The sequence below is a fragment of the uncultured Brachyspira sp. genome (assembly GCF_944388875.1).
In the GTDB taxonomy this organism is placed as follows: Bacteria; Spirochaetota; Brachyspiria; order Brachyspirales; family Brachyspiraceae; genus Brachyspira.
In genome coordinates this window covers 1-57,671 of the sequence record NZ_CALXKQ010000014.1, presented here as the reverse complement: position 1 = coordinate 57,671, position 57,671 = coordinate 1, and the positions used below count along the sequence as shown (strand labels likewise).

Sequence of the window (57,671 nt, the reverse complement as noted above, 5' to 3'; positions counted from 1 at the left end):
TTTAGGTAATTATGATGAGGCTATTAAATATTATAACAGAACAATAGAAATATCTCCGAATGCACATACATATAATAATATTGGATTAGTTAAAAATGATTTGGGAATGTATGAAGAGGCTATAGAATATTTCAATAAAGCTATAGAATTGGATAGAAATTATTTTAAAGCATATTATAATATTGGATTATCTAAATACAATTTAAAAAATTATCAAGAGGCTCTAGAGTATTTCAATAAAGTTATAAGAATGGATAGCAATTATGTTTATGCTTATAATAATATAGGTATAATTAAACAGGATTTAGGTATGCATGAAGAGGCTGTAAAATATTTTGATAAAGCTATAGAATTATATTCAAATTATCCAAAGGCATATTACAATAGAGGATTATCAAAGCTAAAATTAAAATTTTATAATGATGCTGTTGAAGACTTTAATAAGAGTATAGAATTAGAACCTGAATATTCATTTTCTTATTATAAAAGAGGTGAAGCAAAGCTTAAATTAAAACATTATAAAGAGGCGATAGAAGATTATAATAAATCCATAGAATTGGGAAGCTCGAATGATGATATTAATTTTGCCATAGGGCTTGCTCATTATAAATTATCATGCTATAGAGATGCTTTTTATTATTTTGATAAAGTCAGCAATAATAAAAAAGCTTATATTTTAAAAGTTATATCTAAAATTAAATCAATTTTTATAAGAAATTGATATTCAATTAAAAATTATAAAATACTATTATATTAATTAATTTTTTAATATATAATAATAGGTTTTATATCAAGAATATTGGAGTTTTATATGAAACCTATAATAGGAATAAGCGGAAGTTTATTGAGTATTCAAAGTAATGATGAATTTGCTGGTTATGAGAGGGCCTATGTAAATGATGATTATGTATTTTCTGTAACAAGATCAGGAGGCGTTCCTTATATAATGCCTATTGTAGATGATGAAGAAGATATACGAATACAGCTTTCTCATGTAAATGGAATAATATTATCAGGCGGTTATGATATTGATCCTATATACTGGAATGAAGAGCTGCATCATAAATTAGGCAGAATATTTCCTAGAAGAGATGAATATGAATTAAAACTGATAAAGTATGCTTTGGAAATGAAAAAGCCTATACTTGGAATATGCCGAGGACTTCAAATTTTAAATGTATATTTTGGCGGAAGTTTATATCAGGATTTGTCACTTATAGAAAATTGCTATATAAAGCATAATCAAAGTGCTAAACCTTATGAAGCTACGCATAGTTTTATAACCGAAGAAGGAAGTGTAATAAGAGATATAGTAGGTGAAAAGGTTAGAGTTAATTCATATCATCATTTGGCTATAAAAGATTTGGGAAGCAATTTAAAAGCTACTGGATATTCTGAGGACGATATAATTGAAAGTATAGAATATATGGAAAACGGCAGTTTTGTTCTTGGTGTGCAGTTTCATCCTGAAATGATGCATGCACATCATAATTTTGCTTTGAATATTTTTAAAAGATTGATATACGTTTCATTAAATAGTTTATAATTTTTTAAAATTAATTTTAATTATTTTAATAGTAAAATGATAAAAATGTATAAAATTATTTATTTATAATTATTTAAAAAATTAATTTTTTTTAATAATGTATATGTATTATAAGTTGTAATTTTAATAATATTTTTTAAATTAAATAGTATATACATGATTTTGTTATATTTTTAGTTATATAAATTATATATATCGTATAATATAATTAGTTTTATACATAATAAATATGTTTTTTAATATTAAATAACTTTATAGCGTAATATTATAAGTAGTAATAGTTTGTTTTATACAAATATTTTTTTAATAAAATGAAATATTATCGTAATAATAACTTGACAAATATTGAAAATAATATAACATATATATGTAATATGATTAGTAAAAAGACTATATTGATAACTAATAATCCAAAAATAGCTGAAGAGGTGCATAGTAAAAATGTAGAAGTAATGTACTTTCCAGATTCAGATTTTATGGATATACTTTGTAAGGCTAGGGATTATATACATTCATGCTATAAACTTTTGACTCATCCAATAGTAAGTAGCATAAAGCCTTATGAAACTCCTTATAAGAGTATAGTTTTAGCTAATAATGATGAGGGTAATGTTGATATAGAATCATTAGAGTTGATAGAAGGCTCTATTGCTTTGACTAGAAATTTTTTAGATAAGCCTAGAAGGAAATTAACAGAAGCTATAGATGAAGACTTTAAGTTAATAGATTATAAACTTGTAGTTGGAGCTATAGATGGTATTTTATAAAAACGAATAATAGAAGGGGAGATATTATGGGTAATTTATATGATTGTATTATAATAGGCGGCGGTCCTTCTGGTTTAGCTGCTACTATATATTCTGCTAGAGCTAGATTAAAAACAGTTCTTTTTGAAAAAGGAAGTTTCGGAGGTCAGATTAGTATAACTGATGAAATAGCTAACTATCCTGGATTTTTTGAGGAATCAGAAGAGGGAAGACATCCTAAAAATCTTATCAATAAAATGATAGAGCAGGCAAAAACATTTGGAGCTGAAATAGAACATAAAGAAGTTGTAGATGTTAAATTAGATGGTAAAACAAAAGAGGTAAAAACTTCGGATGGTACTACTTATGAATCTAAAGTTGTTATAATAGCAACAGGTGCTCAGCCTAGAAAATTGGGATGTAAAGGTGAAGTTGAATATACTGGTAAAGGTGTTTCATACTGTGCTACATGTGATGCTAACTTCTTTGAAGGTTTGGAAGTATTCTGTGTTGGCGGAGGAGATACAGCTGTTGAAGAAGCAATGTATTTGTCTAAATTTGCTAGAAAAGTAACATTGATAGTTAGAAAAGATTATGTACGCTGTGCTAACTCTATAGAAGAGAAGGCAAAAGCTAATCCAAAAGTTGAAATAAAATTTAGAACAGAGCTTTTAGAGGTTAAAGGTGATGGTATAGTTGAATCTGCTATATTCTTGAATAATGAAACAGGTGAACAATATGAATATAAAGCAGATGAAAATGACGGAACATTTGGTGTATTTATTTTTGTTGGTTATGTTCCTTTGACAAAATTGTTTGAAGGTAAAGTAGCTATGCAGGATGGATATATTCTTACAGATGAAGAGATGAAAACAAATGTTGAAGGTGTATTTGCTTGCGGAGATTTAAGACCAAAAATGTTGAAACAGGTTATTACTGCTACAGCTGATGGTGCTATAGCTGCGATTTCTGCTAATAAATATATTGAGGAAAAATTTTCTTAATTAGAAATAAAAAATTGTTGTTTTATTTCAAAAGAATGTTATATTTAAAATAAATATTAAGAGGAAGAAAATGATTAGATTTAATGTTTGAGTAAAAGCTATATATTGCGGTGCAATTAATAATAATATTTTTATTAAGAATATTTTTAGTAAATTAGAATTGCATAATTTACAAGCTGGGAATTTTTTAAACGTTAAATCTTTTGTTTCTTATTTGTTATTTACGAGTTATAAGAGTAATAGGTATATTTTATGATATACTTGTTGCTCTTTTTTGTTGGTTTATAATTAATATATTATTTATAAAAAAAACTTTAAAAAAAGGAGACTATATGAAGTTAGAAGTAGGCGAGATTTATATTAAAGATATAAAGCTTGACAAAATTTCAAGAGTCGAGAATGGAGTACTTTATGTAAACGAGGAAGAGGTTACAAAAATTGTACTTGAAGACGATAAGTTAAAGAGTGTAAAAGTTGATGTAGCTCATCCTGGTGAATCAGTACGTATTACACCTGTAAAAGATGTAATCGAACCAAGAGTAAAGGTTGAAGGCAGAGGCGGAGTATTTCCTGGAATGATTGCTAAAGTTGATACAGTTGGAGAAGGTAAGACACATGTTTTAAAAGGTGCAGCTGTTATTACTTGCGGTAAAATAGTTGGATTCCAAGAAGGTATCATTGATATGACAGGACCTGGTGCTGATTATACACCATTCTCAAAACTTAATAATCTATGTCTTGTTATAGAGCCTGTAGAGCCTATAGAAAAACATGATTATGAAGCAGCAGTAAGAGGTGCTGGTTTAAGAGTAGCTACTTACTTAGGTAAATTAGCTAAAGATTTAACACCAGATAAAACTTTCAGTTATGAAACTAAACCTATATTTGAACAAGCAGCAATGTATCCTAATTTGCCAAAAGTAGGTTATGTATATATGCTTCAAACACAAGGTTTATTACATGATACTTATGTTTATGGTGTTGATGCTAAAAAAATAGTTCCAACATTTGTTTATCCAACAGAAGTTATGGATGGAGCTATAGTAAGCGGTAACTGTGTATCAGCTTGCGATAAAAACACAACTTACCACCATTTAAATAACCCTATAATTAAAGCTTTATATGAAAGACATGGTAAAGATTATAACTTTATGGGTGTTATTATTACAAATGAAAACGTATTCTTAGCTGATAAGATGCGTTCATCAGATTGGTCATCTAAATTAGCTAAATATTTTGGCTTAGATGGTGTAATAGTATCAGAAGAAGGATTTGGTAACCCAGATACAGACTTGATAATGAATTGTAAGAAAATTGAAGCACTTGGTATAAAAACTTGTCTTGTAACAGATGAATATGCAGGAAGAGATGGATCTTCACAATCATTGGCTGATGCTGATGTATCTGCTAATGCTGTTGTATCAGGCGGTAATGCTAACGTTATTATTAATTTACCAAAAATGGATAAAGTAATAGGTATGTTAGACTTTACAGATAAAATAGCTGGCGGATTTGACGGATCATTAAAACCAGACGGCTCTATAGAAGCAGAGATACAAGTTATTACTGGTGCTACAAACGAATTAGGTTTTAACAAATTTAGTGCTACAGGACTATAATCTAGTATTGTGATACTGAGTTTTTAAAATATAAACAAAATTTTAGGAGGAAAGCCATGAGCATTTTAAATGGTAAAAAAGTTATTATCATTGGCGATAGAGACGGCATTCCTGGAGAAGCTATCAAAGCATGCGTTGAAACAGTGAAAGACGCAGAAGTTTTGTTTGCTGCTACGGAGTGTTTTGTTTGAACAGCCGCAGGAGCGATGGATTTAGAGAATCAAAAGAGAATTAAAGAATTTACAGAAAAATTTGGAGGAGAAAATATAGTAATATTATTAGGTGCAGCAGAAGCAGAAGCTACTGGATTAGCAGCTGAAACAGTAATGATAGGAGACCCTACTTATGCTGGTGCTTTAGCTGGAGTTGCATTAGGCTTAGCTGCTTACCATGCTGTAGAACCTGAATTCAAAGAAGCAGTTGATCCTGCTGTTTATGATGAACAGGTTGGTATGGCAGAAATGACATTAAATGTAGATGAAATCATCGCAGAAATTAAAAAAATGCGTGATGAAAACTGCCAATATAAATAATAGAAACTATATAAAACTTAAATTTTAATAAAAATAAATTCTCTATAAAAAATAAAAATCCATTGTAGTAAAAACCAGTTTGGTTTTAAAAAATATCCGGCAGCCTCAATTAGGGGGTTGCCTAAATTAAAAAATTAGGAGGCTTAAATGCCACAATATAAAATAGTTCATTATATAAATCAGTTCTTCGCTAATATCGGCGGAGAGGAAAAAGCTGACATAGCTCCAGAGAAAAGAGATGGAGTTGTAGGTCCAGGTGCAGGACTTCAAGGTGAGTTAAAAAAATTAGGTCTTGATGCTGAAGTAGTAGGCACAGTTATATGCGGTGACTCTTATTTCAATGAAAATTTGGATAAAGCTAAAAAAGAAGTTTTAGACATGATTAAAAGCCTAAGTCCTGATTTAGTTATAGCAGGTCCTGCTTTTAATGCTGGACGTTATGGTACAGCTTGCGGTACTGTTGCTAAAATGGTTCAAGATGAATTAAAAATCCCTGCTGTTACTGGTATGTACATTGAAAACCCAGGTGCAGATATGTTTAAGAAAGATGTTTATATCATTTCTACTAAAGATTCTGCTGCTGGTATGAGAGACGCTTTGCCTCATATAGCTAAATTAGCTTCTAAACTTCTTAAAAAAGAAGAAATAGGTACTCCAGATGCTGAAGGTTATATACCTAGAGGCGTACGTGTTCCTTTATTTAGAGATAAAGTTGGTGCTGAAAGAGCTGTTGATATGCTTGTTAGCAAACTTAAAGGTGAGGCATTTACTACAGAATATCCAATGCCAGACTTCGACAGAGTAACTCCTGGCGAGCCTATTAAAGACTTAACTAAAGCTAAAATAGCATTAGTAACAAGCGGCGGTATAGTTCCATCAGGAAACCCAGACCACATAGAATCTTCTTCAGCTTCTAAATATGGAAGATATTCTATAGATGATATGGGAGAAACTGCACATGGAGGTTATGACCCTACTTATGCTAACCAAGACCCTAACAGAGTATTGCCTGTTGATGTATTGAAAGAAATACAAAAAGAAGGTAAGATAGGTGAACTTTATCCTTACTATTATACTACAGTTGGTAATGGTACATCAGTTAAAAATTCAAAAGCATTTGCTACAGAGTTTGCTCAAACTTTAGTTAAAGATGGAGTTCAGGCTGTTATATTGACATCAACCTGAGGAACTTGTACTCGTTGCGGTGCAACGATGGTTAAAGCAATAGAAGCTACTGGAATACCTGTAGTTCATATTTGTACTATTGTTCCTATATCTTTGACAGTTGGTGCTAATAGAATAGTTCCAGCAGTTGCTATACCTCACCCACTAGGTAATCCAAATTTATCTAAAGAGGATGAGAAAAAACTTAGACGTGAATTAGTTGAAAGAGCTTTGAAAGCTTTAACAACTCCTGTAGATTCACAGACTGTATTTGAAAAATAATAATTTTATTGAAAAATGAAAATATTTATATATACTAAGATATATAAGTATTTGTAAAAATGGGGGAGTACAAATATTTAATTATAGTTGTATATCCCCCTAATTTTTGTAAAAATTAAAATAAGAAATGGAGATGTAAAAATGAGTTATGCTGTATTAAAAGCTGCTGCTTATGCTATAGTGCATGCACCTGACATGGTTATACACAATGGTACTACACAAACAGTTGAAAGGGAAGTTAATCCTAATTCGGAATATTTAAAGGAGATAAAAAAATATCTTAGACCTTTTGAAGATGCTGTTAATTATGCTCCTAACCAAACTTATATTGGTAATATGCATCCTGAAGAATTAAAAAAATTGGCTTCTCAAGTTTCTGATGATGTAAAAAAAGCTGGAGGAAGTTGGATAGGTGTTCCTTGTAAAGGTGATAGAAATGGTAAATTCGGTGAAATATTTCCAGAAGATGAATTTATATTTATGATGAAAATATGCGACGTTTTTGAATTGGTATATTTGGAAGCTGAATTTGAGAAAAAAATGAAAGATGCTTATGTTGCAAGAGAATCAAAATTCAAAAGCGAAGAAGATTTAAAAAAAGAATTAGAAAATGTTAAGTGTGAAACTAAAATAGCTGATATAGAAAAATTAATTAAAGAAGAACATGCAGAGCCTTTATATTTCAATGATAAAGTAATTGGATGTATAAAAAGAGCACATGATGTTGATATCAATTTAAGTGCACATGTTATGTTTGAAAACCTAGCAGTTAAAGCTTCTGGTGTTATGGCTTTGAAAGAACTTATCAGAAAGAAAAATATAGACCCTAAATCTATTGATTTAGTTATAGAATGTTCTGAAGAGGCTTGCGGTGATATGAACCAAAGAGGCGGCGGAAACTTTGCTAAAAGTATTGCAGAAATCGCTGGAATACCTAATGCAACAGGTTTCGATATCAGAGGATTCTGTGCTGCTCCTGCTCATACTTTGGTAACAGCTGCTTCATTAGTTAAAGCTGGTTCTTACAAAAATGTTGTAATGGTTGCAGGCGGTGCTACTGCTAAATTAGGTATGAATGGTAAAAGCCATGTAGGTAAAAAACTTCCTATTATTGAAGATATTTTGGGTGCTTTTGCTATACTTATTAGTGAAAATGACGGAGTACATCCAATAATAAGAACTGATGCTCTTGGTACTCACACTGTTGCTACTGGTTCTGCTCCTCAGGCTGTTATGACTTCATTAATTGTTAATCCTTTAGAAAAAGCTAATTTGAAAGTTACTGATATAGATAAATATACTGTAGAAATGCAAAACCCTGATGTAACTAAACCTGCTGGTGCTGGTGATGTTCCAGAAGCTAACTACAAAATGATAGCTGCTATTGGTGTAAAAAAAGGTGATTTAGATAGGAGTCAGTTAGCTGAATTCGTTGAAAAACATGGTATGTCTGGATGGGCTCCAACTCAAGGACATATTCCTTCTGGAGTACCTTATTTAGGTTTCGCTATAGATGATATTATGTCTGGTAAAATAAATCGTATAATGTTAGTAGGTAAAGGTTCATTATTCTTGGGAAGAATGACTAACCTTTTTGATGGTATATCAGTTATTATAGAAAAAAATAGCGGAGATAAGAGTTCAAGCGAAGGCGTTTCAAAAGAAGAAGTTAATAAACTTATTGCTAATGCTATGAGAGATTTCGCTAAATCTATGTTAGGTGAGTAAGGGGGTATTAGATGAGTGATGCTTCTAATTCAGCTATAAAATCTATGATAGGAGAGACTTTTCTCTCATTAGCTAATGCTTTAGAAACTGGCCAGTTTGGTAAAAAAGTAAGAGTTGGTATTACAAACAGAGGTTCTGAGCATGGTGCAGAGGCAGTATCTCTTGGCGGCGTTATAGCTATGAGCAGAAATAAAAATGTTGAAGTTGTTTTAATCGGTGAAAAAAATTCTACAGGATTACAAACAATAGAAACTGATTGTGATGAAAAAGCTCATAAGATAATGGAAGAAATGCTTGCTAAAGGGGAATTAGATGCTTGTGTTACTATGCATTATCCTTTCCCTATAGGAGTATCTACTGTTGGAAGAGTTATTTCTCAGGCTAATGGTAAAGAGGCTTTTATTGCTACAACTACAGGTACTTCAGCTACTGTAAGAGATCAGGCTATGTTTAAAAATGCAATATATGGTATTATTACTGCTAAAGCATGCGGTATTAAAGAACCAACTGTTGGTATATTAAATATAGATTCTGCTAGAACTGTAGAAAGAGCTTTAAAAGAACTAGCATCCAACGGATATAACATAAAATTCGGTGCTTCTAATCGTGCTGACGGAGGAGCAGTATTAAGAGGTAATGACCTTATTACTGGTGCTGTTGATGTTGTAGTTTGCGATTCTCTTACTGGAAATATTCTTATAAAAATGTTCTCATCATTTAACAGCGGAGGAAGTTATGAAGCTATAGGATACGGTTATGGTCCTGGTATAGGATTTGGATTTAAAACTCCTATATTCATTATTTCAAGAGCTTCTGGTTCTAATGTTATTGCTGGTGCTATTGAATATGCATATCAATGTATTAGCGGTAACTTAATAGATGTTATGAATAAAGAAGAACAAGAAGTTAAAAAATATGGTTTTGATGCTATATTAGATAGTTTAAAACCTAAAGCTGCTGCTGCCGGCAGTGGAGAGAAAGCTAAACCTACAGTAGCAAAAGAAGTTGTAACTGCTCAAATACCTGGCGTAGAAGTTATGGATTTGGATGCAGCTGTAGAATTAGTTATGGAAAATGGTATATATGCTGAGTCTGGTATGGGATGTACTGGACCTATCATATTAGTAAGTGATAAGAATAAAGAAAATGCAGAGAATATTTTGAAGAAAGGCGGATTTATATCTTAGGTTAAGATTATCGGCTTCTAATTATAATTTAGTAGTCTTGTTACTAATTTTGCAAATAAATGGGAATATTAGGATACAGAATAGTATCTAGTATTTCCATTTTTTATTTTCATTAAAATATTAACATTATAGGAGTTTATTATGCTTGTACTTTATCATGCAGCTTATTCAATATAAGTATTCATTGGTATTTCTAATTTTTATTAGAAATTAGTTATTAGTTTAAGTTTGGGTTATTCATTTTTTTGTCTATTTTAGACATTCAATGAAGTTTTGTTTATTAAAAAATCTAAAAATTAAGAGGTAAAAGTTATGACATTTGAACAATTTAATGATCAATTATTAGTAATAGTTAACAAGGTTGCCGGGTTTTTGTGGGATCCTTTACTAATTATCTTATTAGTAGGTACAGGTCTATTTCTTACTTTTAGATTGAAATTTGTTCAAGTAAGAGAATTTGTTTATAGTGTTAAACGCAGTTTCACAAAAACATCAAAAAAAACAGGTACTGAAGAAGGAAAAATTAGTTCTTTCCAATCATTAGCTACTTCTATAGCAGGTCAAGTTGGTACTGGTAACTTAACAGGTACAGCTACAGCTTTATTGGCAGGAGGACCTGGTGCAGTATTTTGGCTATGGGTTTCTTCATTTTTGGGTATGGCTACTATATTTGCTGAAGCTAGTTTGGCTATTCATTTTAGAGAAAAAACTAAAGAAGGTAAATGGATAGGTGGTCCTTCATATTATATAAGACAGGCATTTAAAAATAGTTTTGGTAAATTTTTAGCAGGATTATTTTCTATATTAATAATTCTTGCTTTAGGATTTATGGGTAATATGGTTCAGTCAAACTCTATAGGCGTTGCTTTTAATAATGCTTTTGGAGCTCCTACTTTTGCTGTTGGTATAGTAGTAGCTTTACTTTCAGGATTTATATTCTTGGGCGGTATAGGAAGAATAGCTAAAACTACAGAGAAAATTGTACCTATAATGGGTATATTGTATATACTTGGAGCGGTTGCTTTCTTAGTTGTTAATGCAGGCAAAATTCCTGAAGCTTTCAGAATGATATTTGTAGGTGCTTTTAATCCTGAGGCTGTAGTAGGAGGTACTATAGGTATCGCTGTAATGAATGCTGTACGTTTAGGTATTGCAAGAGGTTTATTCTCTAATGAGGCTGGTATGGGTTCTACTCCTCATGCCCATGCTTTGGCTGATGTTGAGCATCCATGCGAACAAGGTGCTGTTGCTATGATGGGTGTATTTACTGTATTTTTAATAGTAACTTTAACTGCTTTAGTAATGCTTACTTCTGGAGTTTTGGATCAAGTATATAACAGTAATGTAACTCAATCTACTATTCCTGAAAATCTTAAAGGCATAGGTTTGGCACAGGAATCTTTCAAAACTTTATTTGGGGATATAGGTGTTAAATTTGTGGCAGTATCTTTGTTCTTCTTTGCTTTCTCTACAATCATTGCTTGGTATTTCTTTGGCGAACAAAATATAAGATATTTATTTGGTGAAAAAGCTGTAAGGGTATATTCTTTACTTGCTATAATATTTATATTCATAGGTTCTACTTTAAAAGTTGATTTAGTATGGTCTTTAGCTGACTGTTTCAATGCTATGATGGTTATTCCTAACATTATAGGTGTATTGGCTTTAAGTGGTACTGTTGCCGTTTTATCTAAAGGTTATCAAGACTTTAAAAAAGAAAGAGACAGTAAAGAGAAATAAAAACATAATAATATTATATAACTTATAATAAAAAGAGGGCTTATAATTAGATTATGAGTCCTCTCTTATTTTATAATTGACAAACTCAATATTTGCTTTACAATATGACATTTTTAGTTTTATCATAGTAATGGACTTATTTTAAAACTAAATTAATAATTTTTATACATTAAACTCGTTTCAAAACTAAATTTCTAATTTAATATTTTTTAATTATAGTTGGGGCTTTGCAGTAGCCTCTAATTATTTTTTTAATAATATTTGCAGCAAGTACTCCCTTATATATAAAGCAAAAAATATAAGTGATTATAAGCCCATATTCCAAACTTATAAAATATTAGTATAGTATAAAGTTTTTTAAGGTGCTGTAATAATAAATAACAAAAAATATAATTATAAAGGTCAAATGTCTGCTTTGCCGAGCAAGATGCATATTTTGGTTAAAAGAGAATGGTACTATGAAATAAAAAATAATAACATCGAAAAAAATATTCTCAAATATACTGTTGTGGTATTAACAAAATTGATAAAGAGGTATTGTCAAAATAATTAAGGGGGTATAAGTAAAAAAGTCAAAGATAATAATAAATTTAATATAAAAAATAATAGAGAATTTGATTTATTTGTAAATGAACTCTCTCTCAGTTTTTTAGACACTAAAACAGATAAACTCTACAAAATACATTGCTTTAAAACCAAAGAAAAACATCAGGAATTAATGGATATATTAAAAACTAATTTTATTTATGATTGGCGGTACTCTTTAGAATAAAAAAGACGCATATTTATATATTAAAATGATAATTTATAAATCATAAAAATTTTATATACAATCTTGTCAAGTAGTTTTGAAACAAATCTAATGCTGGTTTGTTTATAAATAATGATAGGATGTAATTTTATAATTAAATGTATTACTATAATTATTATTTTGTATTAGTTTTGAAATTGCATATTGTGATATTGATATTACATTACTTAAAATCTTTAATACCTAATTTTAATGAATTATTGTTTCTATATTTTTAGTAATAGTTTTAAATATTTTTATTAGGTGAAGTTGTAAAATTTATATTTTTGTACATAATTTTGGATATTTATTAAGTATTATTTAAATACACACTTTATAAATTTATAAGCTTTATTTTTCTAATATTAACTTTGATAAAATATTAAACTTGTTTCAAAAATACTAAAAATTAAAATGGTATAATTATATATTAATTTAGTCGTGAAACAAGTATATTAATAGAATATAAATTTTTTTTATTATTAATAGAAAGTGTTGTGTTTCATGCTTTTGCATTATGATAACTTATTGATTGAGTTTTAAAACATCCTATTATTTTAAATATATTTTTAGAAATAAAATTATAAAATTGTGAGCATTTGTTAAGTTTACTTTTGCATGATTTTTTATAATGATTGTATTATTAAAATTTCTATTTAATTATTAATTGACATTATTGATATATATATTATAATTACTCTATGTAGTTTTTAATAATTTTAAATATGCTTGTTTGGAGTTTATTTATGAAGTATATACATTATTTTCTAATTATATTATCATTAATTTTTGTTTCTTGTTCATCTAATTCTTCAAAAGAAGATAAAGTATTTAAAATAGGTGTTTTACAATTAATAGAACATGATGCTTTAGATGCTTCTTACAGAGGTTTTGTTGATGGACTTAGAGAAGCAGGCTATATTGACGGTGAAAATATTATAATAGATTATCAAAATGCTCAGGGAGAGCAGGCTAACTGTGTTACTATAGGTCAGAAGTTTGTTAATGATAAAAGTGATTTAATATTAGCAATAGCAACACCTGCAGCACAGGCAGTAGCTAATATGACCAAAGATATACCTATACTTGTTACAGCAGTTACAGACCCAGCAGCGGCTAAATTGGTTGCAGATAATAAAGCTCCAGGAGGCAATGTTTCAGGTACTTCTGATTTAACTCCAGTGGAAGCACAAATAGGATTATTAAATGAGATTACACCTAATTTGAAAACGGTAGGTCTTCTATACTGTTCAAGCGAGCAGAACTCAGTTTTTCAAATAGATATAGCTAAGAAAAAATTAGATTCTATGGGAATAAAATATATAGATGCTACAGTTACAAGTGCTAATGAAATACAGCAGGTTGTTCAAAGTTTAATAGGAAAGGTAGAAGCTATTTATACTCCTACAGACAATATGATAGCAGCAGGTATGGCTACAGTTGCTTTGGTTGCTGAACCTGCAAAAATTCCTGTAGTTTGCGGAGAGGGCGGTATGACTATGCTAGGCGGTACTGCTACTTATGCTATAAGCTATTATGAACTTGGAAAATTAACTGCTGCTCAGGCGGTTATTATATTAAAAGGCGTCAAAAAACCAGCTGAAATGCCTATAGAAACATTAAAAACTTTTGATTTAGTGGTTAATACTAACATGGTTAATAGTATAGGAATTAAGATACCCGAATCACTATACAATAAATAATATAATAGGTTTTAAGAGGATTTATTTTGTATGGAAGGTGTTTTATTAGCTATACAAGGGGCAGCATCGCAGGGGATAATTTGGGGTGTAATGACGCTTGGTGTTTATATAACATTTAAGGTTTTAGATTTTCCAGATTTAACAGTTGATGGAAGTTTTGCTTTGGGTGGTGCTGTAAGTGCGGTACTTATATCTAATGGTATGAATCCTTTTATTACTTTATTTTTTGCTTTTTTAGCAGGAGGTTTAGCTGGATTTGCCACTGGATTTTTAAATACAAAATTGCAGATTCCGGGTATTTTGGCGGGTATTCTTACAATGATAGCTTTATATTCTATTAATATCAGAGTAATGGGAAACAGACCAAATATACCTCTTTTAGGAATGTCCACTTCATTAACCATAATACAAAATATTTTATCTCTTAATAAAGTATTATCCGATTTGCTTGTAGGGTTTATATTCTCTGTAATTATAATAATTATAATGTATTGGTTTTTCGGTACAGAAATGGGATGTGCTATAAGGGCAACAGGTAATAATGAAAGAATGATTAGAGCATTAGGGGTTGATACTAATATTATGAAAATAATAGGTCTTATGATATCCAATGCTTTGGTTGCTTTATCAGGTGCTTTAGTTACTCAAAGTCAGGGATATGCTGATGTGGGTATGGGTACAGGAACCATAGTTATAGGACTTGCTTCTGTTATAATAGGGGAGGTTGTATTTGGAAATAGATTTTCTTTCTGGTACAAACTTGCTTCTGTAGTGCTTGGTTCTATTATATACAGAATAATAATTGCTATAGTTCTTCAATTGGGACTTAAAGCTACCGACTTAAAACTTCTTACAGCTATAATAGTTGCTATTGCTCTTTCTGTGCCTGTATTAAATAGAAAAGTTACTAGAGTTGTAGGCGGTAAAAGAAAAGGATAATTATGGAGAGTCTGTTATGTTGGAATTAAAAGAAGTTTATAAAACATTCAATAAAGGTACTATCACAGAAAAAAAAGCTATTAAAGGTGTCAATCTTAAACTTAATGACGGAGATTTTGTTACGGTTATAGGAGGAAACGGTGCGGGAAAATCTACTCTCCTTAATTTAATAGCTGGTGTTTATGAAGTTGATTACGGTACTATATCAGTTGATGGAGTTGATATAACAGATAAAAAGGAATATGCTAGAGCTGGACTTTTTGGAAGGGTTTTTCAAGACCCTATGGTTGGTACTGCTTCTAATATGGGTATAGAAGAAAATCTTGCTCTTGCTAAAAGAAAAGGAAAACCTAGAACATTAAAATGGGGTATAACCAAAGCAGAAAGAGAGGAGTATGTTGAAAAATTAAAAAGACTTGATTTAGGACTTGAAACAAGACTTCAGTCAAAAGTTGGGCTTTTATCAGGAGGACAGAGGCAGGCCTTAACACTTCTTATGGCTACTCTTAAAAAACCTAGACTTTTATTATTGGATGAACATACCGCAGCACTTGATCCTAAAACGGCTAAAAGAGTATTGGACCTTACAGAAGAGATTATTAGAGAGGATAAACTTACAGCTTTTATGGTTACTCATAATATAAAAGATGCTATTCATTACGGAAACAGACTTATAATGATGAATGATGGGCATATTATATATGATGTTTCGGGAGAAGAAAAAAAATCTTTAGAGATATCTGATTTGCTTAAGAAATTTGAAACTGAAGAAGGAGCTTTAAGCGATAAATTATTGCTTTCTTAATTCTTGTCAGTTTTATTTTATTATACTTGTCATAATTAATTTATATTTATGATTGTGCATGCTGTACTTATTTTTACGGCACTTTTATAATTGCATTTAAATGAAAATTATATTAATGTAAGTTAGATGATTATTTTCATAAATTTTAATCTAAATATAGTAATCGAAACTGATATTAATAATCTTAGATTAGATATATTTTAGACTAATATTTTATTTACAAAAACTAAATAGGTTATATAATATACTTGTTTTGAAAGTACTTGACAAGATTATATATGCAATTTTAGTAATTTATCAATTATAAAAGCAATGTTTTATATGTTGTGTAATTTTGTTATTTTAATATATAAACATGCAGTGTTTTGCATGCAAACACCTTCTTACTGCACGCATGGAGTTGCAATTATAAATAAAATTAGTTTTTAAACAAGTTTAATTTATATCAGAATAAAAAATCATTATTGTATTGACTTATAATATTAATGATGTAACATTATAATATAATAGTTTGAGGATTTTATAATGATTAACTATAATAACATTGTACATTTTAAAAAATCTTCTTTAATATTTATAGAGGATCAGTGTCCAAAAAATTCTTTTTATATAATTATTAAAGGAAAATCCATATCGTATGGAAGATATTTTGATAATGATACTCAATATGCCAAAGGAGATATATTAGGTTTAGTAAATTCAGTTTTGAATGAACCGTATTTTTTTAATGTAAAGGCTGAAGAAGATATTGAAGCATTAGAAATAAATGTAAATGATATTATTAATATATACAATAAAGATATAATGATAAAGATTCATAATTATTTATATAATACTTTGGAAGCATGGCTTAGTATATATTATATGAGATTATCTCATAATAATTCTATTAGCAAATATAATTTTACGGAAGAATATATTTTAGATATGGGAAAAATATATATTAATAATTCTTTGCCTACTGTTTCTTATAAAATTTATAATCAATATTTGGAATTATTCCCTAACAGTAATAATATAGAAACTGTTAAGGGTATGATTTCTTCAATGAGTGAATACAATATAGAAAATCCTATTAAAATTGAGGATAATGTATTTTATTATAAAAAGGGATACTGTTTATATACTGAGCTTATGTCAAGTGATTATTTATATATTATTAATTCTGGAAAAGTAGGTATTTATAATATAGTAAATTCAAAATTAGTTACAAGAGCTATTTATTCAAGTAATAATGTTATAGACGGATCAGCACCTTATATTAACTATCAGCCGCTATCAACTACAACTGTTGTACTAGAAGATTCCAAAATAAGATTATTAAAAAAAGAAGAGTTTATACCAATAATAACGAATGTCAATTCTTTAAGACCTTATTATTTAAAAATAGTTTCTACCAAAATAAGAAATAATGTATTAAAAGTTATGGCACTTAATACCAATGATATATCAATAAAACTTCTTATCACTATTTACTATATATTAAGAACTGAAACTTTATTCAGTAAAGAAACAAATTCAGTGGATTTATTATATAAGATAAGCGATATAGCAGCCATAATTGGATATGATAATACTACAGTAATAAGAAATGAATTGAAAAAAATACATTCTTTAACTATAGATGATGATGATTATATACATGCAGGAAATATAGCAAGCATTATAAGAGAATATGAAACACATAAAAAAGTTATTTCTATAAAAAGTCATCATAATTAAAATATAAATTCTGCTTAATTATTTGCCTATACAGAAATTAGCGAATATTTCATTTATTACTTCTTCAGCATCAATTTTTCCGCTTACATTTCCAAGTATATTATTTAATATATTCATCTCCTCAGCAACTTCATCCAAAGAGAATGACAGCTTAGATTTTTCTATGCATACATCAAGCTGTTTAAGACCATGTTCTAAATATCCTCTTTCTCTGCTATTAACATAACTTTCTTTATTAAATATATTAATATCCGAATCAGAAACATAGTTTTTTAATACCTCTATTAACTTTTCTTTGCCTTCTTTTGTTTTTGTGCTTATATTTATAATATTTTCTGCTTCTATTTTATAATCGAATTTATTTCCTGAATCAGTTTTATTTAGAATGTATATTATATTTTTATTATTTAATGTTTTTAAAAAGTCTATTAAGTTAATATCATCCTCATTTGCTTTATCACTTATATCAAAAACAGCAATTATAATATTAGATTCATAAGCACATTTTTTGGCTCTTTCAATTCCCTCAAGCTCTATATCATTGTCCGCCTCTTTATGAAATCCAGCTGTATCCATCAAATAAAAAGGTATATTATCAATATAAATATTTTCGCTTAAAAAATCTCTGGTAGTACCTGCAATATTTGAAACTATTGCTCTTTCTCTATTTAATATCATATTAAATATACTGCTTTTTCCCGCATTAACCCTTCCAAGTATAGCAACCTTTATGCCGTTAATAAGATTTTCAACTCTTTTAGAATTAGATAAAATATTTTCTATATCTTTTTTTAATTCATAGAAATTTTCTATTAATTTGTCATAAGAAAAACTTTCAGTATCATCTTCAGGAAAATCTAATTCTCCGTAAACAAGCATAAGAGAGTTTTTGATATTTTCTCTAAGTTTATCTATTTCCCTTGTAAGTCTGCCCCTCATCTTATATATGCTAGCCTCTGCCATAAGTTTATTATTAGAATCAATTAAATCATGTATAGCTTCAGCTTCACTTATACCTATGCGTCCGTTGATGTAGGCCCTGTATGTAAACTCTCCTCTGTTAGCAGCCCTTGCTCCATTTCTTATTATAAGGTTTATTAAAGAATCTATTACCACTATGCTTCCATGCGATATAAATTCTATAGTATCTTCAGAAGTGAATGTATTTGGCGATAGGGTAGAAAGTACTATAAGCTCATCTATAGGCGTATTATTTTCATCCTTTATTAAGGCATAATAACTTTTTCTATGTTCAAAGTTTTTTATATTTTTATTTTCATCGCCAGCATAAAAACATATCTTTGATGCAATTTCCAATGCTTTATTTCCAGACATTCTTATAATAGCTAATGCACTTTTTGAATACGGACTGGATAATGCCACTATAGTATCTTTTATATCGTATATATTATTCATAGTTTTATAATGAGTTTTCTTCTAATTTTTTCATTGTTTTTTTCAATTTTTTTCTTTCTTTTTTTAAGTTTTTAATTTCTTCTTTTCTTCTTTTTTTATTTTCTTTTTCTTCAAGCTTCAAGGCTGTTTGTAAATTACCATTTTTTATTATGTAGTCAACACAGAAATTATAATCTTTCTGCATTATATTAAGCTCTGGAATTTGTTTAGCAAATTTTACATAATCAGCTTGAGAGAACATATTTATTATATATTCGCTTTCTTCAAAATTATTTTCTTTGAATAATTGATTAATTTCGCTTGTAGTCATATCTTCTATATTGAATTTAAATCTTTTAGTAAGGTATCTCTTAAATATGAATGTTAATTCAAAATAATATTCAGCATATCTGTTTTCATTATAAAAAGCATTACAATCAATATTTTTTAGAGCATTCAATGCTTCGGTATCTTCTTTTATATTAATTTTTTCATTGAATTTCTTTTCTATATATTTTACTACAGCAAAAATTAATATTATTATTCCAACAACAGCAAAAGCAATTAATACCATAATAGCCCATACATATTTAGGCATTTTTAATCCAATGGTGCTTTTCATAGGAGGCAGTATTTCACCGTCTGAGAAAGGATAAACCAATACAGCAACATCTTCTCCGTACAGCTCTTCATATTTATTATTATAATTATATGATACCTTAAAAGGATATATAACAAACTGACCTACATCATAAAAACCAATTTGATATTTTATTATTCTCTCTTTATATTCTCCTATATCTTTATTCTTATTTTCTACAGATATAATTCTGCATTTATTATTTCTATCGTCAAATGAAACATCTTCAAATTTATATTCTATATTTTTTTTTGATACTATGCGTACCTCATATTCTATTGTATCTCCTATTATAGTGTTTACAGATGATACGCTTGTTTTAGCATACATTACAGTATCTTTTTCTATTCTTTTTGAACAGGAAATCAATAATATAAATAGTACTAAAAATAATAACAAAATTTTCTTCATGAAACTAAACTTATCCTATATAATCTGCTTTCATCTTCTTCTCGGCATATTTCAAATATATAATACGGCGGTTCAAAATAATCTTTAAATTTATTTCCCCATTCTATCATAGTAATGCCTTTTTCTCTAATTTTATCTTTAAATCCTATATCATCAAGCTCTTCCTTATTTTCAAGTCTGTATAAATCAGCATGTCTTAAAATGCTTTCCTCTTCATTAAGAATTATATCATACTCATTTATTAATGTGAAAGAAGGACTGCTTACAATATCCTCGCTTTCCAATAGCCTTGATAATATTCTTACAAATGTGGTTTTTCCAAATCCTAAATCGCCTTCCATTATTATAATATCACCATCTTTCAATATGCTTTTTAGATATTCGGCAATATCCTTTATGTTTTCAATCTTTATATTTTTTTCTTCTTTAAGAATTTCTTTTTTCATAGTTTTTATTTTCAAAATAAATAATAGAAAAATAATATATTATAGGTCATTATTTGTCAAATATACATTATCATCTTTTTGCAGGTTTTGCATACTCATCATTTCCATAATTGCAAATATTGATATCAGTCTTAATGAAAAGCTGCTCATATCGATACCAGCGAGTATGAATAGCGTAAATATTATTAGTTTCGGATAATAAATTTTTACCAAAATTGATGTCATAAATGATGTAAATAAAGTCATAAAAAACATTATAATTATTACCATATAAACTATAAAAGGCAGATACATTACAATACCTAAAGCACTTAAAAATGATATTATAATTAAGAAAAAATTGCTTCCAAATACAAATATTGCTATTGATGCAAGTATTATTGATATTACTGCTAATATGAATGATTTACTAATATTCTGCATAACTATATATTTTATAAATAGAAAAGTATATGCTATTATTAATATTGTGAAAGAAAATGATGATAATTTTGTCATATAATTTGAAATATATGTTGATATATAATGAAAAATATCGGCATCTATGATTTTATTTGCTGATATTATAAGATAGTTTATATTAGATGATAATAGAGATAATAAAATAAATATATATATTCCTCTTTCCAATTCATTTATATCTTTTGATAAAATTATATTAAGCATTATTTTTACGGTAAGAATAAGCATTATTATGAAAAATAATAGCTCTGTAATATTATGTAAACTAATTTCCATAATATACAATTTTAGAGTACCGAATATTAAAAATAGTATTCCCAATGCTGCAAGCATTAAATCTGATGTAAATATATAATTATAAAATTTATAAAATACTAATAAAAAAAATATTATTAATACCGCATAGTCAAGAATAAAAGTAATAAAATATAGAAAAGAATTATTATCAATAACGATGGCTCTAAACAGCAAATAATTAAATAATACAATGACAGTCAATATATAAGACCAAAAATTATACCTGCCGACAAAAGATGTATTTTTGCTTAACTGAATCATTAACTTACTATCCGATTATTTATGTATGTTATATAGTAATATCATTATAAAAAAATTGCAAGGATTTAAAATATATAGTTTCCATTTGAATCTATTTTTATATTAAGCTCTTTTTTCGTATTTTGAAATATATCATGCCCTTCTTTTATATTGCTCCAAAAGTCTATTAATGATTTTCCATATTGTTTTTTATAATAATCAAAATTGGAATCATTCATTTTGAAAGGGAATATATAAACTGGTATTTTATTTTGTCCGCTATCTTTTGCGTATACAGCATATAAATAAATTTCTTTTATTTTATCATCAGTCATAGGCATGCATCCTATAGTAACTGTAGAGCCATGAATAAATATATCTCCTCCAAGTTTTGGCTTATCACTTTTCTTTTTGTCAGATTCATTTGGATAATTTATTCCAAGAGAAAGATAATAGCTGCTTGCAGGATTGAATCTGTCTATATAATAAAAACCTTCAGGCACCTGCAAATCTCCTTCCATTCTTTTAGGACCTAATACCCCAGACTTTGATGCTATATTGTATGATGCTATTTTTTATATGTTTTGTCATTTTCATTTTTAGCATATATTTCTAATATGTCTTCTTGTTTGTATGCTGTTATTAATATATTTAATTCATTTAATTTTATATTATTATTTTTTAAGTTATTTTTAACTAATTCATCTTTTTCTTTGATTGCTGTTCTTACTCTGCTGTATCTTTTTTGGTCTTCTAAAAAATCGTCTGCTAACAGTATTGAATTTACCATATTGAAAATTATTATAATGCAAAATATTATTTTTTTCATAAAACCTCCATATTAACATAATTATCGTAAATATTTTCTTGATAAAAAGTATTTTTTATAGTATGATGTACGTACATTCTAACATATATTTAAACGGAGGATTTAATGATAACTTTTAAAGACATTAATGAAAAAGAAATGCAGTATATTATAGATAATAAAGAAGTAAGCGATAATATAAAAAATGCTTCTGAAAATGTTCTTGCTGTATTTACTCAGGATTGGTGCGGAGATTGGAAAGGTTTAGAGAGAGAATTAAAAGCCAATGAGGAGAAATCTCCTATAGATATTACAATTTTTATATGTATGTATAATCAAAGCCCATTATATGAACCATTTATGAATTTTAAAGAAACTGTATGGAATAATGGATTGATACCATATTTAAGATATTATAAAAACGGTTCATTTGTGAAAGATACGAATCATTTGCCATTCCAAAGATTAATAAAAGCATTTGAGTAAAATTAATTTATGTTTAAAATTGAAAAGGCGGGGATTGAAAATCTTGAAGATATTTCACTTCTCGCCAAAAATATATATTTGAAATATAATTCCAGTTTTGATACTAAAGAAGGTATTGATAATGTTTTGAAGTTTATATCATTTGAAAGCATGCGTTTAAGGTTTTTTATGGAAGGATCATTAATACTTGCTGCTAAAGATGATAAAGATGCTGTAATAGGTATGATTGAAATTACTAATTATGATCATATATCGCTTCTTTTTGTAGATGATAAATATTTCAAATTGGGAATAGCGGCACAGTTATTTGAAGAGGCAAAAAATATACTAAAATCTGATAAATATACTGTTAAATCCAGCAATTATGCTTTGGAGTTTTATAAAAAATTAGGTTTTGTTCAATTATTCAATGATATTCAAACAGAAAACGGCGTTCATTTTTATTCTATGATTTATTAGATTTATTAAGTTTTTATATTATGTTAATTGTAAAAATATTAATATTATATTATAATTAACATAATATATTTGTTTTAAGCGGGTAATAATATGAACAGCATATTAAAAGTAGAAAATTTAAAAATGTACTATCATACTTCAAAAGGTATTGTAAAAGCTATTAATGATATAAGTTTTGATATAAAAGGCGGAGAAACTTTGGGTATAGTAGGGGAGTCTGGATGCGGAAAAACTAGTCTTGGAACTTCTTTATTGAGAATGCCTTCTGCCCCAGGTAAATATAATGGCGGAAAAATCATACTTGACGATGAAGATATTATACCGCTTAAGGAAGAATATATTAGAAAGAATATAAGATGGGCAAAAATATCTATGGTTTTTCAGGGAGCTATGAATTCTCTCACTCCAGTATACACCATAAGAAACCAAATGATAGAAACTATTAACAGACATACCAATATGAGCAAATCAGAAGCTAATAAACTCATAGAAGAGTATTTAGGTTATGTTGGACTTCATTATAGTGCTGCAGACAGATATCCTCATGAACTTTCAGGAGGTATGAAGCAGAGAGTTGTTATAGCTGCTGCTTTATTCTTGAAACCTAAACTTATAATATTGGATGAGCCTACAACTGCTTTGGACGTTATAGTTCAGGCACAAATAATTAATCTGCTTAAAAAATTGAAGAAAGATTTTAATTTATCATTTATTTTTATAACTCATGACTTGGCATTAGAGGCTGAAATTTCAGACAGAGTATGCGTAATGTATGCAGGAAAAATTGCAGAGCTTGCCGACAATGAGCAAATATATAAAAATGCAAAACATCCATACACTAAAAGATTATTAGCAGCCACTCCTAGATTAAATAAGGCTGTAAGTAAATTGGAGTTTATAGAGGGTACTCCTCCAGACTTGATAAATCCTCCAAGCGGATGTATGTTTTATGACAGATGCAAAGAACGCATAGATAAATGCAAAAATGAAGAGCCTATAATAAAAGATACTGGAAACGGTCATTTATGTGCTTGTCATTTAGTTAATTAATAGAATGGGAAAATAAATATTATGAATGAAAATATTATATTAAAATTAGAAAATGTAAAGAAATACTTTCATCCTCATGCAAATATCATAGAATCCTTAATGAAAAAAACTAAAGATATTAAGGCCGTTGATGATGTGAGTATTGAAGTAAAAAGGGGAGAGATACTTGCTTTAATAGGCGAATCAGGAAGCGGTAAAACCACTATAGGAAAACTCGTAATGAAATTGATAGAGCCTACATCAGGAAGTATAATATTTGAAAATGAAAATATAAATGATTTTAATAAGGAAGAAACAGCGGCATACAGAAGAAATGTTCAAATGATATTTCAAGACCCTTATGCTTCTATGAATCCAAGATTTAAGATAAAAGATGTATTAAAAGAACCTCTTTATATTCATAATATTGACGGCGATGAAAAAGTTTATGATGAAATGGTTATAAAGGCATTAAAAGATGTTAAGATTAATCCGCCTGAAGAGTTTATGGATCGTTATCCTCACATGCTTTCAGGTGGACAGCGTCAGAGAATAGCTACTGCAAGGGCTTTAATACTTAATCCTAAATTGGTTGTTGCTGATGAGCCTGTATCAATGATAGATTTATCTACCAGAGCAGAAATTCTTTATATGATGAAAGAACTTCAAATAGAAAAGAATTTAAGTTATATATATATTACACATGATTTATCAACTGCCAGATATTTTGCCGATAGAATAGCCGTTATGTATTTAGGCAGTATAGTTGAAATAGGGGATGCTGATGAAATAATAGATAATCCTAAACACCCATACACAAAGGCTTTAATTGCTGCAGTTCCAGATGCTTCATCAGGAAGAGTTAACATAATAAAAGAGCTTCCTATTAAAGGAGAAATACCTAATGCTTCCGATATTCCGTCAGGATGCAGATTTCATACAAGATGCATATATGCTAAAGAAGAATGCAAAAATATTGTTCCTAAGTTAGAAAATGTGAATGATAATCATAGTGCGTCTTGTTTACTGCTTTGATTTATTGTCTTCTTTTTTCTTTTCGATTTGTGCTATTAATGCTTTATCCAATTCTTTTGCACTATTATAACCCATCTCTTTTAAACGGAAGTTTTTAGCAGCAGTTTCTATCAAAATACATATATTTCTTCCAGAACGTACAGGTATTTTGAGATAAGGAACTTCAGTATTTAATATATTATAAGTTTTATCAAATAACCCCATTCTGTCATACTGTTCATCATCTTTCCAATGTTCAAGCTCTATAACCAAATCAAGTCTTTTCTTATCTCTTATTGCACTCATTCCAGACAGCCTGCTTATATCTACTACTCCGATTCCTCTCACTTCCATATTATGCTTTATAAACTCATTTTTCTTTCCTATAATTCTGCCGTCTTTTAATTTTCTAAACTCAACAGTATCATCAGATATTAATCTATGCCCCTTTGATATAAGTTCTAATGTAGCCTCGCTTTTTCCTACTCCGCTTTTTCCTAATATTAAAACTCCCACTCCGAATACTTCTACAAGACCTCCATGGATAGTAAATGATTCTACAAACTCATCTTCAATCAATGCTTCTATAGATCTAATCATTTCAGAAGTGGTTAATTCGCTTATTATAACGCATATATTATTTCTTTTCGCTATTTCTAAAAATGATTCAGGCGGAGTAAGATTATAGGTAAATATACATATAGGAATATGGTAGCTTAGCATATCTTCAAATACATCTATTTTGTTTTCCTCATCAAGAGTTACAACATAGTTTCCTTCACCTTTTCCGAATATTTGTATCCTATTATATGCAAAATCTTTAAAATATTTGAATAATGCCATACCTGGTCTGTTAATTTCATAACCAACTATTTCATTTTCCATTCCAACTAATCCAGTCAAACGCCTTATTTTCAGGAAGTTATTTTTTGTTTCATTAAGGTCAAGAAATTTTTTTACAGATATTTTAGGCATTATATTTTTATTTCCTCTTTAGCGATAAGTTCCATTACTTCATCCGCTTTTTCAGCATTTATAAGTTTTTCCAAGAAATGCGGATTATCTCTTAATATTTTTGCTATTGCTGTAAGAACTTTTAAATTTTCACTAGCTGAATCTCTAGGAGCAAGCAGCATAAATACAGCAAATACTTTTTTCTTATCAACGGATTTATAGTTAATACCATTTTTTATGGTAGCAACACTTAGAATGATAGATTTTACAGCATCTGTTTTAGCATGCGGTATAGCAATCCCGTTTCCAACCCCAGTACTCATTAGCTGTTCTCTAGCCATGATAGCATGTTCAGCCTCATCTTTATTTAAAAGAAGACCGCAGCTATTTAACCTTTCAACCATTTTAGAGAGAAGGTTTTCTTTTTCCGTTTCTTGCACATCTATCATTATAGATTCTTTATCTATGTAATCTATTAAACTCATATTATATCCCTCCAAAATGGTTTTATCATTATATTTTATTAAATATCAAACATTCTTATTAATACAAAAGAACTATCAGATTCTTTATATATAGCTTCTGCTCTGTCTGTGATGCTGCTGATATAAACAACAAATTTTTTATCAGGATTATCTGTTAAATATGTAACAGCTTCACTGACATTGTATTCTTTGATGATGTAATCTTCGCTTTTACTAGCATCAATATTGTTATCAGCAGTTACGCTTACTTCATCTATATTCCAAGATTCATCATTATAATACACTTCCAATACTTTATTGTTATCACCTTTAAATAGGAATACGGGATGTTTTCCTATTTTTATGCTGTATAAATCATCTCCTTGTTTAATAGGCAAATATGCCATATATGGCTTTTTATCAGCATTAAAATGAAGTACAGCATCTAATTCATCCAATGGTTTTTCATATATTCCTACAGAGTTAATAGAATAAGCATTTTCATCGCCGTCATCAGGCTGAACTCCTTTATCTACAACAGCTCTTTGACTTCTGTCTATGTTTCTTTCTTTAGATTTTCTTATTTCTCTTTCTATTTTTTGAAACATAGCATCTATTGCCACATATAAATCTTTTTCTTTTTCTTTATCATGGAAAACTTTTTTTCCAAAAGCTATAGTTCCTTGCACTGTATATTCTCCATGCATGTGCTCACATATAATATTAGCATCTATTATTCTGTCAGCATGAATTTTTATATTTTGCATCTTGTTTGCTATATGTTCTTTAACGTTTTTAGTAATTCTTACATTCTTTCCAATAATATTTTGATGCATAAATTCTCCTTTAATTATCTAAATCTTGATGAAAGAAGATTCATACTTTTTCTGTATTTAGCTACCGTTCTTCTGGAAATTTCTATTCCCTCGCTTTTAAGTATTAATCTAATCTTTTCATCACTCAATTTTGCTGGAGAGTTTTCTATAATTCTTTTAATAATTTCTTTTACAGACCTAGAACCAAGCCCGCCATTTACAGCTCTAGAGAAAAAATATTTTATAGAAAAAGTACCCCATACAGTATTAAGATATTTGCCGTTAGCTATTCTACTTATAGTAGATTCGCTTAAATTAACTTCCAAAGACATATCTTTTAAAGTTAATGGCTTTATAAACTCTTTTCCATACTCAAAAAAATCAATTTGAAGCTTTAGCAGATTTTCTCCTATTTTTAATAATGTCTTTTTTCTTTCATTTGAAGCATTAATTAAACTCTCAGCCTCTTTTTTCTTTTCTTTCAAAAAGTTTACACTATCTTTATTTGTTTCTCTATTTAATAGTTTAATATATTTTTTACTAATTTTCAAGGGGGCTATAAAAGTTTCATCAGTTTTTACTAGCCACACATCATTTTCTTTAAAAATAAATAATTCTGGAACTATATATTTAGTCATGGCTGTATCATATTCTCTTGCTGGATACGGTTCTAAAGTTTGTATCAATTTAAGAGCTTTTAATACAGTACTTTCATCTATTTCCATACTTGATGCTATATATTTATAGTTTTTTTTGGAGAGATCATCTAAATAATTTTCTACTATTTGTATGGCTATATCGAATATGATTTTATCTTTTTCTTCGCTTTCCTGCTTCTTAAATTTTAATTGAGTTGATAGGCATTCATTTATATTTTTCGCTGCCACTCCTATAGGGTCTAATGTTTTTATTATTGATATTATTTTTTCTACTTTCTGTATATCGGCATTCAATATGTTTGATATTTCATCGGAACTATTAGTTAAATATCCGTCTTGATTTATAAAGCTGCATATATGTTCTGCTAGGTCTATATCCTTTTTATTATCAAGTATTATATCTAATTGGCTTTTTAAATGAGAAAATAGGCTTTCTTTTTCATTTTGTGCTGTATTTTCTATTATGGAATCTATATCTAAAGATGATGATTTTGAACTTTTAAAATCTTTTACATCATATTCCAAAAATGGATTTTCTTCCATAGCCTTTTCTATTTTTTCTTTCAGTTCTATTGCAGGCATTGATATTACATCAAGCCAAAGTCTAGTCTGGCTGTTAAGTCTTAAATCATTTCTTATAGCTGTTCTTATTGATGTATTAGTTGATAATGCCATAATTATTAATCATAAAATCCAAGTTCTAAATAATGCAAAATAGTACTTATAAATCTAGGTGTTATTGCAAAAGGATTTATTAATGTTTTAAATGAATTATGTTCTTCAAGTTTATAAAATTTTATATTGTCTATTATTATGTCTTCATCATAAGCTACACAATTAATTTCGCATACTATTTTTAATATATCATCTAATATATAATAGGATACATTTTCATCATAATAATTAGTTTTTATATCTAAATCCTTAGACAATTCTTCTATATATTTCTCTGATATCTTTTTACCATGAAATACCATCACAGCATTATTTTCAACATGTCTTTCTTCTAAAATATATCTTTCCAATTTTATTTGTTCTATAGGCTGATTTATCTCGTATAACTCTAATTGGTTTATCCATTTTTTTACATACTCTTCTTCAGCATCTACAGGATGAAATAATGTTATATAGTTTTTAGAATGTACTTCTTTTGGAAGTTCATATAAATCTTCATCTATAGAAGATAATGAACCGTCTTCCATATATCTGAAAGTATCTATTAATTTACCTTCTTCATCATATACTCCCCAAACAAATGCTAAAGTAAAATACTGCATAACTGGATTTTCTACGAAAACTTCAAAAAATGTTTGATAATCCCATTTCCTTCCATTTAAAAGTACTTTTTTTAATTTTTGAGTTTGATATGATATAATGGCTTCAAGTGCATTTTTTGTTTCTGTAAATTTTCTTTTAGCTTCTTCTACTTTTAGCTTATCATCGCTTTCTTCTGCTTCAGGAAGTTCTTTTAATATTTTATGATTATCATCATCTATAATTTCTAAATATGCATCGCTTAAAAGCTGAAGTGTAAAACTTCTGTTTCCATAGTCTATTATTTTATTTCTCTCTATATTAAAACCCAAATTAGGAAGAACTTTATCAAATAGATTATCCACAGGAACACCCAAACATTCTGCCGCTTTTTTGAATGATTCTTTTGCGGCGGTTTTTAGCTGTTTGTTTTTGGACATGTATATGATATTATTTATTATCATCAAAGCAAATTTATCCCCATTCATAGCTATTGCAGGCACTATATACGAAGCTAAAGATGATTTGAAATTATCATGCCAATATTCTATTCTATCATACATGCTTACTATCTGATTATAATTACCATAAATACAATATGGTATAATTATATTTTTATTTTCTTCTTTTGAACCGCTGTCTATCCAATATCTGTATATATTTTCAAAAGTATTTCTAACAGAATCTATATTAAATAAAGCTATCATACTGTCTGCATCTTTTATTCTGTAAGGCTCTTTAAGAAGCATATATTCTAATAATATATATTTTAATACTTTTACAGGAACTTTTGTATTATCATCCTTTTTTAAGGTAACATTGCTTATTAAGGCTTCATCTATAAAGTCAATTAAGTATTCGTATTTATCTTCATAATAATCATCTATATACTGATTTATTTCGTCTATGGAATGAAATTTAAATCCTTTTCTGTTATAATTCCATTTTTTTATGATACGTTTTAATTCGAATTGTACATCTTCTCTATAGGCATGTATACTGTTTTCTACATAGCTTCTTGAATTGTACTCGTCTTTTTCTATTAAATCTAAGGCACATTTTATAATATCTTTATTTTTCAAATGCAGTACATAACAAAGTATAGAATAATTAGTTAACCCTGCCTTATCTTTTCTGTATAAAAGCTCTAAAAAATCTATTAATGCATAACTTTTATGAGATACAGCCTTTAGAAATACCTTATCATTAAACATATTAACTATATAATCAGTATTTTTATTAACTATGTTTAATATGTATTTCGGATTGAATATGTATATAGGGTAGGTATATAAATACGTAATTATCAAATCTTTTAAATCTAATTCGTATCCTTGTAAATACTCCAGTATATCTTTAAGCTTGATATTAAAGAATTGTTTTCTTTCCTTTATCATTATTGGTATAGCTAAATTATAAGGCAGAGATTTTAATAATGCTCTTACAACCTTTCTTGCATTTTCATTATAATCATACATTATAACTATAATTTTTACTGAAAATATTAATTCATTACTTAATTCAATGGATATATTATATTTGTCTATATTTTCGTTTGATAATACCTCAAATATATCATTACCTTTTATATTATATATTTTTTCCAATTCTCTTTTTATATTAAAAATAAAATAATTTACATTATTATTTAATATAGTTATATCAGCCTTTTCATCATTCATACTTAAAAGAGTACATGTTAGTACCACTTTTAATTCTATTATATATGGTATATGAACATGTTTTAATATTTCATACAGCTCATAAAATGATGATTTATCGTTTTCATATAAATGTTTTACTCCTTCAAATATTTTATTTGAATTCATTAATACATTATAATCTAGGTATTTAATTAGGAATATAAAGTATTTAGCTATATTAAGCTCATCCAAATAATTTAAAAATTCATTGAAGTTTTTACTTTCTAACTTTTTGCTGAAGCTCTTTCTTATTAGGAAAAATATTCTTATTAAATAAGCCAAATTTATAAGCAGATCATTATTTTTGTTAGGAAGATTATTTTCAAATAGTTCTATAAATTTATTTTTTAGCCTGTCATCCAAATCTATTATCAGCATTAAAGAGAGCATATAATCTAAATAATCAATTTTATCAGAATATTCTAATATTTTATCTATTTTAGTATAATCGCCATAGTATATTTTTACAGATATTGCCATCAAAGCAATTAATATATTATCTTTATACTCTTCTATTATTTCATCAGCATTAGAATTGCATACGCTTTCCATATATTCTTCAGTTTCATTTGGGAAATATTTTTTGGCATAGTAATAATAAATAGATATATGCATCTTGGCATTCATAATTTCATTCGATATAGGATTTACTCTGTATGAATGTTTTTTATATTCTCTATTCCAATTTACTATTTTCTCTAATGATATACATTTTAACATAGCTTCTTTTACACTAATACCTGATATTATATTTATTATCAGTATTTCAAAGATATATATATTTTCTATGTTATGCATAGATATTACTTTGAATAATCTTAGTAAAGATTCATCATTTTTATTTTCCAAATAAATTTCCAATAATTTTGAATATATACTATGATCATTTGATATACTGTATGATATTTCATTCGGATTGAAATCTATATTCTCAATTTCATTGAATACGTATTTTTTTATATTTTCTTTATAAGAATGATTTTTAAAAATATCATCTATATAGTTTTCCCTAACACACATTTAAAAATGCCTTAATATATTACTTATTGATAATATACCATATTTTTAAAAAAAATGAATAGAAAATTAGTCAATTATGAATACAACTTTGCAATTTTTTATAGCATTTTTTAACTTAGTACTACTCATTATAATGCTTGCATCTTCATTTCCTATAACTAAATCGCTTGCAAGTCTTCCTCTAGCTCTCCAAGCAACTATATTATATGGATTTTGACCTACTATATTAGTAATATTTCCATTAGTTAGGAAAGAATTTGTAGAATATGTAATATAGCCATTAGTAGCTGCTATAGCTTTATTTATATAAGCTATACTGTATATTTCATTACCATTTTCATCATATACTGTTGGGAATAATGATGGTGTAAATCCTATATTTCTTGCATCTATTACAAGGCTGTCATAATCTGTACCAGTATCAAAATATGTTATTATTGGGTCAGTTTTATATACATTTATGTTATTTACAAGGTCTGCCATTAAATTATTTGTTGTCATATCTAAAGCCATAAGAACTTTTACACTTGTTCTGCTAGGGTAGGATATCCCTACAAGTCTGGCATTATTTATAGAACTTACAACTTTTTCTTTTAATATTATATTGTTTTCTATGATATTATATATAGTATCATCACTGTCTATAGGTATATTTCCTAATGTATCATACAATGTTTTTACTGTTTCTTCTTCAGCCTGCTGCTGTAATATTAACAATGCTTCTGGGTGAAGGCGGGTATCTGTAATAAAATCTGCTGTAGCATCAGCATATATTGTATATGTTGTATAATCAACCCTTCCTTCTCCTGTATTAACTAATATATTATTATTAGTTACGGATGTATATTGAGCGAAAAGCAATATATTTATAGTAACAAAGAGTAAAATAACCTTGATATTCATATAAACTCCAATATGCTGTAAATATTCTCGGTTTATAAAAAAAATACTTAAAGATATTTTTTATAATCAGCATTATCTTTTTTCCAATTTCCTTAAATATGTAGATACATTAATATATCCGTTATATTTCATAACTTCATAAGCCTTTAATCCTATTGAATTGGCTTCTTTGTAGTCTATATTATTATAAATTAAATATCTAGCTATTTCTATCTTTGTAGCATAAAATATGGCATTTTGTCCCCAATCATCTTTTTCATTGATATCAACATTTAATTCTTCTACTAAATATTTTATAAGATTTAAATTTTCATTTTCAACTGCATACATAAGTATTGTTTTACCTAATATATCTCTTTTATGTATATCAGCACTATTTTTTATAAGAAGTTTAACAGAATATAAATCTCCGCATTCGCATGAATAGTGCAGGGCTGTTTTTCCATTATTATCAGCAGCATTAATATCAGCTTTATTATTTATAAGAAGATTCATTATGTATGGATAATTAGCAGACAATATTAATGCATTTTCACCTTTTGCATTAGTTATTGATACATCAGCATTTTTTTCTATCAAATAATCAGTCAAGTCATAATAGCCTATTGAAACTGCTTCCATGAGTAAAGTATTTCCATTTTGATTTGTTATATTAATATCACCGCCATTTTCCAAATATTTATCTATTTTTTCTATGATATGTATTAATTTATTATCATGCGTTATATAATCAAATATGCTTGGTTTTTTAGGAATGTTTGAATTGTTTAATATATTGTTTTCATAATCCATATCTTCACTGAATAGGTTAGGAATCATATAAATATGCATTATAAATATCAAAATTAAACATATTTTTTTTCTATTATACACTCTCAATCATACACTCTCAATTATATATATTTAAATAACAAAAAATATTAGAAATTATAATTTTTTATTACTGCTAATAAAATTGTTTTATGTTTTCTATCTATAAACTCAATTTAAACTATATCATAAATTCTAATATTAAATGTTCATTATAACTTCAAAAATTATTTTTTAATCTATTTCTAACTTTTTCCAATTCGCTAAGCATGAAGTTTAAATCATCTATTACTTTTTGTTCTTCTTTCTGATTCCTTAAAATATAAGCAGGATGATAAGTTGCTATAACAGCTACATCTTTTCCATTGTTATTATAATAATGAACTTTATTTCTTGCCTTTCCAAATGGAGTTTTCAAATCAAAATCTATTAAATTACCAAAACCATGCCTTCCCAATGCACATATTATTTTAGGGTTGAGTATTTGAAGCTGCCTTACAAAGAAATCTCTGCAGTTTGCTTTTTCTTCAGGCAAAGGATCTCTATTTTCAGGAGGGCGGCATTTTAAGGCATTCATAATATAATATTTTTCTTTACTTATATTAAGCTGCTCAATCCATTTATCAAGCAGTTTTCCTCCTCTTCCTACAAATGGAAGTCCTTGTTTATCTTCATCTGCTCCAGGGGCTTCTCCAACGAATACTATATCAGGCTCTTCATTTCCGCGTCCAAATACTACATTTAACCTGCTATTGCATAATGCCTCACATTTCATGCATTTCTCAACTTCACTGTATATTTTTTTTAATTCTTCATTTTTTATTTCTTTCATTATCTTGATGCCTTTATTAGTATTTTTTTTGGGGTTTCTTAATATTATTTTTTTATTATGAGAATTGCATACAATATTTGAAAACTTTATTTTATTTTGCTGCAAAAAATACTCTTCTATTTTATTCATATTAATAAATCCTAAATATTATTATTTAAAACATATATAGATATTATATAATAAAAAATTAATTTACAAAAAATTTTATATTAAAGTTTATTTATTAGAATTATTATAATAATATGAAGTTATGCTGGAAATAAAAATAATTTAAATCTTTTCTATTTCTTCTATACTCAAGCCTGTTAATTCACTTATTAGGTTTAAATCCATATTTTTGTTTTTCATTCCCTTAGCTATAGCAATTTGCTCATATTTTTTACCTTGTTCTATACCTTCCTGTCTGCCTTTTTCTATACCTTTTTCTATACCTTTTTCTATACCTTTTTCTATACCTTTTTCTATACCATGCTGAAAACCTATTTCTATTCCCTCTTTTTTTCCTTCCTCTCTTTCATACTGAAGCATTACAGCCTGTCCGTAAAGAAAAGTATCTCTCTCGTTATATGCTTCCATCTCTTTTTCATCTGCTACAAATCTTTTATATTTATCTATTACTTTACTCATAATTTCATTACCTCCTATTAACTTATCAATATCTTTTTCTAAATCTTTTGTCGTTAAAAAATCTATCCAAGATAAAAGTTTATTTTTATTATATTCATCTATACTAATGTTTTTTAATATATCTATAAACCTTTTTATCTCTATAAAATGCATTTGAAATACATCCAATCTAAGATTATGATTATTAATATCAGTCGGAGTAAAACATTTATGTTCTCGCTTTATATCAGTTTCGCTTCCAATATTTAAATTAAAATTTATGAAACTAATGCTTATCATTTGGCTTACATTAATATAATCTTCATTTTCTTTTAAATCTAAAACTATATTCTTTGCTATATAATATAAAATTCTTTTTACAAAATTATTATTTCCTACAAGCTGTATTTCAATAATTATTTTCTTTCCATCTTTTGTTTTTGCTTTAACGTCAAGAATTGATTCTTTTAAATTTTCATTTTCAGGCAGATTATATGGATTAATAATTTCAAGGTTGCTTACTGATTCAAAACCAGCATTATTTAAAACAGCATTAACAATATTTTCTAATATATCCTCGTCGCCTTCTTTACCGATTAGATACCGCATAAATAAATCATTAAGTCTGTTAATCTCTTTCATACTTGAATTATAACAGAAGAACATAAATTGTCAAAGATAAATAACACATTGTTTTTACAAATTATATTGATGTTTAAAAAATAATTTTATAATAAAAAATAAATAAAATATATATTTATATTTGATTAAAAAACAAAAAATTGAAAAATATAATTAATAGAAAACTTATTTATACTAATATTTTATAAAATGCTGTACAAAATAATATACTAGTTTAAAAAGTACTTAATAGAATGGTTTAATTATAAAATAATGTTTTATATTGGGTTTAGTTATTTTGCCCCATTAGCTTTTAATAAATCTATCATTTCTTGATTCTCTTTTTCTTCAGCAAGGCTTAATGCTGTTTTTCCATTTCGTGCCTTACTATTTACATCAGCCCCCGCATCAATCAAAACCTGAGCCATTTCAAGATTGCCTTTTACAGCAGCACCCATTAATGCATTATAACCTTCTTTGGTAGAAGCATTAATATCAGCACCCGAATTAAGCAAAGTTTCAACTATGGCAATATGATCCTCTACAGACGAAACTATTAAAGGAGTATAGCCTTTATTATCAGCTATATCAACATCAGCACCAGCATTTATTAACATTTTTACTATACTTGAATAACCATCTATACAAGCAGCTAATATAGGCGTAGTACCGTCATCAGCAGCTATATTAATATCAGCATCATTTTTTATAAGCTCTTCAGCCACCTCAGCTCTTCCAAATCTGCAGGCATATATAATAGCACATCCTCCATTTGAACCCTTTGCATTTATATCAGCACCAGATTTAATAAGTTCCTGCACACTGTCCAAATCCCCATTTACAGAAGCTATCATTATAGCAGTGTCGCCTGACTTATTCTTGGCATTTACATCAGCACCTAATTCTATAAGCTCCTTTATTACATCAATATATCCGCTGTCGGCTGCTATCATAAGCGGCGTATTTCCATTAACATCCTCAACATCAATTTTAGCCCTAGCATTAACAAGCATCTTTAAAACAGATAAATTGCCATTAACAGAAGCCCACATAACAGAAGTCCATCCATCATTATTCTTGGCATTCAAATCAGCCCCATTTGATATGAGTTCTCTTATAGTAGAATTATTGCCTTCCAATATAGCCCCCATTATAGGAGTATTTCCAAAATTATTGCATGCATTTATATCTGCCCCGCTTGATATAAGCTCTTTTACTATATCCTGATATCCCAGCAATGAAGCCCATATCAGAGGAGTATTTCCTTCACTGTCTTTCACATTCACATCACTGCCTTTTTTTATTAAATCTTTTAAAGCATTTATATTATTATCAGCAACAGCCTTTATCATTGGTATATTAACTGGTAATTCCTGATTTTCCTGAGTATATAAAAATACAGTTGATAATAAAAGTACGAAAAATATATTTCTTAACATAGTAAATTCCAAACTAAAATATATTATATTATAACATATTAACTAAGCATTTGTATAATATTTTCATAACTTTTTAAATTTTTGTAATTAATACTAAAAAAAATATGATTTTAGTATTGACAATCATACGTATGCGTATTATATTATAAATATAATACTTTATAATGAGTATAAACTTGATTAAAATACTAATAAACATATTTATTATCTTTTTAAGATATACTTATTTGTAAAAAGTTTCAAACTTAAAAGAAGGCAAAAATACGTTTATAATGTCAAAAGACAGTATGGAAAATATTTAAATATATTGATAGAAAAAGTTAAGCAGGTTCAATAAAATATAAATATACATTAACAAAAAACAAAATGCATGCTATCATAAAGTATATATTTATGATAGCATTATTATTATATATTTGGAGGTTTTGTATTAAGAATATAGGATATGATATTTGCTATACAGCAAGAAAAATATATCAGTATGTAGGCAAACAAATAAATAATTTTAATATTACACCAGAACAGCTGGTAATTCTGAAAGAACTTTTAAAAGAGGAAGGCGTATCTCAAAAACAGCTCGCATCAAAATTGGATAAGGATCAAAATACTGTAAAAGCTATTATAGATAAATTAGAGAAAAAGTCTCTTATAAAAAGAAAAGAAAATGAATCTGATAAAAGAGCATTCTCATTATTCCTTACTGAAAAAGCTAAAAATGAATTACCAATAATAGAAGAATACGAAAAAAATTTTTTAGAAAAATTGATTAATGGTATTGATGAAGAGAGTACTGATAATTTAATTAGAATCTTAAAAAAAATAAGAAAAAATATGTCAAATTAAAATAGTAAAAAAGCAAAGAATAAAATAATCATTCTTTGCTTAATTTTATTATATATTTATTGCTGAAATAATACGGCTTTAAAGTTTCTTCCTATATTTTCAGCAACTTGATAATATTGATTAGCAGCTTTTTCTTCAAAAACTTCATTTAGGCATTCTTTGAATAAACCAAGCCAAACATCAAATAATTTAATATCAAAAGGAAGTAAATTAATATGAGGCTGAACAGGATTACCCATATAAAGATTTTCATTTAGAAGTATAGTTTTCCAAAATTTAGCTATTTTCTCTTTATGTCTTTCCCAAGATTCATCATCAATACCAACTGCCCCATTAAATATTGGACCTAATTCTTCATGAACTCTTATTTTAGCATAAAAAATATTCATTAATTTTTCTATGCCTTCATCATTTATTTCTGAATATTTCATAATTATTTTACTTATATTATTTTTTTATTATATTATATTATAAAATAAAATTAATTACAACTGAATTAAAAATATAAAAATCTAATAAGCAATATTATAATATGTATAATCAATACAAAATTAATTTTTAATATTTTTGTTATAACTTATAATAAATAAATTTTCATTTTCTTCGATATCGTAAAAATTAGTATTTCTAAAATCTTCTATAATATCTTTGTTAATATTATTAGGTAATAATAAAGTCTTATGATCATATTTTATAAAATTATAAGAAGTAAGAGCAAACCTACCAACAGAACCTATAACATGCTTACATTTACTAATAAGATAAAAATCTATATAGCCTTTATCATTATCATTATTAACTACAAATTCATATTGATATTTACAAAGTTCATCTTTCCAGATCATTTCTTTTACATAGTTTATATCATTAGAAAAAATAAAAAATTTAGGGGTAGAAGGCTTTATCTTTTCAGTAATAAATTTTACAGATTTTTTTAAATAATCAGTACTTAGAATTTCTTTTCCCCAATCTTCTAAATCGCCAAGACGTATGTGAATAGCAATAGGGCAATCAGATGATTTTATATTATTATAAACTTCCAAATTATTATTGTCTAATTTTGGATATAAATATTTATCAAAGTCAAGAATTTCATCAAATAAATCTTTATATGAATTATAAAAATATATTTCTTTATATCTAGAAAACAAATGAAGCTTTTTTAAATTAGAAATAATGTAAAGACTTTTATAATCTATTTCTATGTTATCCATATGATATAAAGACTTGTATCTATAAATTTCTTCTTTAGAAGCAAGATTAAAATCTATATCAGGAAAAATATTTAATAATTCAAAATTCCTTCTGAATTTCTTATTCCAATCAAGACCGTTATAGTCATACCATTCCAAATCATATTTAACTTTCTTATTATAATTCAATTCTATATATTTCCCAGTAATAAATGTATTAATTTGATCTGCAAAGCCCCCATCACATTGGATTATTACACAATCATCAAATCCACTATTATCATATTCAGCTATAATATAATCTATCTTATCTAAAATTCCTAATTTATCTAACTTATCTAATTTATCCAATTTGTTAAAAAAATAATGCAGTAATACCCTAATACTATTTCTAAATCTTTTAAATGGAATAAACCAAACTAAATCATTTATAGCTTTTTTTATAATTTTATCCATAAAAAAAGCTCCTAAAAATAAAACTTATAAAAATAATATAGATATAAATTAAATTAATTTTAATTAAAATAAAAACTTGACTTGACTTGACTTGACTTGACTTGACTTGACTTGACTTGACTTGACTTGACTTGACTTGACTTGACTTCAAGCTAATATATCTTAATAGACTAATAATCATTTAAAAATAATTATATTATATATAATTTTTTTGTCAATAGAAATACTATATCAAAGATATAATATTATATAAATTATTTTATTAAAAAATATGGGGAGATTTTACCCTCCCCGTATTTTTATCAAACAACATTAATACTATTATTTTTTAGAATAATCGTAGAAACCTTTGCCAGTTTTTTGTCCAAGCATTCCGCCGCGAACCATTTTTCTAAGCAAAGCACTAGGTCTGTATTTAGGATCTCCAGTTTCTTTTTGTAAGACTTCCATAATAGCAAGAACTATATCAAGTCCTATTAAATCACCTAAAGCAAGAGGTCCCATTGGATGATTAGCACCTAATTTCATAGCATTGTCAATACCTTCAACTGAAGCTACTCCCATAGAATATAAATCTATAGCTTCATTAATCATCGGTACAAGTATACGGTTAACAACGAAACCAGCAGTTTCATTAACTTCTACAGGAGTTTTTCCTATTTCCTGAGATATTTTAATGATCTTTTCAGCAACTTCTCTAGGAGTATTAAGTCCTGAAATAACTTCTACCAATTTCATAACAGGAGCTGGGTTAAAGAAGTGCATACCAATAACAGGTCTTCCTACTCCTGCACCTATTTCTGTAATAGAAAGAGAAGAAGTGTTAGAAGAGAATACACAATCTGGTTTGCATATAGCATGAAGTTCTTTGAAAGTTGTTTTCTTAACTTCTAAATTTTCAAAAGCAGCTTCTACTATTAAATCGCAGTCTTTACATATATCTTTAAGACCAGTAGTGATTTTAGCTAAAATTTTATCAGCCTGAGCTTGTTCCATTTTACCTTTAGCAACTCTTCCAGCAAAACTTTTAGCAATTCTTTCTTTACCGCCAGCAGCAAACTCTTCTTTTATATCGCATAAGCAAACTTCATATCCTTCTGTTTGAGCAAAAGCCTGTGCTATACCAGAACCCATAGCACCAGCACCAATTACACCTACTTTCATTTTGATACTCCTTAAAATTTTATTATTTTATAATATTAATTTTTTATTATTTATTAACAAATTTTTCTACTTTTCTTTTTTCTAAGAAAGCTTTCATACCTTCTTTTTGATCCTCTGTTTCAAAACAATCACCAAATAATTTTTCTTCTATAGCAATAGCTTTATCCATATCTACTTGCAATCCGTCATTAATAGCTTTTTTACTATTGCGTACAGCTATAGGAGCAGCAGAAGCTATAGCAGAAGCTAATTTTTCAGCAGCTGCCATAAGTTCAGCTTGAGGATAAACAGCATTAACAAGTCCTATTCTTAAAGCTTCATCAGCCTTAATGTTTTTTCCAGAATATATCATCTGTTTAGCCATACCAATACCTACTATTCTAGGAAGTCTTTGAGTACCGCCGAAACCAGGAGTAATACCAAGACCAACTTCAGGCTGACCAAATACAGCATTATCAGAACAAATACGTATATCACAGCTCATAGCTATTTCACATCCGCCGCCTAAAGCAAAACCATTAATAGCAGCTATTACAGGTATAGGGAAAGTTTCTATTTTTCTAAATACATCATTACCTTTTTTACCAAAAGCCTCGCCTTCTGCTTTGGAAGCTGTACTCATTTGAGAAATATCAGCACCTGCAACAAATGATTTATCGCCTGCACCTGTTAATATTAAGCATCTTATTTTATTTGTATCAACAGAATCAAAAGTTTTTTCAATTTCATCCAAAACTTGAGAGTTTAAAGCATTAAGGGCTTTTTCTCTGCTGATGGTAATAACAGCAATCATGCCTTTTTCTTCATACTTTATGAATTCCATCTCTATCTCCTTAATAAAAATTCTTATTGCCAAAAAAATATTAATTTTTAATTTTATATTAGCCTTTGCATTAAAAAAACATAAACACAAAGGCAATATAAAATTGATTACCTTAATTCAAATAAGGCTCTTTTCTCATTACATAATCAAATCAAAACACTATTATTATATTAAAATAGACAAGCTCAGAAAAATCCAAACCTGCCTATTTATATACTATTCTCTTTCTACAATAGTAGCACATCCCATACCGCCGCCGATACAAAGAGTAGCAAGACCTCTCTTAGCATTTTTAGCTTCCATTTCATGTAATAAAGTAACTAAAATTCTGCATCCTGAAGCACCTACTGGGTGTCCTAAAGCTATAGCTCCTCCATTAGGATTAAGCTGTTTTTCTACGTCAATACCTAATTCTTTACCAACAGCAACTGACTGAGCTGCAAAAGCTTCATTAGATTCAATAATATCAAAGTCTTTAATAGTCAATCCTGTTTTAGCCATTAATTTTTTAGTAGCAGCAACTGGTCCTATACCCATAATTCTAGGTTCTACACCTCCTAAACCGCCTGCAATCCAAGTAGCCATAGGTTTAATGCCTAATTCTTTAGCTTTTTCTTCGCTCATAACTACTACAGCAGCAGCTCCGTCATTAATACTAGAAGCATTTCCTGCAGTTACTCTTCCGCCGTCTGGTTTGAAAGCTGGTTTTAATTTAGCTAAAGTTTCTACTGTAGTACCAGGTCTTGGACCTTCATCTTTATCTACTACAACATCGCCTTTTTTTGTTTTGATAGTAACAGGTACTATTTCTTTTTTGAAAGCACCTTCTTCCTGAGCTTTAACAGCTTTTTGCTGAGAATTAGCAGCAAATGCATCTAATTCTTCTCTTGTAAGTTTCCAATCATCGCAAATATTTTCTGCTGTTATACCCATGTGATAATTATTGAAGGCATCCCAAAGAGCATCATTAACCATAGTATCTATTACAGTATCATTGCCCATTCTATAACCGTAGCGTGCTTTTTTAAGAGCATAAGGAGCTAATGACATATTTTCTGTACCGCCTGCTACTACTATATCAGCATTTCCTGCAGCTATCATATTAGCAGCAACATTAACTGCATCTAATCCAGAACCGCAAACTACATTAAGAGTCATAGCAGGAACTTCAACAGGTAAGCCTGCTTTTATAGAACATTGACGAGCAACATTCTGACCTTGAGAAGCCTGTATAACACAACCCATATATACCATGTCTACTTGATTAGGAGCAACTTTTGCCCTATTCAAAGCCTCTTTTATAACTATTGCACCAAGTTCAGCTGCTGGAACTGTGCTTAAAGCTCCACCCATACTTCCTATTGCTGTACGGCAGGCACTTGCTATTACTATTTTTCTAGACATATTTTAATCTCCAAAGAATTATTAATTTCTTCGCATTTCTATTTATAATATTAATGCGTTGCTTTTAGTATAGTACATTTTTTTTACAAATTCAATCAAATATTATACTTTTTTATTATACCTAACTATAGTATAGAATATAAGAAATTTAAAATTACTGTATATAATATCATGGTATTCATTTTTATCCGTTTATATGATAATATATTAAAAAAAATTACAAGATTTTGAAATATGAATAATAAAAATATAATGAAATTACCGCAGTCCGTAGCTAACCGCATAGCTGCTGGAGAAGTTATAGAGCGTCCTTCATCTATGCTTAAGGAACTGCTTGAAAATGCTGTAGATTCAGGGGCAGATAATATAGAAGTATCCGTAGAAGAAGCTGGTATTAAATCTATGATAGTTGAAGATAATGGAAGCGGTATACATTTTAGTGAACTTCCTTTGGCAGTTACTCATCATGCTACAAGCAAGATACATTCTATAGAAGATTTAGATTCAATATATACTTTAGGATTCAGAGGAGAGGCTTTGGCTTCTATATCTGATGTTACAAATTTAGAAATTGTATCCAAAAATATAGATGAAGATAATGGCGGTAAAATAATAATTGAAGGCGGTAAAATAATAGAACATAAACCTGCTGCTGCTTCACAAGGAACTAAAGTTATTGCTAAAAATTTATTTTTTAATATACCAGCTAGGTACAAATTCTTAAAACATATTTCAAGAGAATTTTTCCTTGTTAAAGAAGTTTTTGATATGGAAGCATTAGTTCAGCCTAAAATATCTATGAAGCTAAGAAATAACGGAAAAACTGTAAGTTCATATATAAAAGCTGACAGCCTAAAAGAAAGAATTGAAAATTATTTATCCGACAGCAATGTATTTAGAAACTTAATAGAAATTGAAATAGAAAAAGAGGATGTATCAATATACGGATTATTTTCAAATTCTAAAATAAGTCAGTCAATAAGGAAAAATAATTATATATTTCTAAATAACAGACCCATAGAAAATAGAGTTCTTGCTTATGCTATAAAAAATGCATATTCTAATGCAATACCTAAAGAGCGTTATCCGTTCTTTTTCTTATACATCAATATTGACAGCAGTAAAATAGATGTTAATGTTCATCCAAGTAAAAAAGAAGTACGTATAAAAAATGAGAGAGAGATTTCTGGAATACTTTATAATGCAATAGCAAACAATATCAACACGGTAAATAATTTTGATTCTGTTAATATAGAAATTGATATTGATAAAGATATTACTCCTACATTTCCATTGCAGAATAATAATTATAATAATACAAGTACTAATAATATATATAGTTCTGAAACAGTAAAAAAAGAAGTATCAGCAGAAGAGGAGCCGATAAAAGCAATAGCAGAAATAGAAGAAAAAACTTTAATTGATGAAAATATTAACCATAATACAGATAATTATAATAAAAATATAGAATTCGGAGAATATATAAAAGCCGTAGGACAAGTATTTTCTTCATATATAGTAGCAGAACGCGGAAATGAAATGTATATAATAGATCAGCATGCCGCCTATGAAAGACTTAATTATGAAAGAATATACAAAACTCTGACATCAAAAAAAATAGAGTATGAAAAATTATTAATACCAATAGAAATAGAATACAGAGATTATGAAATAGATATTCTAAATGCATCTAAAAAATCTATTGAAGAAATAGGTATAAAATTTGAAGCAAACTCCAAACACAGCATTATAATAGAAGATGTGCCAATATATATACCAAGAAATCAAAAAATAGAAAAAATAATAAAAGACATATTAGATATATATATTTCCAAAGGAGATAATAATAATTTAGAGAAAGTCATTAAGCATGCATGCTCAACTATATCATGCAAATATTCTCCTAAAGCAGGGGACAGACTTTCCAACTCTGATATGCAGACATTATTAGATTTGCTTGAAGAAGAGAATATACTTACAAATTGTCCTCATGGAAGACCTTTTGTATTAAGGCTTTCAAAAGATTATTTAGATAAAAAATTTTTTAGATGATATAAAATATTAAAAGTTTCTATTTATTGTTTTAAATATAGATTAAGTTTTGAAACAAGTCTATTATAATAAAAATCACTTTTCAAAACTATTGATATAATAACTATTGCATATATAATTGCTGTATCAAAAAAATTAATTAGGAAATAGTATCAATGAATTATCGTATCTTTATAGAAAAAAAAGACGGCTTTAATTTGGAAGCTAAAAGGTTAGAAAATCAATTAAAAGAAAATTTTAAAATAAAATCTAGTATAAGACTTCTCAATGTTTATGATATTTTTAATATAGAAGAAAGTCAGTTACAAAACTCTATTAAAGTAATATTTTCAGAACCTCCTACTGATAAAATAATTGAAAAGATAGATTTTGAAAACTTAAAACATTTTGCAGTAGAGTACTTACCAGGACAATTTGACCAAAGGGCAGATTCAGCAGTTCAATGCCTTAAATTAATATATAATGATATTGAAAATGTTTCTATAGTAAGCGGTAAGGTTATAGTTTTTGACGGCAATATTGATGAAAGCACTATAGAGAAAATAAAAAAATTCTATATTAACCCAGTAGAAAGCAGAGAAAAAGATTTAAGTAAATTAGAAATAGAAGAATCTCAAAAAGCTGATGATATAAAAGAAGTAGAAAACTTTATTAATTTTAATAGTGATGAACTAGCAGAGTATAGAAATAATCTTGATTTGGCTATGACATACAAAGATATAGAGTTCGTACAGAATTATTTTAAAAACGAAGAGAAAAGAAATCCAACAGAAACAGAAATAAAAGTTCTTGATACATATTGGTCAGATCACTGCCGACACACAACATTTATGACAAAAATTAATGATGTGCAGTTAGAAGATGCATTAAAAAACAATAAAAATAATTTTGCAGAAGTTATTCTTAATGCTATTAATAAATACTATGACATGAGAAAAGAACTTTATGGAGAAGATGTTGATAAAAAAAGAGATATTAACTTAATGGATATGGCTACGGTATCAGCAAAATATATAAAGAAAAAAGGTAAACTTGAAGATTTAGAGATTTCAGATGAGATAAATGCATGTTCTATCTATATAGATGTTGATGCTATAGATGAAAACGGAAAAAATAAAACAGAAAAATATTTATTAATGTTTAAAAATGAAACTCATAATCACCCTACAGAAATTGAGCCTTTTGGGGGTGCTTCTACATGTTTGGGCGGAGCTATAAGAGACCCGCTTTCAGGAAGAAGCTATGTGTATCAAGCGATAAGGGTTACAGGAAGTGCTAATCCATTAGAAAAATTGGAAGATACTTTAGCAGGAAAACTACCTCAAAAGAAAATTACTACTACTGCAGCAGCAGGATATTCTTCTTACGGTAACCAAATAGGACTTACAACTTGTTTAGTTAATGAAATATATGATGAAGGATATAAGGCAAAAAGACTTGAAGTAGGTGCTGTTGTAGGAGCTGTTCCTGTGAGTTATGTAAGAAGAGAAAAGCCAAAAGCAGGCGATATAGTTATAGTGCTTGGCGGAAGAACAGGAAGAGATGGCTGCGGCGGAGCTACAGGTTCATCAAAAAGCCATACTGATACATCTTTAAGACTTTGCGGGGCTGAAGTGCAGAAAGGTAATGCACCAGAGGAGAGAAAAATACAAAGACTATTTAGAAATAAAGAGGTTACAAAATTAATAAAAAAATGTAATGACTTCGGTGCTGGCGGTGTTTCTGTTGCTATAGGCGAATTATCAGAAGGAATTGATATTAATCTTGATGTTTTGCCTGTTAAATATTTAGGATTAAACGGCACTGAGCTTGCAATATCAGAATCTCAGGAGAGAATGGCTGTTGTTGTTGAAAGTAAAGATGCCGATACATTTATAAGACTTGCTAATGAAGAAAATATTGAAGCTACAAAGGTTGCTGTAATAACTGATACTAACAGACTTGTAATGTACTTAAAAGGCAAAAAGATTGTAGATATAAGCCGTAAGTTTTTAGATACCAACGGAGCTAAACAGGAAACTAATGCAGTATTAAAAAATATTGACTTTGAAAATAATCCTTTCAGTACAAAAAATGCATGCTCCTTAAAATCGCATTGGTTTAATATGGCAGAAGATTTAAATGTTGCCTCACAAAAAGGGTTAATTGAAATGTTTGACTCATCAATAGGAGCTTCTACAGTATTAATGCCTTTCGGAGGAAAATACCAAATGACTCCAATTGATGTTAGTATTCAGAAAATACCTATATTCGATAATAATGCCAAAGAAATAAATACGGCTTCCGCTATTACTTGGGGGTATAATCCTGCTATTATGAAATGGTCAGAGTTTCATGGAGGAATATACTCTGTAATAGAATCTATGTCAAAACTTGTTTCTGTAGGAGTAGATTATAAAAATATAAGATTATCTTTCCAAGAATATTTTGAAAAATTAGGACAAGATGCTAAAAAATGGGGAAAGGTTTATTCGGCACTTTTAGGTACAATATATGCTCAGACAGAGTTTGATATACCAGCTATAGGCGGAAAAGACTCTATGAGCGGAACTTTTAATAATATATCTGTACCTTCTACTTTAATATCATTTGCAGTAGCAGCTATTAACAGCAATGATGTTATATCTCCGGAGTTCAAATCTGCTAATAATTATGTTTACTTAATAAAGCATAACATGAAAGAAAATTATATGCCTAATATAGAAGAGATAAAAGAAAACTTTGACTTTTTACATCATAATATAAAAAACAAAAAAGTATTATCAGCATATACTATTAAATTTGGAGGTATTGCTGAGGCTATTACAAAAATGTCTTTTGGAAACAGAATAGGTGTTGATATAAAAGATGAGCTTTACTTCTTTAATCTTATGCCTGCTTCATTTATAATAGAAGCTAAAGAAGAATTAAATTATAAAAATGCTCTCTTAATAGGAAAAACTATCAATGAATACAAAATAAAAGTATGCGGTGAAGTTGCAGACTTAGAAGAAATAGAAAAATCATGGCTTGACAAATTATCAAGCGTATTCCCATACAAAACTAATGAAGATATAGAAACTTATCCTCTAGCAACTTATGAGAGAAAAACTCCTTTTATATGCAAAAACAAAAAAGCTAAACCTAATGTTTTAATAGCTTCATTTTTAGGTACAAACTGCGAATATGATACTCAAAAAGCGTTTTCTGATGCAGGAGCCTATACTGACATATTTGTATTTAGAAATATAAAACCCGAGTACATAAAAGAGTCCATTGAAGAAATGTCAAAAAAAATAGATAACTCTCAAATATTTATGATACCTGGAGGATTTAGTGCAGCCGATGAACCAGACGGTTCTGGAAAGTTTATTTCTGCAATACTTACAAATGAAAAAATAAAAGCTTCTATACATAAATTATTAGAACGCGACGGACTTGTTTTAGGTATATGTAATGGTTTTCAGGCATTAATAAAATCCGGACTTCTTCCCTATGGAAAAATAGGAAACATTACAGAAAACTCCCCAACTCTAACATTCAATAAAATAGGAAGGCATATTTCTCAAATGGTAACAACAAAAGTAGTGTCAAATAATTCTCCTTGGCTTTACAATATACCTGTAGGAAGCGAATTAGTAGTTCCTGTTTCACATGGAGAGGGCAGATTCTTTGCTGATGAAAATATTATAAAAGAGTTAATTAAAAAAGGTCAAGTTGTTACACAATATGTTAACTTTGAATCAGAGCCTACTAATGAGTTTAGATTCAATCCAAATGGTTCAGCCTATGCTATAGAAGGTATAATTTCAGAAGATGGAAAAGTTTTAGGTAAAATGGGACATAGCGAAAGATACTCAAATAATTTATACAAAAACATCATCACAAAAGATATTTACAATATTTTTGCAAATGGTGTGAACTATTTTAAATAAACAATTATTAAATATATAATATAAAAAGAAAGCTGCAGTTTTGAGTAAATACTGCAGCTTTTATAATAAAATTGTTAATATTATTCTTTTACAAATAAAATATCACAGCCTATATCAATTAAAACTTTATATCCTTTAGTTTTCATAAAGTCAATTAGTGTATTTTCTTTTTCATTATTTTCAATTGTTAAAAGCCCAAAGCTATAAGTATTAAAATCTATAGTCTTCAATATATCTAACTCTCCTCCTTCAATATCAAGAGATAAAAAATCTATATATTTTATTTCACTATGATAATTCTTCATTAAATCATTAAAAGTAATAGATTTAATATTTATATATTCTAAATTATCTATTTTTGCTTCAGATTTTATTCTTTTGGCATGCTCATCAGAGCAATGTTTTTCTAAAACATTTAAAGCATCTACTTTAGATTTAATAAATTTAATACTATCTGAATTTTCACTATTAATAGCAAAATTATATGTATAACATTTTCTATTCTTTTTTAAAAGTTCAAAATTATCAGGATCTGCTTCTATACAAATACCATTCCACCCTAATTTTTCAAATATATAAGTATTATTAATCCATTCACCATTATGAGCTCCTATATCTATAAAAAATCCATTTTTTTTACCATTAAAATACTCATATACCAAAAAATCTTGATCATATTGGCTTTTAAATTTTATATCATTATTTATTTCTATAATATTTTTTAAAAATGAATATTTATTATTTAAATAAATATTTTCATTGACAGCATTTTTTAGATAATTTCTTATTTCTTTAAATGGTACCCACCATAAAAAATTATTGATAGTTTTTATATCCATTATTGCTCCTATTTTTTCAAACAAAAATATCTAACACTGATTGTTAGGTTTATGTAATTTTTTAAAATAAAGATTATTATATTAGTTGGCTTGGCTTGGCTTGGCTTGGCTTGGCTTGGCTTGGCTTGGCTTGGCTTGGCTTGGCTTGGCTTGGCTTGGCTTGTAAAGATTAAGCCCAAAGTATCATATATGTAATTAATATTCATTTCTAAATTATAGTATACTATTAAAGTAAATAATTCAACACTTTTTTAAAATTTTGCAGATTTTTAATAAGTAAAATACTATAAATTATAAAAGCGATAATCTTATATAAAGATATTATTGTTTTTATTTTTATAAACATTTAATACTTTTGATTAATCCGCACAAAAAATTATATAAAAATATTAACATGCTAAATGTTTTTTATAAACAAACTGTCTAATATAGTTGGAATAATTATATATTGAAATAAATACGTCTATATAGTATACTTATTTTAATAGTATTAAGGAAAGATATATGAAGAAAATATTTTTATTAATTACAATAATGTCTTTAATTATAATTCAATGCAATAATAAAACTGATAATCAAGCTAATACTGCTAATACAAATGAAGCAGTACAGTCAAATGAAACTATGCAAGCAGAAAAAATATTATCAAAAGAAGATTCAGCATTTTTAGAAAAGGTAAAAAATAAAATAATTATAAGCGGCAGTGCTAAATACACTTTCAAAGATAACGGTGATATAGAATATGTATTCGAGTATGGAAGTTATAGAGAAGATAAAAATTATATATTTGAATCTTCAAAAGACTCAACTAATGCTTATTATTATGAACTTTATAATATACAGGATAAGTACGAAAAAGGACCAAGTAATATAGCTACAAATTATAAAGGTTTTTCTGTAAAAGATGGAATTCTTTATGAAGATAATTATGAAGGATATGAAAGCGATCCTAATGAAACTATAATGAGTAAATGGGAAAAGGAAAATTATTATTCTAATTACTATTACAGAGAAGTAAAAGAAAATCCTAACTTTGATAATTTTCCTTATGAGAATAAAGAAGATGTAACTTTTCAGGAATATAATGAAAGACTGGAAGGTATATTGATATCAGAATCAGATTACAAACCAGAAGAAGTAGGTGATATTAATAATTATAATTTTGATAATGTGTATACAAATGGTTATAATGCTTCTATTGAATTAAAGAAAAATGATGACGGAACATTCTATTTCTATGCTATCAATGTAACTACAGATGAAAACGGACAAACAATAACTAATATTCAAAGTACAGATGTTAGTAAAATGGTATTAGAAGAGAATCAGTATGTTGAACCTAATTGCGGTATAGGTTCTCAGACTTTAGATTATGAAGAGGTTGTAGGTGCTGATGGAGGTTATATTATATCTATTCAGCCCATAAGTTATGATACTATTATGGTAACAGAGCCTAACGGAAGCTATGGGTTTATTGGTATATATAAAAAATCTACTGAAATGGCAGATGCTGTAGATGCTAATGATAAAAGCACTAAAGAAAAAGCATATTATAATGCCTGCAGATGGTATGCTGAAAATTACAGTGAATTAAATGATATTTTTAATAAAATTGTAGATTTTGATTTTGAGGGCGGCGGATATTATGAGATTAATATGGAAAATGTATATCTATATATAGCTAAATTTAAAAATTCAGGATATTTTTCTGACAATTATATTAAAAATTTAGAAAATAGTTTTGAAGATATAAAAAATAATTTGGAAGAAAATAAACAAAATGACGGAGCTGTTGAGGGTATGGAAGCAGACTGGTTTTTAGCTACTCAGGAAATTGATTATTATCTTAATATTATAACTAATGAAATTACGCTTAAAAATGTAGTAAATTATAATGAAGATTCTCTATGCATAAGTAATGAGGCAGGAGAGTCTGTAATTTTAGAGGTTAAAAAATATGGTGATGAATGGCTGATTGAAAAATAATAATTTATGGTACAAGAAAATATGAGTAAAGAAAAAAAATTTAGTATTAGATTTGCTGAAGTAAAAGATATACCTGCAATATTAAGATTTATAAAAGAGCTTGCTGCTTATGAGAAATTAGAGCATGAGGTTACAGCAACTGAAGATATATTGAAAGAGTGGATATTTGAAAAGAAAAAGGCAGAAGTTTTAATAGCTTTAGAAGATGATATTGAAATAGGATACGCTTTATTCTTTCATAATTTTTCAACTTTTTTAGGAAAAGCTGGCATATATTTAGAAGATTTATATATAAGTCCAAATTACAGAGGTTTAGGATATGGTAAGTCTTTATTAAAAAAATTAGCTGAAATTACAGTAGAAAGAGGATGCGAAAGACTTGATTGGCAGTGTTTAGATTGGAATAAACCGAGTATTGATTTTTATTTATCATTAAATGCTTCTCAGATGAAAGAATGGACTACATATAGGTTAAGCCATAATAATTTGAAAAAATTTGCTGAAGAATGATTTATAATAATATATAAAAAATCGCTTTAATTATTTAATAACTGAAAAAATTTTATTATTGAAAATAGTTTAATATTGATAATATAGAAAAAAATAGTATAATAGCAAATAATTTTAATTCATAAAGAATGAAGAGGTTATAATAAATGAAAAAAACAGTATTGCTTAAAATATCTGGAGAGGCTTTACTTGGTCAGAAAAATTACGGTATAGATAATAATGTTGTTGATAGAATAGCATTAGAAATGAAAGAATCTGGAAATAATACTCAAATAGCTGTAGTAGTTGGAGGCGGTAATATTTTCAGGGGTATGCAGCTTTCTGATAAAACTGGAATGGTTAGAGCTACTGCTGATTCTATGGGTATGCTTGCTACAATAATGAATGCTATAGCTTTGAAAGATAGATTTATGGCTGCTGGGACTCCTACTCAGATACTCTCTGCTTTTAATATAGAAGGAATGATAGAAGGTTTTGAGAGGGATAAAGCTATTCGTATATTAGAACGCGGAAATGTTTTGATTATAGCAGGAGGCACTTCAAATCCTTATTTTACAACAGACAGTACTGCTATATTAAGAGCATTAGAAATAGGGGCATCTATAGTATTAAAAGGAACTAATGTTGATGGGGTATACGATAAAGACCCTAAAACTAATAAAGATGCTAAAATGTATGATGAAATAACATTTAAAGAAGCTATTAATAATAATTTGCGTGTTATGGATATGACAGCTTTTGCTATGGCTAATGATAACGGCATGCCTATAAGAGTATTCAATATGAATAAAATGGGCAATATTACAAAAGCTATTTCAGGTGAGGCTATAGGAACTTATGTTCATAATTAATATATTTATTTAATTTTAAGGAGGTTTTTTATGTTTGATTTTGGTTATATGCCTATTATTCCAATGTTTGTAGGTATAGTAATAATATTTATATTTTTACTTATCTTCTTACGCTTTTTCCCTATAGGTCTTTGGGTAACGGCTTTATTTTCAGGCGTAAGGATAAATATGATAACATTACTTACAATGCGTTTAAGAAGAGTTAATCCGTCTTTAATAGTTTTAAATCAAATAAAATTATGGAAAGCTGGTTTAAAAATAGGAAGCAATGAACTTGAGGCACATTATTTAGCAGGCGGCAATCCTACTGCGGTTGCTGATGCTTTGATAGCTGCTGACAAGGCTTCTTTAGATTTGAGTTTTGAGCGTGCTGCTGCTATTGATTTGGCTGGAAGGGATTTAGTTGATGCTATAAGAACTTCAGTTTCTCCTAGAGTAATTGCCACTCCTTTAATTGCTGCCGTTGCTAAAGATGGTATTCAGGTTAAAGCTACTGCGAGAGTTACTGTTAGAACTAATATTAACAGACTTGTAGGAGGAGCAGGAGAGGAAACAATTATTGCAAGAGTAGGAGAGGGTATAGTTACTACAATAGGAAGTTCATCATCTCATAAGGAAGTTTTGGAAAATCCTGATAGAATTTCTCAGGTTGTTCTTGCGAAAGGATTGGATTCAGGTACTGCTTTTGAAATACTTTCTATAGATATTGCTGATGTTGATGTTGGAAGTAATATTGGTGCTTTCTTACAGATTGACCAAGCTGAAGCTGATAAAAAAATTGCTCAGGCTAAAGCAGAAGAGAGAAGAGTTATGGCTATTGCTAGAGAACAGGAAATGCGTGCTATGGTAGAAGAGATGAAAGCTAAAGTAGTAGAAGCAGAATCACAATTGCCTTTAGCTATTGCTGAAGCACTTAAAAAAGGCAATATTGGTGTGTTAGATTATTATAATATGAAAAATGTTATGGCTGATACAGAGATGCGTTACAGTATTTCAGGTATGGATTCTTCAAGTAAAAATAATAATTCTTCAAGCACTAAACAGTAATTGATATTATGTTAATAAAAACAAAAGGCTATATAAGAAATTATATAGCCTTTTTTATTATTATAAATTATTTTTCAAATACTAAACTATCTCCAGATTTTTTTACTTTTATAGTATCTCCTTCTAAATATTTGCCTGCAAGCATTTCTTTAGCTAGAGGATTTTCTATATAGTTTTGTATAGCTCTTTTCAATGGTCTTGCCCCAAATTGAGGATCATAACCAATATCAGCAATATAATCTATAGCTTCATCGCTTACATCTAAAGTTATTCTTCTGTCTTTAAGTCTGTTAGCAACTCTTGCTATTTGATTTCTTACTATCTCAGCAATGTATTTTTTATCAAGTCTAGTAAATGTTATTATCTCATCTATTCTGTTTAAGAACTCTGGTCTGAATGACATTTTTAATAGTTCCTGAATTTTTTCTTTTATGTCTTTTATATCATTAGCCTCAAGAATCAAATCAGAACCCAAATTACTAGTCATTATGATAATAGCATTTTTAAAATCTACTATTCTTCCTTGTCCGTCTGTGAGTCTTCCGTCATCTAATACTTGAAGAAGAACATTAAATACATCTGGATGAGCTTTTTCTATCTCATCAAAAAGTATAACAGAATAAGGTCTTCTTCTTACAGCCTCTGTTAATTGTCCGCCTTCATCGTAACCAACATATCCAGGAGGAGCTCCTATAAGTCTAGTAACTGAGAATTTCTCCATATACTCACTCATATCTATTCTTGTTAATGCTTTCTCATCACTGAACAAGAAGTCCGCAAGAGTTTTAGCAAGCTCAGTTTTACCAACACCAGTAGGTCCTATAAACAAGAAACTTCCAAGCGGTTTATTTTCATCAGAAAGTCCAGCTCTGTTTCTTCTAATAGCATCAGCAACGGAAGTAATAGCCTCATCTTGTCCTACAACTCTCTTATGTAATACTTCTTCAAGCTGCAAGTATTTTTGTTTTTCACTAGCAAGCATTTTACTTACAGGTATTCCAGTCCATACGGATATAACTCTAGCTATATCATCTTCAGAAATCTCTTCTCTTAAAAGTCTTTTTTTATCTGAGTTTTTGGCATCTTCCATTACTTTAGAAGCTTCTTCAAGTTTTTTCTGAAGTTCTGGAATTTTACCGTATTTTATCTCAGCAGCTTTTGCTAAATTTCCTTCTCTTGTATATTGAGTTTCTTTTATATTTAACTCTTCAAGTTCTTCTTTTAATTTTCTAGTTTCTTCAATTCTTCCTTTTTCATTGTCCCATTGAAGCTTCATAGCATTGCGTTCTTCAGAAAGCTCGGATAATTCTTTTTCAAGTTTTTCTAATCTTTCTTTAGAAGCAGCGTCATTTTCTTTTGAAAGAGCTTGTTTTTCTATATTAAGCTGTAATATTTTTCTTTCCAATTTATCAAGTTCAGTAGGCTGACTGTCTATTTCTATTTTTAATTGGCTTGCAGCTTCATCTACCAAGTCAATAGCTTTGTCTGGTAAGAATCTATTTGTTATATATCTATTTGACAATACAGCAGCAGCAACTAAGGCATCATCTTTTATTCTTACACCATGATGAACTTCGTATTTATCTTTTAATCCTCTTAATATTGAAATAGTATCTTCAACGCTAGGCTCTTTACAATAAACCTGCTGGAATCTTCTTTCAAGGGCTTTATCTTTTTCTATATATTTTCTGTATTCATCTAAAGTAGTAGCACCTATTGCTCTTAATTCACCTCTTGCTAATGCAGGTTTTAATAAATTAGAAGCGTCCATTGCCCCTTCAGTAGCACCAGCTCCAACCAAAGTATGAAGCTCATCTATAAATAATATTATGTTACCTTCTGATTTTTCTATTTCAGTAATGACAGCTTTTAATCTCTCTTCAAACTCCCCTCTGAATTTAGCACCAGCTACTAATGCTCCTAAATCTAAAGATAATAGTCTTTTATCTTTAAGTCCTTCAGGTACATCTTGAGAAACTATTCTCCTAGCAAGTCCCTCAACAATAGCTGTTTTACCAACTCCAGGCTCACCTATAAGTACAGGATTATTTTTTGTTCTTCTTGATAATACCTGCATAACGCGTCTTATCTCTTCATCACGTCCTATAACAGGGTCTATTTTTCCTTCTTTAGCCAATTCTGTTAAATCGCGGCAGTATTTATCAAGTGCCTGCATTTTTGCTTCTGGGTCTTGGCTGTTAACTCTTTGACCGTTTCTTAATACTTTTAATGCACTTAAAACTTCTTTTTTAGATATTCCGCTTTTTCTTAGCATATCTCCTGCTTTATTGTCAGCTTCTACAAGTGCTAAGAATATATGCTCTGTAGATACATACTGATCTTTTAAAGCATTGGCTTCTTTTTCTGCTTTTGCCAAAATTTTACCAGCATTAGATGATAAATGTAATTGAACATTTTCACCTGTTACTTTGACATTTTCATCAACTAATCTCTGAGTTTTATCTATTAATGTATTTATAGGAACACCTATTCTCTCTACTAAAGGCTGAATAAGTCCGTCTTCTTGTTTTAACAATGCTAGAAGTAAGTGTTCGCTTTTTATTTCATTATGATCTTCACCATTTGCTATATTTGCAGCTTCATTTATAGCTTCTTGGGCTTTTATTGTATATTTATTATAATCCATATTCTAATTAATAGACGGCTTTTTAATACCGCCTTACTCCTTTATAAATTAATTATTTAAGTTTAATTAAATAATTTGTTCTGAGCATTTAATTGCTATATTTATATGTATGCAAAAATCATGCCAAATATAATTGCTTTAATGTCATATTTTTATACATTTAAATTATATTCATGTATATATTTTTATTTATTATTTCATAATATGTATAAATTTTATAGACAAAAAAATTAATAGTGTATAGAAATAAAACATCATATTTATGAAGTTTATATAAAAATTATACTTAATTTTACATTAGACTTGTTTTAAAATTACTTAACAAGATTAATTATTAAAATTATTTAATTTTATATAATGTTTTATATATTGTATAAATTGTTGTTTGGTATATAAATATGCAGTCATTAGAAAAAGGTTGTATGTCTTACAAAGGCACACTGCGTGAGGGCATCAAAAGAAGCGGGGAGCTGTGTACTTCCTCGGTACAACTGTGTAGTTCCTCACAATTAATAAATAAAAATAGTTTTGAAACGAGTCTATTTGACAAAATATATTTTTAATGATATTATGTAAAATAGGTTAAAGAGAAACTCTAAACTCTAAACTCTAAACTCTAAACTCTAAACTCTAAACTCTAAACTCTAAACTCTAAACTCTAAACTCT

46 protein-coding genes and 1 pseudogene (1 of these 47 running past the window's edge) are annotated in these 57,671 nt (G+C 28.2%); 25 read left to right on the top strand and 22 right to left on the bottom strand.

The features are described 5' to 3' along the window. The 14 genes from Q0J69_RS09185 to Q0J69_RS09120 form a co-directional block, all read left to right on the top strand. Positions 1-721, top strand: partial view of a tetratricopeptide repeat protein gene (locus Q0J69_RS09185; RefSeq protein ID WP_297206556.1) — the 3' portion only. The gene continues 353 nt to the left of window position 1, outside the view; the window shows 721 of its 1,074 coding nt (coding positions 354-1,074); its start codon lies off the left edge, out of view; its stop codon occupies positions 719-721. Between the two features lie 90 nt (positions 722-811). Then, positions 812-1,546, top strand: a complete 735-nt coding sequence (locus Q0J69_RS09180; protein WP_297206554.1) for a gamma-glutamyl-gamma-aminobutyrate hydrolase family protein — start codon at positions 812-814, stop codon at positions 1,544-1,546. 374 nt (positions 1,547-1,920) lie between these two features. Then, positions 1,921-2,313: a GrdX family protein gene (locus Q0J69_RS09175; RefSeq protein ID WP_297206551.1), complete on the top strand. Its 393-nt coding sequence runs from the start codon at positions 1,921-1,923 to the stop codon at positions 2,311-2,313. Positions 2,314-2,339: 26 nt separating this feature from the next. Beyond that, on the top strand, positions 2,340-3,296 hold the full coding sequence (locus Q0J69_RS09170) for an FAD-dependent oxidoreductase (RefSeq protein WP_297206548.1): 957 nt from the start codon (positions 2,340-2,342) through the stop codon (positions 3,294-3,296). A gap of 332 nt (positions 3,297-3,628) precedes the next feature. Further along, complete coding sequence (locus Q0J69_RS09165; protein WP_297206545.1) at positions 3,629-4,915, top strand: glycine/sarcosine/betaine reductase component B subunit; 1,287 nt, start codon at positions 3,629-3,631, stop codon at positions 4,913-4,915. Positions 4,916-4,971: 56 nt separating this feature from the next. Continuing rightward, a complete protein-coding gene (gene grdA, locus Q0J69_RS09160) occupies positions 4,972-5,448 on the top strand; it encodes a glycine/sarcosine/betaine reductase complex selenoprotein A (RefSeq protein ID WP_297206544.1) in 477 nt (158 codons plus the stop codon). 147 nt (positions 5,449-5,595) lie between these two features. Then, positions 5,596-6,894, top strand: coding sequence for a glycine reductase complex selenoprotein B (grdB, locus tag Q0J69_RS09155; protein ID WP_297206540.1), 1,299 nt, complete (start codon positions 5,596-5,598; stop codon positions 6,892-6,894). A 141-nt stretch (positions 6,895-7,035) separates the two neighbouring features. After that, positions 7,036-8,622: a glycine/sarcosine/betaine reductase complex component C subunit beta gene (gene grdC, locus Q0J69_RS09150; protein ID WP_297206538.1), complete on the top strand. Its 1,587-nt coding sequence runs from the start codon at positions 7,036-7,038 to the stop codon at positions 8,620-8,622. An 11-nt stretch (positions 8,623-8,633) separates the two neighbouring features. Continuing rightward, entirely contained in the window at positions 8,634-9,809 is a 1,176-nt protein-coding gene (gene grdD, locus Q0J69_RS09145) for a glycine/sarcosine/betaine reductase complex component C subunit alpha (protein WP_297206533.1), read from the top strand. A 312-nt stretch (positions 9,810-10,121) separates the two neighbouring features. Then, a complete protein-coding gene (locus tag Q0J69_RS09140; RefSeq protein ID WP_297206529.1) occupies positions 10,122-11,549 on the top strand; it encodes a sodium:alanine symporter family protein in 1,428 nt (475 codons plus the stop codon). 1,536 nt (positions 11,550-13,085) lie between these two features. Beyond that, on the top strand, positions 13,086-14,042 hold the full coding sequence (locus Q0J69_RS09135; RefSeq protein ID WP_297206527.1) for an ABC transporter substrate-binding protein: 957 nt from the start codon (positions 13,086-13,088) through the stop codon (positions 14,040-14,042). A gap of 30 nt (positions 14,043-14,072) precedes the next feature. Then, positions 14,073-14,981, top strand: a complete 909-nt coding sequence (locus Q0J69_RS09130) for an ABC transporter permease (RefSeq protein WP_297206524.1) — start codon at positions 14,073-14,075, stop codon at positions 14,979-14,981. 16 nt (positions 14,982-14,997) lie between these two features. Beyond that, on the top strand, positions 14,998-15,786 hold the full coding sequence (locus Q0J69_RS09125) for an ATP-binding cassette domain-containing protein (protein ID WP_297206521.1): 789 nt from the start codon (positions 14,998-15,000) through the stop codon (positions 15,784-15,786). Positions 15,787-16,311: 525 nt separating this feature from the next. Continuing rightward, a complete protein-coding gene (locus Q0J69_RS09120; protein ID WP_297206518.1) occupies positions 16,312-17,508 on the top strand; it encodes a cyclic nucleotide-binding domain-containing protein in 1,197 nt (398 codons plus the stop codon). Between the two features lie 18 nt (positions 17,509-17,526). Here the strand turns inward: Q0J69_RS09120 and mnmE are convergent, their stop codons facing one another. The 5 genes and pseudogenes from mnmE to Q0J69_RS14230 form a co-directional block, all read right to left on the bottom strand. After that, a complete protein-coding gene (gene mnmE, locus Q0J69_RS09115; RefSeq protein WP_297206516.1) occupies positions 17,527-18,924 on the bottom strand; it encodes a tRNA uridine-5-carboxymethylaminomethyl(34) synthesis GTPase MnmE in 1,398 nt (465 codons plus the stop codon). Between the two features lie 4 nt (positions 18,925-18,928). Beyond that, positions 18,929-19,954, bottom strand: coding sequence for a hypothetical protein (locus tag Q0J69_RS09110; RefSeq protein ID WP_297206514.1), 1,026 nt, complete (start codon positions 19,952-19,954; stop codon positions 18,929-18,931). Then, positions 19,951-20,400 (bottom strand): tRNA (adenosine(37)-N6)-threonylcarbamoyltransferase complex ATPase subunit type 1 TsaE, encoded by a 450-nt coding sequence (gene tsaE / locus Q0J69_RS09105; protein ID WP_297206512.1) that lies wholly within the window; start codon positions 20,398-20,400, stop codon positions 19,951-19,953. The genes Q0J69_RS09110 and tsaE overlap by 4 nt, the downstream gene beginning before the upstream one ends. A 39-nt stretch (positions 20,401-20,439) precedes the next feature. Then, positions 20,440-21,420 (bottom strand): WESB_1763 family membrane protein, encoded by a 981-nt coding sequence (locus Q0J69_RS09100; RefSeq protein ID WP_297206510.1) that lies wholly within the window; start codon positions 21,418-21,420, stop codon positions 20,440-20,442. 65 nt (positions 21,421-21,485) lie between these two features. Next, a pseudogene (locus tag Q0J69_RS14230) lies at positions 21,486-22,228 on the bottom strand (L,D-transpeptidase family protein). A 105-nt stretch (positions 22,229-22,333) separates the two neighbouring features. Here Q0J69_RS14230 and Q0J69_RS09085 point away from each other — a divergent pair. The 4 genes from Q0J69_RS09085 to Q0J69_RS09070 all read left to right on the top strand — a co-directional run bounded on the left by Q0J69_RS09085 (position 22,334) and on the right by Q0J69_RS09070 (position 25,216). After that, entirely contained in the window at positions 22,334-22,693 is a 360-nt protein-coding gene (locus Q0J69_RS09085; RefSeq protein WP_297206504.1) for a hypothetical protein, read from the top strand. 9 nt (positions 22,694-22,702) lie between these two features. After that, the gene (locus Q0J69_RS09080) at positions 22,703-23,152 is read left to right on the top strand and encodes a GNAT family N-acetyltransferase (RefSeq protein ID WP_297206501.1); all 450 of its coding nucleotides are present in this window, start codon (positions 22,703-22,705) and stop codon (positions 23,150-23,152) included. A 90-nt stretch (positions 23,153-23,242) separates the two neighbouring features. Then, complete coding sequence (locus tag Q0J69_RS09075; protein WP_297206499.1) at positions 23,243-24,202, top strand: ABC transporter ATP-binding protein; 960 nt, start codon at positions 23,243-23,245, stop codon at positions 24,200-24,202. A gap of 21 nt (positions 24,203-24,223) precedes the next feature. Beyond that, complete coding sequence (locus Q0J69_RS09070) at positions 24,224-25,216, top strand: ABC transporter ATP-binding protein (RefSeq protein ID WP_297206498.1); 993 nt, start codon at positions 24,224-24,226, stop codon at positions 25,214-25,216. Here the strand turns inward: Q0J69_RS09070 and hprK are convergent. The 10 genes from hprK to Q0J69_RS09020 form a co-directional block, all read right to left on the bottom strand. Beyond that, positions 25,205-26,170 carry an HPr(Ser) kinase/phosphatase gene (gene hprK / locus Q0J69_RS09065; protein ID WP_297206496.1) on the bottom strand — a complete coding sequence of 322 codons (966 nt, stop codon included), beginning with the start codon at positions 26,168-26,170 and terminating at the stop codon, positions 25,205-25,207. The genes Q0J69_RS09070 and hprK overlap by 12 nt on opposite strands. After that, a complete protein-coding gene (locus tag Q0J69_RS09060; protein WP_297206493.1) occupies positions 26,170-26,634 on the bottom strand; it encodes a PTS sugar transporter subunit IIA in 465 nt (154 codons plus the stop codon). The genes hprK and Q0J69_RS09060 overlap by 1 nt, the downstream gene beginning before the upstream one ends. Before the next feature lie 38 nt (positions 26,635-26,672). Continuing rightward, positions 26,673-27,449: a ribosome-associated translation inhibitor RaiA gene (gene raiA, locus Q0J69_RS09055; RefSeq protein ID WP_297206491.1), complete on the bottom strand. Its 777-nt coding sequence runs from the start codon at positions 27,447-27,449 to the stop codon at positions 26,673-26,675. A 14-nt stretch (positions 27,450-27,463) separates the two neighbouring features. Then, positions 27,464-28,762 (bottom strand): RNA polymerase factor sigma-54, encoded by a 1,299-nt coding sequence (rpoN, locus tag Q0J69_RS09050; protein ID WP_297206485.1) that lies wholly within the window; start codon positions 28,760-28,762, stop codon positions 27,464-27,466. A gap of 5 nt (positions 28,763-28,767) precedes the next feature. Continuing rightward, a complete protein-coding gene (locus tag Q0J69_RS09045; protein WP_297206482.1) occupies positions 28,768-32,064 on the bottom strand; it encodes a DUF4132 domain-containing protein in 3,297 nt (1,098 codons plus the stop codon). Positions 32,065-32,130: 66 nt separating this feature from the next. Continuing rightward, on the bottom strand, positions 32,131-32,967 hold the full coding sequence (locus Q0J69_RS09040) for a hypothetical protein (RefSeq protein ID WP_297206480.1): 837 nt from the start codon (positions 32,965-32,967) through the stop codon (positions 32,131-32,133). A gap of 72 nt (positions 32,968-33,039) precedes the next feature. Then, complete coding sequence (locus Q0J69_RS09035; RefSeq protein WP_297206478.1) at positions 33,040-33,786, bottom strand: ankyrin repeat domain-containing protein; 747 nt, start codon at positions 33,784-33,786, stop codon at positions 33,040-33,042. A 211-nt stretch (positions 33,787-33,997) separates the two neighbouring features. After that, complete coding sequence (locus Q0J69_RS09030) at positions 33,998-34,738, bottom strand: uracil-DNA glycosylase (protein ID WP_297206476.1); 741 nt, start codon at positions 34,736-34,738, stop codon at positions 33,998-34,000. A 141-nt stretch (positions 34,739-34,879) separates the two neighbouring features. Further along, positions 34,880-35,857 (bottom strand): Rpn family recombination-promoting nuclease/putative transposase, encoded by a 978-nt coding sequence (locus Q0J69_RS09025; protein ID WP_297206473.1) that lies wholly within the window; start codon positions 35,855-35,857, stop codon positions 34,880-34,882. A gap of 272 nt (positions 35,858-36,129) precedes the next feature. Then, positions 36,130-37,275, bottom strand: a complete 1,146-nt coding sequence (locus Q0J69_RS09020) for an ankyrin repeat domain-containing protein (protein WP_297206471.1) — start codon at positions 37,273-37,275, stop codon at positions 36,130-36,132. Between the two features lie 393 nt (positions 37,276-37,668). On the opposite strand from Q0J69_RS09020, the gene Q0J69_RS09015 reads away from it, so the two are divergent. Next, positions 37,669-38,118 (top strand): MarR family transcriptional regulator, encoded by a 450-nt coding sequence (locus Q0J69_RS09015; protein ID WP_297206468.1) that lies wholly within the window; start codon positions 37,669-37,671, stop codon positions 38,116-38,118. A 56-nt stretch (positions 38,119-38,174) separates the two neighbouring features. Here Q0J69_RS09015 and Q0J69_RS09010 read toward each other — a convergent pair whose 3' ends face one another. The 5 genes from Q0J69_RS09010 to Q0J69_RS08990 form a co-directional block, all read right to left on the bottom strand. Beyond that, positions 38,175-38,549, bottom strand: coding sequence for a group III truncated hemoglobin (locus Q0J69_RS09010; protein WP_297206466.1), 375 nt, complete (start codon positions 38,547-38,549; stop codon positions 38,175-38,177). 120 nt (positions 38,550-38,669) lie between these two features. Continuing rightward, positions 38,670-39,767, bottom strand: coding sequence for an alpha-1,2-fucosyltransferase (locus Q0J69_RS09005; RefSeq protein WP_297206465.1), 1,098 nt, complete (start codon positions 39,765-39,767; stop codon positions 38,670-38,672). A 321-nt stretch (positions 39,768-40,088) separates the two neighbouring features. Next, on the bottom strand, positions 40,089-40,931 hold the full coding sequence (locus Q0J69_RS09000) for a 3-hydroxyacyl-CoA dehydrogenase NAD-binding domain-containing protein (protein ID WP_297206463.1): 843 nt from the start codon (positions 40,929-40,931) through the stop codon (positions 40,089-40,091). A gap of 46 nt (positions 40,932-40,977) precedes the next feature. Continuing rightward, complete coding sequence (locus Q0J69_RS08995) at positions 40,978-41,754, bottom strand: enoyl-CoA hydratase-related protein (RefSeq protein ID WP_297206461.1); 777 nt, start codon at positions 41,752-41,754, stop codon at positions 40,978-40,980. A gap of 216 nt (positions 41,755-41,970) precedes the next feature. Next, complete coding sequence (locus tag Q0J69_RS08990; protein ID WP_297206458.1) at positions 41,971-43,158, bottom strand: acetyl-CoA C-acetyltransferase; 1,188 nt, start codon at positions 43,156-43,158, stop codon at positions 41,971-41,973. Positions 43,159-43,392: 234 nt separating this feature from the next. Between Q0J69_RS08990 and mutL the strand changes: the two genes are divergently transcribed. Continuing rightward, on the top strand, positions 43,393-45,210 hold the full coding sequence (gene mutL / locus Q0J69_RS08985; RefSeq protein ID WP_297206456.1) for a DNA mismatch repair endonuclease MutL: 1,818 nt from the start codon (positions 43,393-43,395) through the stop codon (positions 45,208-45,210). Positions 45,211-45,365: 155 nt separating this feature from the next. Continuing rightward, on the top strand, positions 45,366-49,124 hold the full coding sequence (locus Q0J69_RS08980) for a phosphoribosylformylglycinamidine synthase (RefSeq protein ID WP_297206454.1): 3,759 nt from the start codon (positions 45,366-45,368) through the stop codon (positions 49,122-49,124). 80 nt (positions 49,125-49,204) lie between these two features. Here Q0J69_RS08980 and Q0J69_RS08975 read toward each other — a convergent pair whose 3' ends face one another. After that, positions 49,205-49,963 (bottom strand): FkbM family methyltransferase, encoded by a 759-nt coding sequence (locus Q0J69_RS08975; protein WP_297206452.1) that lies wholly within the window; start codon positions 49,961-49,963, stop codon positions 49,205-49,207. Between the two features lie 504 nt (positions 49,964-50,467). Between Q0J69_RS08975 and Q0J69_RS08970 the strand changes: the two genes are divergently transcribed. The 4 genes from Q0J69_RS08970 to floA all read left to right on the top strand — a co-directional run bounded on the left by Q0J69_RS08970 (position 50,468) and on the right by floA (position 54,357). Beyond that, on the top strand, positions 50,468-51,949 hold the full coding sequence (locus Q0J69_RS08970) for a hypothetical protein (RefSeq protein ID WP_297206450.1): 1,482 nt from the start codon (positions 50,468-50,470) through the stop codon (positions 51,947-51,949). Positions 51,950-51,970: 21 nt separating this feature from the next. After that, a complete protein-coding gene (locus Q0J69_RS08965; RefSeq protein ID WP_297206449.1) occupies positions 51,971-52,459 on the top strand; it encodes a GNAT family N-acetyltransferase in 489 nt (162 codons plus the stop codon). A 146-nt stretch (positions 52,460-52,605) separates the two neighbouring features. Next, entirely contained in the window at positions 52,606-53,310 is a 705-nt protein-coding gene (pyrH, locus tag Q0J69_RS08960; protein WP_297206448.1) for a UMP kinase, read from the top strand. 30 nt (positions 53,311-53,340) lie between these two features. After that, positions 53,341-54,357: a flotillin-like protein FloA gene (gene floA, locus Q0J69_RS08955; RefSeq protein ID WP_297206446.1), complete on the top strand. Its 1,017-nt coding sequence runs from the start codon at positions 53,341-53,343 to the stop codon at positions 54,355-54,357. A gap of 67 nt (positions 54,358-54,424) precedes the next feature. On the opposite strand, the gene clpB is transcribed toward floA, so the two are convergent. Continuing rightward, the gene (clpB, locus tag Q0J69_RS08950) at positions 54,425-57,004 is read right to left on the bottom strand and encodes an ATP-dependent chaperone ClpB (RefSeq protein ID WP_297206445.1); all 2,580 of its coding nucleotides are present in this window, start codon (positions 57,002-57,004) and stop codon (positions 54,425-54,427) included. Positions 57,005-57,671 lie beyond the last annotated feature (667 nt).

Bases quoted from the DNA above. Each gene is read 5' to 3' on its own strand.
- Q0J69_RS09045 (WP_297206482.1), bottom strand. From the start codon at position 32,064: ATGTGTGTTAGGGAAAACTATATAGATGATATTTTTAAAAATCATTCT.
- Q0J69_RS08965 (WP_297206449.1), top strand. From the start codon at position 51,971: ATGAGTAAAGAAAAAAAATTTAGTATTAGATTTGCTGAAGTAAAAGAT.
- Q0J69_RS09015 (WP_297206468.1), top strand. From the start codon at position 37,669: ATGATAGCATTATTATTATATATTTGGAGGTTTTGTATTAAGAATATA.
- rpoN (WP_297206485.1), bottom strand. From the start codon at position 28,762: ATGGCATTATCAACTAATACATCAATAAGAACAGCTATAAGAAATGAT.
- Q0J69_RS08970 (WP_297206450.1), top strand. From the start codon at position 50,468: ATGAAGAAAATATTTTTATTAATTACAATAATGTCTTTAATTATAATT.
- mnmE (WP_297206516.1), bottom strand. From the start codon at position 18,924: ATGAATAATATATACGATATAAAAGATACTATAGTGGCATTATCCAGT.
- Q0J69_RS09125 (WP_297206521.1), top strand. From the start codon at position 14,998: ATGTTGGAATTAAAAGAAGTTTATAAAACATTCAATAAAGGTACTATC.
- Q0J69_RS08990 (WP_297206458.1), bottom strand. From the start codon at position 43,158: ATGTCTAGAAAAATAGTAATAGCAAGTGCCTGCCGTACAGCAATAGGA.
- Q0J69_RS09170 (WP_297206548.1), top strand. From the start codon at position 2,340: ATGGGTAATTTATATGATTGTATTATAATAGGCGGCGGTCCTTCTGGT.
- Q0J69_RS09025 (WP_297206473.1), bottom strand. From the start codon at position 35,857: ATGAAAGAGATTAACAGACTTAATGATTTATTTATGCGGTATCTAATC.
- tsaE (WP_297206512.1), bottom strand. From the start codon at position 20,400: ATGAAAAAAGAAATTCTTAAAGAAGAAAAAAATATAAAGATTGAAAAC.
- Q0J69_RS09070 (WP_297206498.1), top strand. From the start codon at position 24,224: ATGAATGAAAATATTATATTAAAATTAGAAAATGTAAAGAAATACTTT.
- Q0J69_RS08995 (WP_297206461.1), bottom strand. From the start codon at position 41,754: ATGGAATTCATAAAGTATGAAGAAAAAGGCATGATTGCTGTTATTACC.
- Q0J69_RS09165 (WP_297206545.1), top strand. From the start codon at position 3,629: ATGAAGTTAGAAGTAGGCGAGATTTATATTAAAGATATAAAGCTTGAC.
- Q0J69_RS09060 (WP_297206493.1), bottom strand. From the start codon at position 26,634: ATGAGTTTAATAGATTACATAGATAAAGAATCTATAATGATAGATGTG.
- Q0J69_RS09130 (WP_297206524.1), top strand. From the start codon at position 14,073: ATGGAAGGTGTTTTATTAGCTATACAAGGGGCAGCATCGCAGGGGATA.
- Q0J69_RS09005 (WP_297206465.1), bottom strand. From the start codon at position 39,767: ATGGATAAAATTATAAAAAAAGCTATAAATGATTTAGTTTGGTTTATT.
- Q0J69_RS09075 (WP_297206499.1), top strand. From the start codon at position 23,243: ATGAACAGCATATTAAAAGTAGAAAATTTAAAAATGTACTATCATACT.
- Q0J69_RS09180 (WP_297206554.1), top strand. From the start codon at position 812: ATGAAACCTATAATAGGAATAAGCGGAAGTTTATTGAGTATTCAAAGT.
- Q0J69_RS09085 (WP_297206504.1), top strand. From the start codon at position 22,334: ATGATAACTTTTAAAGACATTAATGAAAAAGAAATGCAGTATATTATA.
- mutL (WP_297206456.1), top strand. From the start codon at position 43,393: ATGAATAATAAAAATATAATGAAATTACCGCAGTCCGTAGCTAACCGC.
- Q0J69_RS09020 (WP_297206471.1), bottom strand. From the start codon at position 37,275: ATGTTAAGAAATATATTTTTCGTACTTTTATTATCAACTGTATTTTTA.
- grdD (WP_297206533.1), top strand. From the start codon at position 8,634: ATGAGTGATGCTTCTAATTCAGCTATAAAATCTATGATAGGAGAGACT.
- Q0J69_RS09010 (WP_297206466.1), bottom strand. From the start codon at position 38,549: ATGAAATATTCAGAAATAAATGATGAAGGCATAGAAAAATTAATGAAT.
- Q0J69_RS09000 (WP_297206463.1), bottom strand. From the start codon at position 40,931: ATGAAAGTAGGTGTAATTGGTGCTGGTGCTATGGGTTCTGGTATAGCA.
- grdC (WP_297206538.1), top strand. From the start codon at position 7,036: ATGAGTTATGCTGTATTAAAAGCTGCTGCTTATGCTATAGTGCATGCA.
- Q0J69_RS09110 (WP_297206514.1), bottom strand. From the start codon at position 19,954: ATGAAGAAAATTTTGTTATTATTTTTAGTACTATTTATATTATTGATT.
- Q0J69_RS09175 (WP_297206551.1), top strand. From the start codon at position 1,921: ATGATTAGTAAAAAGACTATATTGATAACTAATAATCCAAAAATAGCT.
- pyrH (WP_297206448.1), top strand. From the start codon at position 52,606: ATGAAAAAAACAGTATTGCTTAAAATATCTGGAGAGGCTTTACTTGGT.
- Q0J69_RS09135 (WP_297206527.1), top strand. From the start codon at position 13,086: ATGAAGTATATACATTATTTTCTAATTATATTATCATTAATTTTTGTT.
- Q0J69_RS09040 (WP_297206480.1), bottom strand. From the start codon at position 32,967: ATGAATATCAAGGTTATTTTACTCTTTGTTACTATAAATATATTGCTT.
- Q0J69_RS09140 (WP_297206529.1), top strand. From the start codon at position 10,122: ATGACATTTGAACAATTTAATGATCAATTATTAGTAATAGTTAACAAG.
- Q0J69_RS09100 (WP_297206510.1), bottom strand. From the start codon at position 21,420: ATGATTCAGTTAAGCAAAAATACATCTTTTGTCGGCAGGTATAATTTT.
- floA (WP_297206446.1), top strand. From the start codon at position 53,341: ATGTTTGATTTTGGTTATATGCCTATTATTCCAATGTTTGTAGGTATA.
- Q0J69_RS09120 (WP_297206518.1), top strand. From the start codon at position 16,312: ATGATTAACTATAATAACATTGTACATTTTAAAAAATCTTCTTTAATA.
- Q0J69_RS09035 (WP_297206478.1), bottom strand. From the start codon at position 33,786: ATGATTCCTAACCTATTCAGTGAAGATATGGATTATGAAAACAATATA.
- clpB (WP_297206445.1), bottom strand. From the start codon at position 57,004: ATGGATTATAATAAATATACAATAAAAGCCCAAGAAGCTATAAATGAA.
- Q0J69_RS08975 (WP_297206452.1), bottom strand. From the start codon at position 49,963: ATGGATATAAAAACTATCAATAATTTTTTATGGTGGGTACCATTTAAA.
- Q0J69_RS08980 (WP_297206454.1), top strand. From the start codon at position 45,366: ATGAATTATCGTATCTTTATAGAAAAAAAAGACGGCTTTAATTTGGAA.
- raiA (WP_297206491.1), bottom strand. From the start codon at position 27,449: ATGCATCAAAATATTATTGGAAAGAATGTAAGAATTACTAAAAACGTT.
- Q0J69_RS09080 (WP_297206501.1), top strand. From the start codon at position 22,703: ATGTTTAAAATTGAAAAGGCGGGGATTGAAAATCTTGAAGATATTTCA.
- hprK (WP_297206496.1), bottom strand. From the start codon at position 26,170: ATGCCTAAAATATCTGTAAAAAAATTTCTTGACCTTAATGAAACAAAA.
- Q0J69_RS09030 (WP_297206476.1), bottom strand. From the start codon at position 34,738: ATGAATAAAATAGAAGAGTATTTTTTGCAGCAAAATAAAATAAAGTTT.